We start from the raw sequence: 57671 nt of genomic DNA on the forward strand, positions 1-57671 counted from the left end.
TAACGATTTCACGGTGCATCTTTGATGTAAAGAGGTTGGGGGGGTTACTTTCTTTTTCTTTTTGACTTGCCGGTTGGGTCCCCGCCAGTCGGCAAAAAACTACCGGCAAGCCTCACCCGCCACCGTCACTGAATACGACGCCTTACAATCGCCGCTGCCTACCACAAATGTATAGGTCCCCGGTTTGGTCACATTAAGCCCCACTGACTCATACTGGCCCACAGCCCGGTAAACCGTCGAAAAAACGTAGCCATCCGGGCCGGTAAACACAAACGAATCACCATAAGCATTGGCCATAATCCGGACTACCGGCTGGCGGCAACTCAATACCCCGCTGGCCGTAACCGACGACGCCACCGGCGGCAAACCGCCCGAACCAACCGTCACCTGACCCACGCCCTGACAGCCCGGACCGGTCGGCAGACTGGCGACAACAGTATAGCTGCCCGCCGTTGTTACACTGAATGTTCCGGTTGGGTTTACCTGAAGCACTTCGCCTCCGGAAAGTAACGAGTAGCTGGTTCCTGAACCGGCCGGAACACTAATCACTGACGATGCTTTCCCGCAACCAATCGGTCCGTCAGACATAACGGTCATCGGTACTGATTGATAACTCACCCCTACCTCAGTGGTCTGGCTGGTCGTACAGGAGCCTCCCCGCGACAGCACGAGTGTATAGGTTCCGGCCTGTGTCACATTCGGCGCCATGATCTGGTGATTGATGTCGCTGCCAAACGTCTGCGCATAGGTGAAACCACCCGGACCGCTAATCTGATACCCCAAACCGACCCCACCCGCCTGCAACGCTACGCTGGTCAGTGAACAGGTTAGTGTACTGGTAGCGGAGAAACTGCTGACCTGCACGGGTACCCCTTCGCTGATGGTGCCGCTGAACGTTTTACTACAGTCGCCGACGACACAGGTAGCCGTATAAACCCCTGCCGTTGACGACACAAACGTATTGCCAGTCAGGCTCTCCGGCCAGTATACGGTGCCGTTTGCCGGACAACCACTGGCCGTCAGCGTTACACTGGCAGCAAGACACTGATTACCCGAGCTGACACTGAACGCAGCCGGATAAGACACCTGATCAATAGCAATCGTTGTCTGGCTTGAGCAGCCGTTTGCCGTTCCGACCAGCACACTAAACATACCACCCTGCGTAATCACGGCCGTTCCGGACGTATTCTGCGTTGACAAACCGGGGCCGGTAAACGTATAGGATGTTCCCCCGCCTGCGGTCAGGGTCAGACTGGTTTGCTGACAACCAATGGTTGTATTGCTGCCGGCACTTAGTGTCGGAATGGGCGCATTCTGATCTGATGTAATACCAATCGTCTGACTGGCGGTGCACCCGTTTGGTTTCGCTACCAGGACGGTATAGGTATCTGCCTGCGAGACCTGGAATATACCGGTTGCAGATTGTTGTGCGCCCCCCGTACCGGTTAATGTATAACTGCTACCGCCCGTTGCGGTCAGGGAAAGCGTGGGATTGGTACAGGTCAGCGTGGTCGATGGTAAAACCGACAATACCAGTACCGGATCAACCTGATCGGCGTCAATCGTTGCTGAAGCCGTGGCCGTACAGCCGCTGGCACTGGTCACCGTAACTGAATAAACACCACTCGCACTCACGGGTAGTGTCATTCCGGTACTACCGTCTGACCACAGAATAGCCGTTTCAGACGTTAAAGCAGTCAGGGTCAGCGACGGGCTTGCGCAGGTCAGCGTGGCGCTCGAAGGTGTCAGATCTACGGTTGGAAACGAAGGGTCGTTGGCAATAACAATTGTTGTTGTTCCGACACACCCGTTGGCATTTGCCCCCGTGACGGTGTATGTGCCAGGTACGTTGATCACGGCCGTTCCCGAGGCATCCTGACTAAGAATGCCCGGACCGGCAAACGTGTACCCCGAACCGCCCGACGCCGTCAGCGTCAGCGATGGTTGCAGGCACGTCAGCGTCGTTGAGCTCCCCGAGGTGACGGACAGTACCGGATTGGCAAAAACGGTAGTTGAGGTAGTTGCAGGCTGCCGGCACCCGTACGTATTCGCCGCCGTCACTGAGAATGTCTGCGGACCGGCAGTCTGGACAGGAACCGTCCGTGTGTTACCGCTGCCGGCCAGTACCCCGTTGGCCCCTGTGAAGGTGTAGGAAAACAGCTGACTGCCTTCTGTAGCCGTCGCCGAGAGGGTAACTGTCTGGCCCTCACAAGCCGAGGTGCTCGTCATCGTTAAAGCGATGGACCCGCTGAAGACAAACGTAGCTGTTTCGGCACTGGTCAGAGCCGGCGCCGTACCAACAACCCGTAACTTATAGCCGCTGCCGGGCGCTGTCGCCTGCGGAATGGTGGCCGTTACCGGGCTACCGGTCCCCGTCCCGATAATGGTTGGCGAGCTGAAACTCCCTGCCTGATCGGATAGTTCAATCCGGTATTCGTTGCCCTGATCCGGCGTAATATTCGTTGAAAAAGAAACCGGAAACGTATTGGCGGCGTAACAAACGGCACTGATACTGCTGGTTATCGTCATAGCCGGCTTCACAAAAAGTAAGTAATCCTCTCCTTCACCCGAACTATATTCGACACAGGGGTCCTCAACAACCCCGCTACCCTCATACCGGCTGCGAATCCGTAAACGGACGTTACCGGACGTTGCCGATAAGGGCACGGTAAACTGTCCGGTTATCCGGGTAGTACCATTCATGACATCGCCTGTACTTTGATAAACCCGCTCACCGGCATCTGTGAAATCAGTATTGTTGTTGGCGTCAATCCAGATGGCAATATGCTGGCTATAATAGCCAGCATCATAACCGGTATTCATGGTAAAATTGTATGTCGTACCCGGCGTCACCGTGGCAGCTGTCAGACCGGTAAAGTCACCATATGCGTTTGGCGAACAGCCGCTATTGCTGTTCTCAATCAACACAACATTGCTGGTCGTGGCTACTCTGAAATTATTAATATTCCGGTTGACAAGGCACGTTGAACCATATAACGGCGCGCAATAAGCAGGCATACTGACCGATTGGCTATTCGTACTGTAATTCGCTTTACTATTCGATGGTTTAACCCGGTAGTAGTACGTCACGCCTTTGGTAGCCGAACGATCGGTATAGGTTGTGATATCGGCATTTACCCCGCCAATGGCCAGAAATCCGGATGCCGGATCGGTTGACCGCTCAATGATATAGCCGGTTTCGTTCGTTGAATTATCGGTCCATGTCAGCACAACACCTACCGCCACCGCGCTGGAAATCAACGAAGCAACCACATTTGACGGGGCCGCCTGCGCCGTTTCGGCACAATCCAGCGTGTACTGTTTAGCCGGGTTTGCGTTCGGGACGTTATTAATAGCGAGAGCCGCGTTCATCCGGGCATATTGGCCGGCCGTAAACCGGTTGGTTGCACAGAAGTAGTAGCCCATGATATTGTCAGGCATCGGCACAAAAGCATCGCCGTTGGCATCAACCGCCGTAATACCGGCCCCCGTCGTCGAACAATCTGTCAGCTTACCATTATCCAGATTATAGGGGTCAGCCGGTGTATCACAGATATAGTCCCCTTTTGTGTCGCAGTTGGCCGATAAACGCGGAGCGATCTCTGACGGATTCCGGGTTACCAGCTCCCGATCGGCAATATTGGCGGCGTCGCTGTTATTAAATGTATGCGGCAAGTTAAAGTAATGCCCCAGCTCATGGGCCAGCGTTTTATCATCATCGGCCTGCCCGTTCAGCACAAACGTCCGGTTATTGACTTTATTCTGAGTAGCCCCGAATGAGAACCCGCCAACCCCGCCGAGGCTATTACTGAAATAAATGTTATGGGCATTATCGAGGTTATTGGCGTTGGTAATAGCATCGCGGTCAAAATTCTGCGTATCCCAGTTATACATTGCCGTATTGTTAATGTAATTAGGGGTGTTAGCCGGTGTACCACAGATATAGAACTGGATATTCGCATTTATAAAATACTTGTTGCAGATCGCCAGCGCGTTGTTGAAGGACTGCATGGACAGGTTTGTCACCCCTTCATTAGTCCGGACAAAGTGAGGTTTTACAGCAATGTACACCGGCCCCGAACTGGCATCTTTGTTGACCATGCCTCTGAACTGGCGAATCAACTGCTGCGCTATTTGTTCATCAGCGGGTTTCAGGGTTCCATAGCCGCAGGGAAGCTGCTGTGCAACTACAGGATAGTTAATTGCTACTAAAAGCAGCAAGAGCCATCGTAAAGGTTTATGCATATACGTTACGGTTAATATAGAAGCACAAATAAATTAATTTATGTTCAAACCGACACCTCATGTCTCAATAAATATCATATTTCGTATACCTAAATTCATATTTGTTTACTTCATCCGGAATATTAACCAAACTGCTATATTTATGCCCGAACCTGTTTGCATTTCCTATGGACCTGATCACTGCCTGCCAGTATATTCTGGATGAGCTAACCCGGAAACTCTCCCCTGATCTGACCTATCACTGCGTACAACACACCCTTGATGTGGTTGAGCAATCGGCGCGTCTGGCAGCAGCCGAAGGGATAACGGATGAGGAGACGGTAGCTATTCTACAGACAGCGGCGTATTACCACGATGCCGGGTTTATCCGGACGTATGATGATCATGAGGAAGAAGGATGCCGCATGGCTCAGGCCATTCTGCCGGATTTCGGCTATACAACCGGTCAGATTGAGGCGGTCTGCGCGCTGATCAGGGCGACCCGTATTCCGCAGTCGCCGCAAAATTTACCGGAACAGATTATTTGTGATGCCGACCTTGACTATCTCGGCCGTACTGACTACTCGATCATCAGCCAGACCCTGTACACTGAGTGGATCACTTATAATAAGCTCCCCGACCCTGCCCGCTGGCTCCCGATTCAGGTAGCGTTTCTGGGCAATCACCGCTATTTCACCCAAACTAACCAGCTTTTACGCGAGCCCCTAAAACAACAGGCCCTCGAACAAATCAAAGCCATGCCGGCGCTATAATCCGGTACTCACCATCATTGTGCTCCTTCGTTTCTTTCCGTCTTCGTGGTCTAACCAAAAAAAATCGGCATCAGGATTCCTGACGCCGATTCCGGTTACCTATTTGACCCGATCTGGCCGGGTCTTTTCACGCATCCATCAACATGCGCTCTCTACTTGCTATTCATTACAGGCCGTGCCGGTGAGGCCGGTCGTTAACGTAGTTTCACAATTTCCGCTGTAGACTTTCAGGGTATAGGTGCCGGGTTGCCGGGCTCCGGTAGCCGTAATAATCCGCGAGCCTGCCGTACGGAATACGCTGGTAAATACGAATCCGCCCGGCCCTGTAATCACGGCCCGATCCCCGACAATCGATGCGGAGAAAGTGACCTGACACATGCCATTGCCCAAGGTACCACCCGCCGCAAAATTTCCGGCAGTTGGCGGCACACCTCCGGCCGTCACCGTCACGGTTGTGCTACTTGTACAGCCGCCCGTACCAATCGCAATGATGGTATATTGACCGGCAACCGTAACGGTGAACTGGCCGTTCGTATTTGTTTGCTGATACGCAGCCGGCCCCAACGCGGTGAAAGAGGCAGCGCCTGGTGCCGACGCCATGATTTGTACACTAGTTGTGCCGCAACCTAACGCCCCGTTAACTGTAGCAATCAGTCCCGTAAGGACGGTATTACTACTTACCTGCGTACTGGTCGTAGCCGTACAGCCGCTGGCATTTGTCAGCGTCACACTATACGGTCCGGCGGTAGTCGCCAGAATCGTACTGGATGTTACGCTGGTCGACCAGACGGCGGTTCCGCTGCCAATAGCCGTCAGGACCACCGTTGGGCTGGCGCAGGTCAGTGTGGCATTCATCGGTGTAATGGAGACGGTCGGTGCTGAGGTACTGCTCTGCACCGTAACCGCCGTGGACGCCGTGCAGCCGTTGCTGCCCGTGACCACCACCGAATACGTCCCCGCCGACGACACCGCCAGCGTGTTGCCTGCCCCGTTCTGTCCGCTGCTGAAGGCGTAATTTACAGACCCCGCCGTTGCCGTCAGCGTTACCGTTGGACTGGCGCAGGTCAGCGTCGCGTTCATCGGCGATAAACTCACCGACGGGGCCGTCGTGTTGCTGTATACCGTCGCGGTCGCCAATGCCGTGCAGCCGTTGCCGCCCGTCACCACCACCGAATAGGTCCCCGCCGCGTTCACCGTTGCCGAAGTACCGCTCTGGGCCACCACGCCCGGACCCGAAAAACCATAGCTCAGCCCACTGCCCGTCGCCGAGGCCGTCAGCGTTAAGCTCCGGTTGGTGCAGCTCAGCGTACCGCTCTGGCTGGCCGACAGACCCACGCCCGCCGGCGCCGTGGTGCTGCCGGTGACCGTTACCTGTGCGGTTGCCGTGCAGCCCGAGGCGTCGCTGATGGTCACTGAATACGGACCGGCAGCATTGACTACCGCCTGATTGGTTGTACCGATCTGGATGGCCCCGCCCCCGAAGGTGTAGGTCAGGCTGGCAGGGGTGGCCGTCAGCGTCACCGAGGGCGACGGACAGCTGATGGCGCCGCTGGCCGTCAGGTTCCCCGAAATGACCGCCGTACTACTCTGGACCGTAACCGCCGTGGACGCCGTGCAGCCGTTGCTGCCCGTGACCACCACCGAATACGTCCCCGCCGCCGACACCGCCAGCGTGTTGCCCGACCCGTTCTGCCCGCTGCTGAAGGCGTAATTTACAGGCCCCGCCGTCGCCGTCAGCGTTACCACCGGACTGGCGCAGGTCAGCGTTGCATTCATCGGCGATAAACTCACCGACGGGGCCGTCGTGTTGCTGTATACCGTCGTGGTCGCCGATGCCGTGCAGCCGTTGCCGCCCGTCACCACCACCGTGTAGGTCCCCGCCGCGTTCACCGTTGCCGAAGTACCGCTCTGGGCCACCACGCCCGGACCACTGAACACGTAGTTCAGCCCGCTGCCCGTCGCCGAGGCCGTCAGCGTTAAGCTCCGGTTGGTGCAGGTCAGCGTACCGCTCTGGCTAGCCGACAGACCCACGCCCGCCGGCGCCGTGGTGCTGCCGGTGACCGTCACCTGTGCGGTGGCCGTGCAGCCCGAGGCATCGCTGATAGTTACTGAATACGGACCGGCAGCATTGACTACCGCCTGATTGGTTGTACCGATCTGGATGGCCCCGCCCCCGAAGGTGTAGGTCAGGCTGGCAGGGGTGGCCGTCAGCGTCACCGAGGGCGACGGACAGCTGATGGCGCCGCTGGCCGTCAGGTTCCCCGAAATGACCGCCGTACTACTCTGCACCGTAACCGCCGTGGACGCCGTGCAGCCGTTGCTGCCCGTGACCACCACCGAATACGTCCCCGCCGCCGACACCGCCAGCGTGTTGCCCGACCCGTTCTGCCCGCTGCTGAAGGCGTAATTTACAGACCCCGCCGTTGCCGTCAGCGTTACCGTTGGACTGGCGCAGGTCAGCGTCGCGTTCATCGGCGATAAACTTACCGACGGGGCCGTGGTGTTGCTGTATACCGTCGTGGTCGCCGATGCCGTGCAGCCGTTGCCGCCCGTCACCACCACCGTGTAGGTCCCCGCCGCGTTCACCGTTGCAGAAGTACCGCTCTGGGCCACTACGCCCGGACCCGAAAAACCATAGCTCAGCCCGCTACCCGTCGCCGAGGCCGTCAGCGTTAAGCTCCGGTTGGTGCAGGTCAGTGTACCACTCTGGCTGGCCGACAAACCCACGCCCGCCGGCGCCGTGGTGCTGCCGGTGACCGTCACCTGATCAGTGTCTCTGCACCCTGCCGCATTACTGCCCGTTACAGAATATACTCCGGCGGTATTGACCAATGCCGTTCCGGCTATCGCGTTTTGACTGACAATACCGGGACCGGCAAATGTATATGAGGATGCCCCGGTAGCTGTCAGCGTCAGACTGGTTTGCGAACAGGTCAGACTCCCGCTCAGATTAGCCGTCAGGGTCACTGTTGCCGAAGCCGGATCAGTCAGGGTAATGGTCCGGTTGTCGGTTATGCGGCAAGGACCGCTGCCGTAACTCAGGGAAAAGTTGCTGTATGTACCGGCCATTAGCCCGGTAACAGCAAACTGCCCGCCCGAAACGGTCACCGTTTTCGGACTTCCGGAGCCGGTATAGCTTAATGAATAGGTACCGGCAGGTAGCGTGGTCACAAACGTCAGACTCCCGGCTCCCTGGCAGGTTGCCGGATTGGCGGAGGCACTCATGGCCATCGTCGCACAGCTTACTGTTAAATTATACGTATTGCTCACCGTCTGACACGTGTTACTGTTGGTCGCTGTCACACTGATCGGGTACGTGCCTGCCTGCGTTGGTGTACCGTTAAACGTTAAAATTGGTGACGTATTTGATGAAAGCGTGATACCCGGCGGCAAGGTACTGTAGGCAAATGTAAACGGCGCACCGGCTCCGGATGCCGTGAACGACAAGGCATTTGCCAGCGCGTTGCCTGCTATGGCTGTTGTCAGGACAGGCGCCGCAATTACCGGAGCCACACCAGCCGTGATCGTCCCGCTTGCAGTTGTCGAACAGGCCCCGATGTTGCAGGTTGCGGTATAAACACCCGCTAACGTATTCGAATAAACGTTTCCCGTAATACCATCCGGCCAGTTAACTGTCCCGCCTGTACAGCCACCAGCCGTCAGCGTCAGAGCACGACCGGCACAGGCTGTTCCCGAGCCGGCGACGGTGAAGGTCACCGATGCCGCATTGGTCGATTCGTATGAACCGGCATCACGGGCAGCCCCGATCTGCGTATTGCCAAACATATCCGTAGTGATGGTGCTGGATACCGCCGCATTAATGGCCGGACTGAAACAACCCGGGGGCACCACGGGCAGACACTCCCCGGATACGGTAGTCAGCGAACCCAGTGCCAGCGCTGCGCCTACATTCTGTTTATCCGAAGCAACCGGTGTGAAACCGGCACCAGTGATATTAGCCGCATCAGCATCACCGGCAAAGACGTTTCCGCCTCCGGACGTACTGTTCAGCGAACCGCTGGATCCCCCGAAATAAAGTGGATTATCCAATGAAGGGCCAAAAACATTATTTTGCAGATACAACGTTTGTGTCGCGGTAAATCGATTAGACTCAATCAGATAGGTTGCATTTGGCAGGTTAAATGTTGTGTGAAGCACCGATAAGGAAGAAGTCCCTCCAAACACAGCGTTTTGCCGGATTGCCTTTGCTATAGGGCCATTCCCTCCAATAACAGTATTTTTTAGCAACAGAACTCCTCCTACCAAATCAAATACCATATTGGTAACACCAGTTTCATGCCTTACCGACGAATTTGTAATAACAGCAGCCCCTTGATCCCTGAAATAACCAGCACTTCCCAGGGTCGCGGAATTATCATCAAAAAAGGTCTCATTTACACTGACAAACGCTCCTGCTGAATAAATAGCCCCTCCTGAACCTGCCACATTATTCCTGAATATACACCGGTCTGTAACCAGCGTACAGCTTGAAAATGAGGCAATAGCGCCACCAAGATCATTCCCGGAAGGCCCGTTCCCGTTCGCTATAGTCAGATCCCGTAACGTTAATTTACCGGCAGTCTGGGCAAAAATCCCGAATTCGGTGACACCTGTACGAGAGATTGTTGACCCTCCTGTACCTGCTGAGGGACAAAGTATACTTCCCCCGGCAATGGTACCGCTAAACGTTACTGTGGGCAAAGCCGAACTAAGGCCAATCGTTTGCTCCGTTGGCAGCGTAATCAGCATCGGGCTGCAGGTAGGTAAGGCATTGGCCTCCTGAATAGCTGCCCGCAGCGTACAGACCCCGCCCGCCGTCCGGCAGACGCCATCGCCCGGATTAGCATCGCCATCATCGAGGGTGCTATTGACGGTAAAACCTGACGAACAGGGAATGAGATCAATGCCGGTAACGACCGTTGCGTTTGAGGGCGTAAAAAAAGTAGCCGTCGTATTGGCCGGGAGTGTAATCTGTTTGATCACCCCGCTTGTACCGTTATTGTCGGTTAGCAGAAGCTTACTCTCTCCCAGATTCAGCGCAATTTCGCCGATACCAGTCACAAAATCGGTAGCAATCCGGACATCGTTTGAGCCGCTCAGATCAATGCGGCGTACTTCATCATGACTGGCAGACGAAATATCGTTGAACGCATAATACAAATAGCCGTTGATGTGATCAACAGCAAGGCCGCGGACGGCAAAGCCTGTGGGAATTGTGACAAAATAGGTTGTTGCGCCTGAGTTAAGGTTCGTACTGAATATCCTTGACGCAGACGTATTCCGGTCGCCGACATACGCGCGGTTATTGACCAGATCCAGCGCCACGTCGCCGATCGACGATGCGAAATCAGCAGCAACCAACACATCGTTTGTCCCCGACAGGTTTATTCTTCGCAGCTGATCGGTTGTTTTACTACCGTTATTATCACTCAGTGTGTAATACAACCGGCTATTTGTATTGTCAACAGCCATGCCCTGTACGATGCTGGATGTATTGAGAAAAGTCGTAACACCTCCCGAGATCATATCGACTTTATAAATCGCTCCGCCGGTCGCCAGCCCGTTTGAGACAAATACCTGTTTGTTAACCCGGTCAACGGCAATAACACCGATATTATTGGTAAATCCGGTCGCAATCTGCCGGTCGTTGGTACCGTCTACGTTTACACTGCGCAACTGGTCATTATATGTGGCGTTTGAGCCGTCACTGACGGCGTAGAAGACCTGCGCACGGGCAGTCGAACAAAGACTCAGAATAATAAGGCATAGCCGTAAAAAGGAATTAAGCTGACAGGTACTATACCGTTCAGTGCGTCGTAAATAATTGTGCTGCATTGGCTTAATCAGATCAAAGAGTAAGTAGTCAACCAGTTGAGTGTTATATAGACGTAAGTAAGCTGAATAGCCCCGGCAAGTACCGGAGCTATCAGTCAGCGCATGGGTGGTATAGTGGTAAATGTTATCCCTGGCTTGGATAAATTCCCTGCAGGGCAATGCAGTAGTTCATGGTCAGGTACGGCTGCATGTTATCATGTGGTAAACTACCGCCAGACGTACTTACGGACATCGGATTCATAAAGGACATCGGTTGTGTGCCGTACGTTTTGACAGTTACAGTGCCTTCGCCCGAGTCAAGCACACCGGTTGATTTGGCCAGATAGTTGTTATTCGGATCATTGGTTGACGCCGTCCCTTCAGAGACCATCAACATGTGATTATGCTGCGGCATGTTGCTGACGAACAGCGTAACATGTTCCTCGCCGGATGCCTGCCCCATTACGTAACTGGACAGCCCCGGCCCCTGACCTCTGCCATTCGGGACACGCCCCCTGAGATCCGGTAAAGCGAAGGTGTTTACGCCATCCCCGCCATAGGTTGTCCCAAGCAGCGCAAACAAAGCTGAGTTGCTGGCAATTGAGAGTAAACGCCCATCACAAATTGCCCAGCCTCTGGGTACAATGCTAAAGGCAAACAGGCAGACTGTGCCAATAAATGGTTCCATGATACATTGATAGTTAAAGGGTTCAGGAATAGAACGGAATTGGATATAGCCGGAAATCAGGCCGGAAGGATCCTTCCGGCCCTCATCAGTTCAGAATGAATCAGATGCCGCCGGTCGGCGCACCACCAACCAGCAGATTCACCAGTTCTGTTGTCTGCGCCGTTGCCGCCTTACGTACCACAACAAGCCCTACATTGTAGTAGCCGGCATTGTCTGAGTAGTCTTCATCAAACGCCAGAATGTGAACCGCTCCGGTAATGGTGGCAGTCGCCTGCATCCGGCCATTGTTGCTGCTGTCCGGATTAGACGAATCGTTGGTGACCGGGCATGGGAAAAAAGCGTTTTTACTCTTTGTATCGCTGCTGTAGTACTTGTAAAGACGGCCATCGCCTTTGGTATCGCCCGTCAGGTAATAGTCGTCTGTTGCATAAATCGGCCCGTGTGATTCCGGCATACAAACAATAAGTCCGCCTTCGTTCTTAGCATAGTCACCCGTACCAGGGTCACAGCCGTACATATCCCGGCGTTTGTTACCCAGTTCATCCGGAACAGCCTTCATGATGGCATCTACGCCGGCATTCCAGGTGGCGACAAACGGAGCCGTTTCGGGCTGTGCAATCACGAGGGCCGTGCCGACAGCGGCGTTTGCAATGCCAACAATACCTTTAACAAGCGCCATATTCACCTTATCAAAGGATGCTATCCCCGACGCGTCGTAAATAATGACAGTATCGCCTGCCTGTACGTTGTCGATCGTAATACCTGTATCATCATTGGCCGGAATCGATGCCCAGATTTTAAATCCGGAAATAAAGTCGCTGCCAATTTCATTCGGTAGTGTTACGCTTGGCGTCATAGTTTGTGCGCCACTTGTGGTTGCAAATTCAGTAGTCATAAAACGTTTTGTTTTAAAGATTTAGGGTTGACTGTTTACTTTAAGCTGTTAATCGTTTTTCAAGCGCGTTTGAACGATACAAAGGTCGTAGATTGGTAACAGAAGCTTGTACGCAAAAAGGCCCGTTTAAAAAAACAGGTGTTTATGACGGAGGAAATCAGGTATTTATGCGGGTATCCTGAAAACAGGCATTTTTACGGGTAGTAAAAACCTATTGCCGTTCTACTTTTGCCGGTATAGCACGTTTATGCTTTACTAAACCATGTCTGAACAAAAACAAAATGACGAATGGGTACCGATGTCGGTGCCGGTACCGCTTGCCCAGGAATGGATCGGCAACTGGATCAATGCCAACGCGGATGGTGACCATCTTGACCCGCGCGAAATGCGGGCGTTTGTTGTCCGCAAGGCCGACTTCGTCGAACTCCTGAATCAGGTCGATACCGAATACATACGGATGTATGTCGGGCGGAAAAACGAAAAAAACGAAGCTACCGGCATCGAACACCTGCGTCCGTGCCTGCTGCTGGTCAGCGCCGCAACCCGGAAAGATGTCATGGTTGTCAATGAAGGCGAAGATCCGGATACCATCATTGACCTTATCGGCGAACGGACGGTGGCAAACCCGGCCGGCAACGTTGAAGATCCGGCCGAAACCTTCGATTATCAGGTGTTTGATTTTACCCGTCCTTGCCCGCCCCGCTGCGACGATGAAAGTGATTTGTTCATCACCCGCGACAGCGAGGACGAAAGTTTTTGCTAAAAAATGAATGAATAGTGGGTAATGAATAATGGATAATGAAGGTCACACCACTCCGTCAATCAATCCCATACAGTCTGGTTTAGTAACCGGCCCTTAATCATTATTCATTTTACATTCTCCATTATTCATTCACCTGCATGGAATCTTTTTTTCTCTGGATGTTCGATTATGCCGGTTGGTTTATTGTCCTGTCCGTCAGCTCTGCGCTGATCCGGCGGAGAAGCCTGACCGGCTATCTACGGTTTATTTTTCTGCCCCTGTCCGTTTCAGCCATTGCCGAAGTAACGGGGCATATCCTGAGCCGGATGCACATCCCGAATCTGTTTGTCTTACATATTTATACCATTTTCGAATTCAGTGCATTAGCCTTGTTTTACCGGGCTTTTTTCGGCACATTTTACCCTTCCCGGCTAGTACCGTGCATGATGTTTTTCTTCACAATGGCATCAGTTGCCAACAGCATCTGGCTACAGCCGCCTGATACATTCAACGGCTATGCCCGCGCCCTGGAAGGACTTTTTGTGATGATTCTGGCCCTGATGTGTTACTACAAGATTCTCGTTGATCTGGACACGCGGAATTTATTTCGTAATCCGGTTTTCTGGATAAATACAGGTTATCTGTTTTACTTTGCCGGTACGCTTTTCCTGTTTATCCTGAGCAACCTCCTGCTTCAGGAAAGTGAAAGGTTAAATTTTATCTCGTGGGGAATGCATGCCACCCTGGTATCGCTCAACCACGTGTTAATAGCCGTCGGCATATGGCAAGCACCTCAACGTCATTAGATTTATTTGTACTGATTTTCGGCGGAGCCCTGGCCATGCTCATTCTGGTAGCTGGCGTAGTGGCTTTTACTGTTTTATACCAGAAACGTATTTATAAACAAACCTTGTTGGTCAAGCAGATGGAAGTAAAACACCAGCAGGAGCTCATCTACCACACGTTTGAGGGCATCGAAACCGAGCGCAAACGGGTAGCCCGCGACCTCCACGACGATATCGGGGCTGCTCTGTCGGCCATGCGTCTGCTGGTGGGGCAGATGATCAGTCAGCAAGGTCAGACAGAAGTACTTGCCGAGCGTTGTAAGCAGCTGATCGACAACACCATTCAAAGTGTCCGCACCATTTCAAACGACCTGTTACCCCACGGCCTCGAAGAATTAGGGCTGGCGTATAGCCTCGAAGGGCTTTGCGAAGATGCCGCTAACCTGACCGATGCCGACATTACCTGCGACGTCATTGACCTGCCGCAGGCGCGGCCTAACCTAAACCTGCTGCTCTACCGCATCGTGCAGGAACTCCTGAACAATGCCGTCAAGTATGCCGGAGCGACCCAAATCAGTATCCGGCTCGCCGAAGAAGGCGATGACTATCTGTTTGTGTATACCGATAACGGACAAGGGTTTAACTTTACGGAGGCGTATCAGAAAAAAAGCCTCGGCCTGAAAAATATTGAAACGCGGGCGCAGATGCTGGGCAGCCAGGTACTGTTTCAGACGGCTCCGGCGGCAGGTCTGCGCGTGTCGATTGCCATCCCGAAATCCAGTTATCTTTAGTTTTTGCGTTATGATCCGAATTGCCATTGCCGATGATCAGTTGCTGTTCCGGCGCGGAATGGTCTCCATTATCAATCAGTTTCCCGAAATTGAGGTCGTACTTGAGGCCGACAACGGGCAGGTACTCCTAGATGCCCTGGCCATTGCTGACCCAAAACCCGATGTCGTACTGCTCGACCTGTCGATGCCGGTCCTGAACGGCGTAGAAACGACCAAACTCATCCACCAGCATCACCCCGGGCTGCGGATCATTATTCTGTCGGTATACGGTGAAGACCGCTTCGTGTCGCACCTGATTGATCTGGGCGTAAATGGCTATCTGTTCAAAAATGTGGAGCCTAATGAAGTTGAACAGGCCATCCGGACGGTCATGGAGCAGGATTTTTACTTTAATCAGGCTTTTCTGAATGCCATGCGCAGCCGGATTAATAAAAAGACCCGCCTGCTGCTCACCGACGATATTCCGTCACTGCTGACCGTGCGTGAAAAAGAAGTGCTTCAGTTGATCTGCAAACAGCTGACCGCGCAGGAAATCGCCGATACCTTATGCCTGAGCACCCGCACCGTTGAAGGCCACCGCAATAACCTGCTTGAAAAAACCGGGGCTAAAAACACGGCCGGTCTGGTTCTTTTCGCCATTAAACACTGGCTCGTTGATCCGAATCATCTGATTTAAAGCGACTACCTTCCAGGAACAGGGCCGCCTGGCGACCGTCCGCGGCTGCGGTTCTAAACTTCCTGGAAGGTAGTCGCTAACTTTCGGGGAGTTACAAATCACTTCCGTTTATTCTCCAGCACGACCAACCCGTTTGACTGCTGTCGCCACTGCGCCTTATAGCGTTCCGGCGTTTTGGTGACGGAAAAATGGAAACTGCCCAACAGCAGGTCATCATCACCATCCTGATCATAATCAGCGGCTTCCATGACCAGCCACCGCCCCTGATTGGCCTGTGGAAACGTGCGGGGGGTAAACACCTGCCTCCCGTTATTCTCGAAATAAACGAAACTCTCCGGATTCGGCCCGTCGTAGTCGGGGAAAAACGCAATGGCCGCCAGATCCATATCGCCGTCCTGGTCAAAATCGCGGGCCACGACCTGCGTTGCCCCGTGCAACGGATAAAACCACGACTCCGTAAAGCTGAATTTGCCGTCGTTCAGGTAAATCCGGACGCCGTGGTAGGCTTTCAGCGAATACGAATAATCGGCGTTATCGCCGTTGGTGTAGATCAGGTCTTCGTCGCCGTCACGGTCGATGTCGGCCAGCTCGATGGACGACGACCCATAAACCGGCGGAAACCGTACCAGCGTTTGTTTGATAAATTTGCCTTTGTAGTTTTTATACCACGCAACCTGCTCATCGCCCTGCGCCAGCAAGGCAATTACGTCCGGCCACCCGTCCTTATCAATATCGCGGATAATGGTCTGGCGCGCACCCGGCACCGGGTCGATGACCTCCTCCCGGTAGCCCGTCGCCGTTTTCATGTACGCGCTGAGCTTACCGGCCAGATGCCCGAACTGACAAACAATGTAATCGGGTTGGCCGTCCTTATCAAAATCCTGCGAGACCATCTGCACCGGCCGGCGTAACTGCGGTATCACCTGCGTCTCGGGCTGTCCGGCGCGGGCGGGTGTGGCCGCAATTTTTCCGATTGCCTGATTATCCGGGTCCATATGCCCCATCAGCAGCCAGTCGTAGCCCTTTGCCTTGTTGACCAGCACATCGGCGGGTGTACTGCTGAGCCGGACCGAATCCGTTACGGCCAGCGCCGGACTGACAAACTGCGCATAATTCATGCGGTCGCCGACGATGATCTGCCGGTGGACGGCATCATACCGCACCAATGTCGTCAGCGGTACAATGCGGGGCGAAGGCTCACGAACCACAAACAAGGGTATTTCCGGTTGAATGGCCGCTTTTTTGGCTTGCGGGACCGGCGTTGCCGGTGCGTTTGTCGTGTAATAGTCAATGATTTTAAGCCAATCGGCCTGTGCCAGTACCGGTTCCATCGGGTAAGCCCCAAGCTGTGCCCCTGCCTGCTGTTCCTCCATCTGCGCATTGTAGTTCATAACCGACAGCGTATCGGTCAGAAAACCGAGGCGGAGCGCCATTTTCGGCAAAACGCCCTTTTCCCAGATCGCTTTAGGCAACAGTTTCGGTTCCGGAAAAGCATGGCAGCTGCCGCAGTGCAGCTTTGCCAGTTCTTCGCCGCTCATATCGCTGGCGTCGGTTTTGTTGCGGCAATTGGTCAGCACGGTACCGGCTACCAGCAGGCCTCCCCAAAACCACAGGTTCCGGGCCATAAATTGCGTATTAAGGGTATATTTTTGAATTATTCGGGAAAGAAACATGCGGCAAGTTAATCAACCAAACGGATTCCTCTACTTTTGCCGGTACTATGTCATTCATCTACTACATTCTTGCCTTTCTGACCGGTATCGCCAACAGCACACAGTCGGGGGTAAACTCGCAGCTCCGGCTTGCCCTGCAAAATCCGCTGCTGGCCGCCGTCGGCTCATTCGGGGGTGGTTTTCTGTCGCTGCTGCTGCTGCAATTCACAATTGGCAGTCCGTTGCCTTCGCTGGAGGTGCTCCGGCAGGTCAGCTGGTGGAAATGGACAGGCGGGCTGCTGGGGGTCTTTTACGTCTGTTCGGTGATTATTTCGGTGCCGAAAATCGGGCCGACCAACCTGCTCAGTCTCAGCGTGGCGGGCCAGTTACTGGCGGCGGTTGTGCTTGAACATTATGGCTGGGTAGGCTTCCGCGAACATGCGGTCAATGGCTGGCGGATGCTGGGTATCCTGCTGATTATTCTCGGGGTGGTACTGGTGGTGAAGAATTAGGGGTATAAAAAGGGCGACCACGGGCGAAATGGGCAAAAAAAGGGCGACCACGGGCAAAAAAAAGGGCGACCACGGCCTAAATAGCGAAAAAAAGGGCGACCACGTGGGGTCGCCCGTACGGGATATCGGAATATTGAATATCGGAATATGGAATGATTGATCCGGATTTTATTGCGGATCGGTTTTCGGTGTATTCGTGTTGTTATCCGCTTCTGTCCGTGGATACGGCATGAAGTTCCGGTTACGTTCTGAACCGGCAGCGCCTGGACCCGGACGACCAAACCGACGGCTGTCTTCCAGCCGTAAGCCGTTGAAGGCCAGTTCAATGTTCCGGTTGCGCAGGATTTCCGTCAGCACGGCCGCCTGCGTCTGTGCTCCGGCATAGGCTGGCAGGGCCGCACCAATTCCGTAAATATCCTGTGCAGCGGTTTTCGTCAGTACCTTGTTCAACTCCGTTACGGCATTGGTCAGATCACTCTTGCGCGCATAGGCTTCGGCTCTGATCAGGAGCATTTCGCCCGGCGTATAAACCGGCACCGCCGCATTGTTGGCGGTATAGAATCCCGTCCCGAGGTTTTGCGTGGCCGTCGGATTGGAACGAACCAGGAATGACAAACGCTTATCAGCCGCATTCGGCGCTAAATCACCGGTCAGGCCCAGGGTCGCGTTCGTAGGTTCAAACACGTTTTTGTTGCCGAACGCCGCTTCAAATACCGGATTCCGTGTATTGTCATCAAAGTTAAACACCGACTTCTTCGTCAGATCAACTTTACCGGCAGCGGCCAGAGCCTTGTCGTAGTCACCGGCAAACAGGCTGTACCGGGCAATCAGGGCCTGAATTGTATTAGCCAGATCAATGCCCGGCACAATCTTATCCGTGAACGTTGTCGTTACCGTTACCCCGTTAAGCTGCGTGGCCGCACTTTCCAGCGTCGCAATGGCTTCTTTCAGGATCGTAGCCCGGTCAACAAACGGTGCGTTTTCGGCGGTAGTGATGGGAGCCTGCTCAAAGAACTGGGCCAGTGTGCCCAGTGCCAGCGCCCGGAAAACCGACGCGTACGCCACAATACCGGCCTTTGTGCCCGCATCGGCCGCATTACCGGCGTTGGCCAGCACCAGATCGGCATTGGCCCGCACCAGCTGGCAACGGGTCCAGATGTTGGTTACCGTACCATTACCGCGTAACACCGAACCGGCACCAACGCTGAGGTTAAACTCGTCGAGGTTCCCCACGTTCAGTACGGTCAGCTCTTTGGTCGACAACCCGCCGATGGCCATTGTGGTATACAGCACACTGGCAGCGCCACCCGTAGTGAACCGGTATTGCAAGCCGTTACACAGCGTAATTAACCCGTCGGTCGAGCTGACTACCTGCGGCTGACTGGCGGTGCTGGGGTTCAGGTATTCCTGCGTACAGGAGTTCAGTGTCAGCGCCAGCAGCGAGAGGATGAGAATGTATTTTTTCATGATTAGAAAGTCGCTGAAAGTTTGAGTTGATACGTACGCGGGATCGGTACGTTCCCGAAATCGACACCCCGTAACAGATCGGTTGTCCCGCCGGCATTAGTCTCCGGATCAAAACCGTTGTAGTTATCCCATGAGATCAGGTTACGGCCAACCAGCGCAACCGTAAAGTTGCTCATGCTTTTCACCAGTTTCGGCAAGCCATAGCTCAGCGAAATCTCCCGCAGCTTCACAAATGAGCCATCATCTACCCGCCATTCCTGCGTATTATAAATCGAGAAGATATAGCCTCTCGGAATTTCACCTTTCAGCTCTTTTTCGGCGTAATCGCCGATACCAACCCCCTGACGTGTCCGTTTGTCGGCGTTAAACACGCTGACGCCCTGCACCGCATCAAGCAGAATGTGCAGGCCAACCCGCTTGTAGCTCAGGTTTGTGTTAAACGAGCCGGTCCATTTCGGATTCGGATTACCAATAATCACGTTAACCGTAGGAGCCGAGTAGTCCGGTTGTCCGTCGGCGCGGCGTGACGGTGTATAGGTTGTTGAGCCGGTTGTCTGTACACCACGCTCCTGCTGCGAAAACTTCTGGCTTGTTTCCAGCAATGAACCATCCGGGTTACGCGCATAGGTAGTTCCGTAGAACACACCGGCCGGCTGTCCCTGAAGCAAATAAACCGGTGCACCGGCCGCATTGTCGATGGCAATTACCGGGCTTCCCAATGACAGCACCTTGTTGCGGTTGCGGTTGAAAATCACCGTAAAATCCCAGCTGAAATCACTGGTTTTTACCGGCGTTACGTCCAGCATAATTTCCACCCCTTTGTTTTCCATCGTACCCACGTTATTCACGATGCTTGACCCGCCCGACGATGGTGCCAGGACGCGGTTTACGACCAGATCCTTGATGTTCTGCTTGTAGGCCGTAATGCCAATGCCCAGGCGGTTATTCAGGAACGAGAGGTCAACCCCGCCTTCCAGCTCGGCCATACGCTCCGGCCGTACGCGCGGGTTAGCAAGCGTAGTGCCCGGTACAATTGTGTTTTTACCCAGGAAACCAACCGGACTGAACTGGTAGAACCGGCTGTAGGAACCAATACCCGACAGGTTACCGGCCTCGCCGTAGCTGACACGGAATTTCGCCCCGTTCCACGCCTTGCTCAGGCCTGAGTTTTTCCAGAAGTCAAAATCCGACAGTACCAGCGAGCCGCTCAGTTTCGGATACAGCTGATTGGTCTCCGTAGCCGAGAACTTCGACGAACGGTCGCGGCGGACAGCGGCCGTCACGAAAGCCAGATTCCGGTAACCCAGCGTCGCCTGTGCAAAATAACCGCTCAGGTTATACCGGTCGAGCACGTAGTTGGCCTGCACCGTCGTGCTGGCGGCACCGGCCACGGTCTCAATAAACGGCGACAGGTTCTGACCCGACGCAATCGAATAATCCTGCTGGCTGAACTGGTAGTTGAACCCGACAATGGCGTTAAACTTAAACTTCTCGGCAAACGTCTGTTCGTAGCTCGCGTTGATGTCGGAGTTCAGCAACAGCACGGTATTGTTGGCCGTAGCGGCAAAGCCCAGCGGGTATCGGGCCGCCGGTAAACCAGCCTGCGCCTGATACGGGTAGGGCCGGATATAACTTTTACCAACCTGCCCGTAGGTATCTACACCCAGAATATAATCGATGCTAAGGCCCTTGACCGGTGTCAGGTTCAGCTGTACATCGCTGATGGTCCGGTTCACGGCCTGGGTAAACTTCATGTCCTCAATCGTCGAAAGCGGGTTCACCCGCGTTGGTTCAACGGCTTTCAGGTTGCCCGAAGCATCCCGCTGGGTAAGATCCCAGAGGTTATTGGTGATGTTTACCGCGTTGATCGGACTGTAGAATACATTGCCATTGGCCTTTTCGTTCGAGAAGCTGTTGGCATAGCTCAGCCCCGCCGACAGCTTGGCCCACGTTGCCAGCCGCTGATCGACCCGTGCCCGCAGGTTGTAGCGGGTAAAATCCGTGCCTTTGATGATCCCTTCGTTTTTCAGGTAGTTGAACGAGACGAAATACTGGGTATTGTCGCGGCCTCCCGACACCGACACGGCATCATCCGTGCCATAACCGGTCCGGAAAATCTGGTCGAAGTAGTTGTAGCGGGTGACGTCAACCAGGTTGGTCGCCAGGTTAGTAGTTGTCCCGTCACGCTGAAAACCGGTTGTTGTTACCGCGCCGCCGGCCGTTGCTGCACCAATGGTATGCAGACGCAGCGCGGCGGTACCGAACTGTTTGCCATAGGTATTGATCGGGACACTCTTCCGGAGTTCGTTGATGTTAAAGCCAAACGAAACCGACACTTTCGGTGCCCCGGTCTGCCCCCGTTTGGTCGTAATCAGCACGACGCCGTTGGCCGCCCGCGACCCGTACTGAGCAGCGGCCGCCGCCCCGTTGATGACGTTGATGCTTTCGATATCGTTCGGGTTCAGGTCGGCGAGCCGGTTCTGGCCCGGGTTGGCCTGTCCGATGTCGTTGGCCAGTGCAATCTGTGACACGTTTACGCTGGCATTGCTGACAATGACCCCGTCGATTACATACAGCGGGTCCGACGACCCAATCAGCGACTTGATCCCGCGCAACCGCACCGACAGCGCACCGGCCGGATCACCCGAGTTCTGGGTAATCTGTGCACCCGGCACTTTGCCCTGCAGTGAGTTCAGCAACCCTGCCGACCCCGACTGCGTCAGATCCTGTCCCTTGATCGTGCTGATCGCATTGCCAAGCTCCCGGCGTGTCGTCTGAATCGTTGATCCCGTTACCACGACCTCATCCAGATTCATGACATCTTCGCCCAGACTGGCATCAGTCGTAATGCTCTCGGCGCTGCCAATCGCCACACTCTGTTTCTTCGGTGCATAGCCAACGGCACTGAACACAAGTGTTGCCTGACCGGCCGGTACTGCACCGGTAAATGAATAATTCCCGTCTGCATCCGAAGCTGTACCAAGCGAGGTGCCCTGAACCTGCACCGTGACTCCTGGGATTCCCTGCCCGTTCCTGTCGGTAACGCGTCCTTTAAACGTGGTGCGCTGGGTTTGCGCCCACAGCTGGCCTGATACTAACAATGGCAGCAGTAACGCCATGAGCCATTGTACGGGCCTGTAACAAGGTAAGTACTTGTTTGTCATAGGTATAACAATAAAGATAGATTAGCACAACCTGATGTGTTGTTATGCGATTTACGTATTAAGCGAATGTGAAGCAACAGGACCGGCGAAACTAATTTTGTATCTATTCTTTGCAATACATTGTATTTGTTTAATTCCAATTTACCGATAACCAGACGGGCGGTTTTGTGACGATTGGATGGGACGGGGTGTTTTGGATTGTCGCTGAAAAACCGACCTTTGCGGCATGATTGCCCGCACATTACGTCTCTACCGCAACGCTTATACAGGATTGGCACCGTCTGTCTGGCTTTTGTCAGGGGTTATGCTTATCAACCGCTGCGGCACTATGGTTCTGCCTTACCTGACGCTGTACCTGACACAGCACCTGCATTTTTCGGTTTCACAGGCGGGGGTGGTCATGGCCGTGTATGGTACCGGTGCCTTTGTCGGCACATTTCTGGGCGGTAAGCTCACGGATCGGTTCGGCTTTTACTATGTGCAGTTAATAAGTCTGTTTGCGGGCGGCGTTTTTCTGCTGGGCCTCCAGTATGTCAGCAACTTTTACGCCATCTGTGCCAGTGCCTTTATTTTTACGCTGCTCGGCGATACCTTCCGGCCGGCCAATTCGGCGGCCATTGCCCATTACAGCCATGCCGATAACCGGACGCGGGCCTACTCGCTGAACCGGCTGGCGATTAACCTGGGCTGGTCGGTCGGCGGCGGACTCGGCGGTTACCTGGCCAGCATCGACTACAGCCTGTTGTTCTGGGCTGATGGCTTCACCTGCATTGCCGCAGCGGCCGTACTGCGTTTTTTCCTGCCCCCACCTGCCCGTGTGGCGACCGGCACTAAACATGCCACGGCTACAACTGAGGTGAGTCCGGCCCAATCGCCCTACAAAGACCGCTATTTTCTGGGTTTTACCGGCTGTACCTTACTTTACGCCATTTCGTTTCTGCTGCTGTTCAGCCTGATTCCGCTGTATTTTAAGGAAAAACTCCTGCTGGATGAATCACAGATCGGCATGCTGCTGGCCCTGAACGGCATCCTGATCGTGATTATTGAGATGGCGCTGGTTTACACAATTGAACAAAAGTTTGCACACCATAAAACCCTGATTATCTGCACCGGCGTACTGCTGACCGGGTTCTCTTACCTTGTCCTGCTGATTACCCCGCTGGCAGGCATTGCGTTGGTGTTTACGATCATTACCACATTCGGCGAAATGCTGACCCATCCCTTTCTGCAATCCTTTGCCGTCAGCCGGTCAACGCCGCAGACGCGGGGGCAATACCTGGCCCTGCACTCGATGGCGTTTGCGCTGGCGCAGGTGACAAGTCCCGCACTTGGCTCGTTGATTGTGACAACGGCAGGTTTTGGTCTGTTGTGGACGGTTATGATGGGATTGTGCCTGGTTTCAGCCACGGGCTACTGGTGGCTATCCCGCCGGTTTGCATAAAAAAAACGGGATCGCCTGACCCCGTTTCTGCATTGTTGCCTTATTACCGGCTTATTTGGCAGCCGCTACGCGCCAGATGCGGTTCCCCGAATCATCGGCCACCAGCATCGACCCGTCGGGCATAACCGTTACGCCAACCGGCCGGCCATAGACATCTTTATCGTTGGCTACAAATCCGGTCAGAAAATCTTCGGGTTTGCCATTCGGATGGCCGTCCACAAACGGAACGGCAACGACCTTATAGCCAACCAGCGCGCTCCGGTTCCAGGAGCCGTGCTGACCGATAAATGCGGCATTATGGTACTTGGCCGGAAACGCGTTCTGATCGTAAAAAGCCAGCCCCAGTGAAGCCGTGTGGGATCCCAGCGGTACATCCGGCAAGAGTGCTTTTTTGACCAGGTCAGGGCGTTCGCCTTTACGGCGCGGGTCTTCATGTTGACCATAATACGAATACGGCCAGCCATAGAATGCGCCGTCTTTCACGCTGGTCAGGTAGTCCGGCACCAGTTCGTCGCCGAGTTCATCGCGTTCATTAACAGCCGTATATAACGTTTTACTGCCCGGATACCAGTCCATGCCCACCGGATTACGCAGGCCGCTGGCATAAATCCGCTCGCCGGTCCCGTCGGGGTTAATTTCCAGAATAGCCGCCCGCCGTACTTCATTATCCATGCCGTGTTCGGCCACGTTACTGCCCGACCCGACCGAGATGTAAATCTTGCTGCCATCGGCATTGGCAATCAAATTGCGTGTCCAGTGGTTGTTATAGCCACCCGCCGGCAGCTCCAGTATTTTCTTACCGGCACCGGTAATTTTGGTCTGCCCTTCCTGATACGGGTAACTCATGAGCCCGTCGGTATTGGCAACATAAAAGGTATTCCCCACAATCAGCATCCCGAACGGCTGGTTCAGCCCCTCCAGAAACGTTGTTTTTGTATCCGGCTTGCCATCCTTGTTGGTATCCCGGAACAAGGTAATGCGGTTAGCGCTTGCCCCCAGCCGCTGCGAGTTCGCCTTACCCGACAACACCGATCCGATTTTTTTCAGGCCTTTTTGCTCCGTATTGGCTTCTGCAACCAGTACATCGCCGTTGGGTGCCACGTACATCCAGCGCGGATTCACCAGATCGCGGGCGTATTCGGTGACCACAAAGCCTTCCGGCGCCACCGGTGTTTTACCCTCCGGCCAGCCAATTACATTACTGAATTTCTTCTGCGATTTTGATTCGTCAGGGGCTGGCAGCTGCGGTGCTTCGGGCGTCCAGGCGGTTGTAGCGGTAGAGTCGCTGGTTGTCTCGCTGTTCTTTTTCCCGCCGCAAGCGGTTAACAGGGCAGCCAAAGGCATTGCCATCAGCAGGTATTTTTTCATATCCATTGAGCGAAAATTTAAATGAACAATGTAAAATGAACAATGAATAATGTGTGTCGTCAAAAGCCCGATGGTTGGTGCTTCATTTCACATTATTCATTTCACATTATCCATTATCCATTATCCATTATCCATTATTTATCCCTCTAACTGCCTGCCGGTTGTTTGGTTCGGTTTTCTGAGTATAACGTCACATACCCGTTACAAATCCAGCACGTATTTTACATACGGAACCGGACCTTTATAGAACATATCCCCCGCTGGCTGCATGCCGAACCGGCGGTAAAAAGCGGCCGCCGACAGCCGGGCATCGCACCAGATCCGGTGTGCGCCCAGGCGGCGCGCTTCAGCGAAAACGTGATTCAGCAGGGCCGTGCCGATGCCGTTGCCCTGCTGCTCCGGCTGGGTAGCAAACTTGCGGAACCGGGCTTCGCCGTTTTGCAGAAAAAGTGAGATCACAGCAACTAAAGTATCGTTCAGAAACGCACCGTAATGCCGTCCGGCTTCATCGTCCGGAACTTTCACAAAATCAATCGGTTGGTCGGGCCATAATACCTGATGACGAAGCGCATAGGTATCAGCTGCTGATATTTCTCTGATTTGCATTCTCTGAGTCGGGTTTATTGGTAAATTGGGCCGCAGGATCCGACACCCGTCCGGACCGGAAAACGAAACTATTACCCTTAAACCAGTAAACCGAATGGCACAGAAAAAATACACCTTGTCTGAAGCCGAAATCCCTGAACAGTGGTACAACATCGTGGCCGATATGCCCAACAAACCACTGCCGCCACTGCATCCGGGTACCAAAGAGCCGATTGGCCCCGAGATGCTGATGCCGCTTTTCCCGATGGAACTCATTAAACAGGAGGTTTCCGGCGATAAATGGGTATCAATCCCCGATGAAGTCCGTGAGATGTACAAAATCTGGCGGCCAACCCCGCTGTTCCGGGCATACGGGCTGGAGAAAATGCTGGATACGCCCGCTAAAATCTACTATAAATACGAAGGGGTAAGTCCCGCCGGATCACACAAGCCGAACACCGCTATCCCGCAGGCGTATTACAACAAGCAGGAAGGCGTGAAACGGATTACGACCGAAACCGGTGCCGGTCAGTGGGGAAGCGCCCTGAGCTTTGCCTGCCAGCTGTTCGGCATTGAGTGTGAAGTCTACATGGTTAAGGCCAGCTACGAAGGCAAGCCTTACCGGAAAATGATGATGAACACGTGGGGAGCAACCGTTTACCCGTCGCCGTCTACCCGTACCGAATCCGGCCGGAAAATTCTGTCGCAGGACCCTGATTCGCCGGGCAGCCTGGGCATTGCCATTTCGGAGGCCGTTGAACTGGCCATGCAGGACGATAACACAAAATACGCCCTCGGCTCGGTACTGAACCACGTGTTGATGCACCAGACCGTGATTGGTCTGGAATCCATCAAACAGCTGGAGCAGGCCGGCGACTTCCCCGATATTGTCGGGCTCCCTTCGGTGGCGGCTCCAACTTTGCGGGTATTGCGTTCCCGTTCCTGCGGTACAATCTTGAGGGCAAGGGCAACGTCCGCTGCATTGCGGCCGAACCGGCCTCCTGCCCGAAACTGACCCGTGGTGTCTTCCGCTACGATCTGGGCGATACTGTCGGTATGACCCCGCTCCTGCCGATGTACACGCTGGGCCATAACTTTATCCCGGCACCAATCCATGCCGGTGGTCTGCGCTACCACGGAGCCGGGGCCATTGTGAGTCAGTTGCTGAACGACGGTCTCATTGAGGCCCAGGCGCTTAAACAGCTCGAATGCTTCGACGCCGGCATTAAGTTTGCCCGTGCCGAGGGCATTATCCCGGCACCGGAAGCCACCCACGCGATTGCGACCGCTATCCGGGAAGCAGATATTGCCAAAGAGGAAGGCAAGAGCAAAACTATTCTGTTTAACCTGTGCGGCCACGGCCACTTCGACATGGCGGCCTATGACCAGTACCTGTCGGGTAAACTGGTTGAGCACGAAGTCACGCAGGAGGAAATCCTCGCCTCCCTCGCCGAACTCGATACGCCGACGATTGGTTAACTGAGCATACGATATCAATCGTTACATACGTACACCGCATAGGTACATCGATCACATAAAAAGTAAGGTATCTTTGTTTTTCTATGTGCCTATGTGGTGTGATACCATTTAATGTTGTCCGGAAATCACCGGTAGGAATAACGTCTGAAGCGGGGCAGAAAAGCTTTCAGATTTGAAACCTCAATACCATGCAATCAACCCGGTACGAAAAACGTCTTTCCGCAAGTGAGTACTTTGCTCTGGAAGAAACCAGTGAGGTCCGCCATGAATTTTATAGAGGCGAAGTTTTCGCCATGGCCGGAACGTCACTGAATCACAATGAAATTGTCTTAAATACAACGTTTGCGCTGCGGGAGCATTTCCGTCCGCAAGGGTGTCGGGTGTTTTCAGAAAGTGTCAAACTGGAAGTAATCCGGGATGTCTATTACCCCTATCCGGACATCATGCTCACCTGCCACCCCGACGACTTACAGGCACGGTTTGTTGTAAAGCAGCCAACGCTCATTGCCGAGGTATTGGCCAGATCAACGACCGACCATGACCGCAGCTTTAAATGGCAGCAGTACCAGCGGATGCCGTCGCTGATGCATTACCTGCTCATTTCCCAATATGAGTACCACATTGAACTATATAGCCGGAATGTTCATTTCTGGAAATATGAAGTATTTGATCGGCCCGATCAGGTGCTTTTTCTGGAACACATAGCGCTCTCGCTGCCCCTTTCGGCTATTTATGAGAACATTGTTTTTACCCCCGCAAACGAGTAAACAAGCCCTTTTATATCCCCTTGCCGGCTGGCTTACCGGCGGTATCGCCGCTGCCGTTTTTTGGGCAGGTCAGTTTCTGTTTCCGAATGAACTGGCGGTGCTGGTCAGCCTGCTGGTCAGTGTCTGGCTTAGCCGCGCCCGGGCCGAAGCCTCATTTACGACCGTTATCAGCCAATCCGGCTCGCCCGGCAATAGCCTGACCGCCAACGGCATTGTAGCCCTGACGGGGCTGTTAGCCATTAAGCTGGTCACCATGCACACCATGCTGACGGTGCGCGTCTTTTCATGGGACATGGCCCTGCAACTGCTGGTTGTTCACAGTCTCAGCCGCTTTCTGGCGCTTACCCTACCGTCCCCCAACCGCATCACGGAATTGTCCGGTGCTAACTTCGTCGTGGCCGGACTGCTGGCGCTTGTACCGCTGATTGGCCTGGTACTCTACAGTGGTCTCTGGATTTATGGTCTTTTCCTGCTTCCGCTCTCAGGCGTGCGGTTTGGCATTGCCCGCTGGTATCGCCGGCAGCCGGCAGGAGCTGATCCGGTAACGGGTATCGGGGCCGCGCAGCAGATTGCAGAAGCATTTCTGTACATTTCTTTTGTGTCTTTTCTCTGGGTTTCGGTATAGGTATTTACCGGTAGCAACCGGCCTGATAAATAGACGGGATCAGCCAATCCGGTGAAAACTCCGTCGCAACAGTACAATCTTTGTCAGCCTTGTCGGTTTATTTTGCGTTCCGCCTATCAAAAAATGCAATATCTTTGCAAGACGTATTCTGAACATTGTAACATGAAACCAATAAGCATTCGCCTGACAACCGTAACATCCATTGTTTTATTAGCCGCCTTATTCCGGTTATTACCACACTGGCCAAACTTCACACCAATTGCTGCCATGGCGCTTTTTGGTGCCGCTAAGTTTGAGAAAAAGTGGTTAGGGTTGATCATTCCGATGCTGGCCATGTTGCTGAGCGATGCCCTGATCGGTTTCCACGGCAATATGCTTTCGGTGTACGTTAGTTTTGCCCTGACCTGGGTAATCGGCATGGTCGCCCTGCGCCGCCCGACGGCCGGCCGCGTGGCTGCCTCAGCGATCGCCTCATCGGTGCTGTTTTTCCTGATCACTAACTTTGCCGTCTGGTATGGATCAACCTACTATACCCAGGACATGCAGGGCCTGTTTACCTGCTACACTGCTGGTCTGGCATTCTACAACGGGCAGTCGTTTTTCCTGAATGGTGTGTGCGGTGATCTGGTTTTCAGCACTGTCCTGTTCGGTGGCTACTATCTGCTGCAACAACGCTTCAGCAGCCTGCGGATTGCTTAATCCTGATACAGATATAATTGCAAATCGCCGGCCAACACCGGCGATTTTTATTTTGGCCTAATTGCGACACAAACACAAAAAAAGTTGCCCTGAACCACGGAACCGGCTTTTTTTGCGTTTTGATTGCTTTACTAAATTTTCATGACCCAAACGTATGATCACCGCATTGCCGGTCTACTGAACCTGAATAGCCGGCAGGTTGCGAACACGATTCAGCTGCTCGACGGCGGGGCTACCGTACCGTTTATTGCCCGCTACCGGAAAGAAGCGACCAATCAACTGGACGAGGTTCAGATCTCGGCCATCCGCGATACATACCAAAAACTTCAGGAACTCGACAAACGTCGGGAAGCCATCCTGAAATCGATTAGTGAACAGGGTAAACTGACGCCCGAACTACAGAAAAAAATTGAAGCGGCCGATACCCTCACCGATCTGGAAGACCTTTATCTGCCGTATAAACCGAAGCGGAAAACCCGCGCCACCATTGCCATCGAGCGGGGGCTGGAACCGCTCGCCAACCTGCTTTTTGACCAGAAGGAACGGGATCCGGAACGGGTAGCCGAACGCTATCTGAGCGATGCTGTCCCGACGGTGGCCGATGCCTTACAAGGCGCCCGCGACATTCTGGCGGAACGGGTCAGCGAGGATACCGACGCCCGCCAGCGGATCCGGAACATTTTCGAACGGGAAGCCATTATCCGCGCCGTTGTCAAAAAAAACAAGGAAACCGAGGGCGTCAAGTTCAAGGATTACTTTGATTTTGCCGAACCGCTGCGGCGCGTGCCGTCGCACCGGCTGCTGGCCATCCGGCGGGGAGAAGCCGAAGGGTTTCTGTCGGTCAGCATCAGTCCGGATGAAGACGCGGCCGTTGAGCGCCTGCAACGCCAGTTTGTGTCGTTCCGTGCCACCCCCGCCTGTCAGGATCAGGTCGAACTGGCTGTGCGCGATGGCTATAAACGGCTGCTTAAACCATCGATTGAAACGGAATTCGACAACCTGTCGAAGCAAAAGGCCGATCAGGAAGCAATCCGGATTTTTGCCGATAACCTGCGGCAGCTGCTGCTGAGTTCGCCCCTTGGCCAGAAACGCGTACTGGCCATCGACCCGGGCTACCGGACCGGCTGTAAAGTTGTGGTGCTCGATGCCCAGGGCAACCTCCTGACCGATACCGTCATTCACCTGTTCATGTCCGATTCGGCTAAGCAGCAGGCGACGTTTACAGTCCTGAAGCTGGTACAACAGCATCATATTGAAGCCATTGCCATTGGTAACGGTACGGCCGGCCGCGAAACCGAAGATTTTGTCCGCAGCCTGACGTTCTCCCATACGGTTTCGATTTTTGTGGTAAGCGAGCAGGGTGCTTCGGTCTATTCGGCCTCCGACGTGGCCCGCGAAGAATTTCCGGATAAGGACGTGACGGTGCGGGGTGCGGTTTCGATTGGTCGCCGGCTCATGGACCCGCTGGCCGAACTGGTCAAAATTGACCCGAAATCAATCGGTGTCGGCCAATACCAGCACGATGTCGATCAGGGCGACCTGAAGAAAAGCCTCGACGGCATTGTTGAAAGCTGCGTGAACCAGGTTGGTGTATCCCTGAACACTGCCAGTGCGCACCTGCTGCGTTATGTGTCGGGGCTCGGCCCGCAACTGGCGAATAACATTGTGCAGTTCCGCGCCCAGAACGGACCGTTCTCCTCCCGCGATCAACTGAAAAAAGTGCCGCGCCTCGGCCCGAAAGCCTATGAGCAATGTGCCGGTTTCCTGCGGATCGACGGTGCCCGTAATCCGCTCGACAACAGTGCGGTTCACCCGGAAAGTTATGCCGTGGTGGAAAAAATGGCCGGTGATCTGAATACTACGGTGGCCGACCTGATCAAACGTCCCGACCTGCGGAAACAGATTAAGCCGGAGCGTTATGTAACGCAGACAATCGGCTTACCGACCCTGCGCGACATTCTGGCCGAACTTGAGAAACCCGGCCGTGACCCGCGCGAACCGCTGTCTGATTTTGAATACGACGCCCGCATCCGGACCATGGAAGATCTCCATGAAGGTATGGTACTGAGCGGCGTCGTGACCAACGTGACCGCTTTCGGGGCATTCGTAGACATTGGCGTGAAGCAGGACGGTCTGGTGCACATCTCGCAGTTATCGCACCAGTTTGTCAAAGACCCGCGTGAAGTGGTTCGGGTTCATCAGAAAGTACAGGTAAAGGTTACAGAAGTGGATATGGCCCGTAAGCGGATAGCGCTGACGATGAAATTATAGTGCAGATTTAGCACGGCCGGAAACATTTACTTAGTCGACCGGTTTTAAAGAGTGTAGTTCGGTACGTACCGGATTACACTCTTTTTTTTGTATTAACAACAATACTACGCTGTACAATCAGCTACTCAACGCTATGAAACGTATCATTCTATCGGGCTTACTCAGCGGCGGTTTGCTGCTGGCCGGCCAATCCTTATACGCACAGATTATCCCTGAAAGTCAGCTCAGTCAGGAAACTACAGCCGCTCCGGCAGATAAACAACAAAGCCGGCAGGAGAAAAAAGCCATGCGCAGACGGGAACGTGACGAACGCCGGATGCAACGCCGGACGGATACGAACGGCCGGATGCAGTCAGATCGTACAACGGCTGGTTATGCCCCTGTAAATCCGCCTTCTGCGCCTGCCGGCCAGCACGTAAATAAAGCCATGGAAGCAGGTGCGGTTCAGAATCAGGATGCTTCGTACCGGCAGGAATCGGTTAACAGCGGCAATATGATGAACAACAGCAATGTGTCGAATTATAACAGTCAGCAGGTTACCGCTCCGCCAACCGGTGTTAATGCCACACCGGTCACGACACCGCCTATGACTGCTGAATCAGCAGCCACCAAAAGTGCAGAAAGTCCCGATTTAACCAAACGGGCAGCTACCGGCACTGGTCAGGCCATCAACAAGGCCGTAACGACGGCACCAACCGTTCCGATTGACGTAGCCTCCCCGCGCGCAACAGTTGGCGACTTTACCAGTTCGCAACCTGATTATACAACGCTGCAAAACGCCTTACAAGCCGTTAACCTCGATCAGACCTTAAAAGGTGCGGGGCCTTATACACTGTTTGCCCCGTCGAATGCTGCGTTTAAGAAACTGCCGGTTCAAACCCAGAATACAATGCTGGAAGGAGAAAACCGCGATGTGCTCACCCGGACACTCCGGTATCACGTAGTTGCCGGTACGCTGGACGCCAAAGAGCTGATGCGGCAAATTAAAGCCGGTCAGGGAAAAGCGCAGTTAAAAACGCTGGACGGAATTATCTTAACAGCGCAGCTTTCCGGCAATAATAAAATAATCCTACTCGACGAATCCGGCAAAACGGCAATGATTGACACACCGGACGAACGGCAGGCCAACGGAATTGTGCACGGAATCACAGCTGTACTAAGTCCTGTAAAAGGCAAATGAACCTTTAAATAAGAATACGTAAACTTTTTACCGGTGCGATTATCATGCCATATTGCACCGCTTCTTAAATTAGTACATACTTACCAGCAGCATCTTTTTAGCTTTAGTAAACGCAATTCACTGGTAAATAGCGTCATAACAAACTATTTGCCAGTGAATGAGCCTATTCCTCACAAAAATTACAGGAAGATCCGGGTTTGTGTATTGCTTAGATGTGTTTTTTAATATATTTGACTGAAAACTATACAGCTAAACAGTGAAACGCATACAGCCCTTTGTATCTGAAAGCGTATTGATCGAAAAGCTTAACCGGCGCGATCAACAGGCATTTCAGTGGCTTTACGATCAATATTCAGCAGCTCTTTACGGTGTACTTCTTAAAATAGTACAAGAGGAAGAGCAGGCTGAAGATTTATTGCAGGAAGCATTTATAAAAATCTGGAATAATCTGGACGCTTATGACGCCGGCAAAGGGCGTTTATTCACCTGGCTGTTAAATATTACCCGCAACACAGCTATTGATAGCATACGTGCCAGCAAGGCAGCTCACCGGCCAAATCCAACCAAAGCAATCCGAACTGACGAAGAAAACGTATATATCGTAGATGGTCAGCACAACACCCCGCCTGTTAATCCGGATCACATTGGCGTTCAGGATGTTGTTGATCAATTAAGGCCCGAAAGGAAGGAATTAATTGACTTGGTATACTTTAAGGGGTATACACACGAAGAAGCAGCCGAAACGCTGAATCTGCCGTTAGGTACCGTTAAAACACGAATCAGGGCCGCCTTACAAGAACTGAAACAGCTATTTCATTCATGAATGTTGCGGAATACATCGCTTCAGGGACGTTAGAAGCCTACATACTCGGTGCAGCCAGTGATCAGGAGCGCCGGGAGGTAGAATGTCTTTCTTCCATTTACCCTGAAATTAAACAGGAACTAGATCAGCTGGCATTGGCATTAGAAGGATATGCCATGTCTGTCAGCGTTGAGCCCCCTGCGGCTCTGCGCGACCGGATTATGAGTCAGCTTTCGTTTGGCGTTGCCGAAATAACTCCGGTTGACGGACAGGCAAAACCGGAAGCCAAAGTGCTTCCGATGCCGGACACAAGGCCGATTTATAATATCACCTGGATTGCAGCCGCCTCTGTCGGCTTAGTATTACTTGCGTTTTCGTTTTTTCTGATCACCAGATTACGCGATAATCAGCAGGCACTGGCATCACTCAGAAGCACAAACTCGTCGCTGCAACAGGATATAAATGCACTTAAATCGCAACGGTCAGGTACGGATCAGGTAATGGCCCTGCTCCGGCAGCCAGGTACCAGAATCATTCAGCTGAAAGGCAATGACAAAGCACCGGACGGAAACCTTGCCGTTTACTGGAATCAGCAAACCGGGCAGCTGGCGCTGGATATTACATCGCTGCCGGCTCTGCCTTCGTCCCAGCAATACCAGCTCTGGACGCTGAAAGGCGGAAAACCGTTTGATGCGGGTGTCTTTGACCCGGTTACCGGTATCCATTCGCTGCATGCGATTGATAAAGGATCGGTAGATGCCTTTGCCATCACGATTGAGCAGCGGGGCGGTAGTCCGACACCGCATCTGGAAGCACTAATTGCTATGACCCCGATAAAAGCTTCGTAATAAAAAAGGCCCCGTACGGGGCCTTTTTTTATAACAATTTACCAGTTTTTGCTTTTCAGCAGTTTATCCAGATCGGCGCGGGGCATCGGCACCTTTGCCGGATTCTGATCAATCCACTTGATAAAATCCTGCTTGATTTCAGCAGTCCACTGCTGATCAATCTGCCCCGGTGTATATTTCCCTTCGCGCAGCATCTGATGCCCGAATTTATCCTGCAACGATACAAACTCTGACTCCAGAATTACCTTCTCGGCCAGATGGGCGGGAATAAAGATAATGCCTTCTTTTTTGGCCAGTACCACATCACCCGGCATCGCAACCGCGCGGCCAATCCGGACCGGACAGTTGATGCAGGTCATCGTCATATCCTGAATATACGACGGATCAAAACCACGCACCCAGCCGTTGAATCCTTCGATTTCTTCCAGCCCTTCAAGATCACGCACGCTGCCGTCAAAAATCACCCCGGTTTTAGATTTCGCATAAATGGAGTTTCCCAGGTTATCGCCGATGAGGGTTCCCCAGACAATTTTCCCCATTCCGTCGGCCACATACACGTCGTTTTCCTGCAACAGGTCAATCGGCCATGAGTTTGTATTGCCCTTGCGGCCTTCAGCCTTTCCTTTTTCCTTAATCGGCTTTTCCATATCCGGCCGGCTCGGCATATACTGGGCCGTCAGAACACGGCCGACCATTGGCTTTTCCGGCCGGATAATCTGCCAGTTTCCCTCAAACTGACTGTTGTAACCGTCCTTCCGCATAATACCCCATGCTTCCTCCAGCGAAATATTTTTAAGGCGTTTCAGGAGATTATCAGACACCTTGGGCCGGCCATCGGCCATGCGCTCGCCTTTCCATTCGGCCGTATAAAACAGGATTTGCTCTTTTGTCATCTGGATCTGCGCCTTCGCACTGATTGCCAGCAAGGTAAGTAGAGAAACAAGCAGCGTACTTTTTTTCATGAGTAAAGATTTAGGATTTAATCATAAAAGACATTGAAATAAGTAAAATACTGACCAATAATGGCTTATAGAGATGTAGAAAACCTAAATCCTTATCTGTTCATGAAAACTATTTTAGACCGGCTGAAACTACCTGACTGGGCAAAACATCCAGCCTCCCCGACCCCCTCATCCGGTGACCGGCGCACCTTCCTGCGCAACTCGGCACTGGGCGGTTTGTCGCTGGGGATGATGTTCGACGGCCAGACCGAACGGGAACTCGAATACACCACCCAGAAAGTAAACCGGGCGTCCAAACCAGCTGACCTGAAAATTACCGATATGCGCATCGCCGTGCTTCAGGGAGTTCCGTTTACCAGCCCGATTATCCGGATTGATACCAATCAGGGTATCGTCGGCTGGGGCGAAGTACGCGACGGCGCAAGCGCCAATTACGCCTTGATGCTCAAGAGCCGGCTGCTGGGGAAAAACCCGTGTAATGTTGAACAGCTGTTTAAGCAGCTTAAACAGTTCGGCAATCACGGGCGGGCCGCCGGCGGGGTTTGCGGGGTAGAAATGGCCCTGTGGGACCTGGCAGGCAAAGCCTATAATGTGCCGGCCTACCAGCTGCTGGGCGGAAAGTACCGCGATGAAGTCCGTCTGTATGCTGATACACCCGAAGGAAAAACATACGAGGAGTTTGCCGAAAATATGAAAAAACGGAAAGCGCAGGGGTTCACCTTCCTGAAAATGGACTTCGGGATCGGGATGCTGGCCGGCGAACCGGGCATGCTGGTCGGTGCCGATGTCTGGGATGTAAAAAATCAGTACGGCAACAGCAAACAGATGAAGGCAGGGAATTATGGCATGACCAAACACCCGTTTACCCGCGTACAGGTAACGAAAAAAGGGATTGACAAGCTGGTTAACCACGTCGGCAGGGTCCGTGACATCGTGGGTTATGACACCCCGATGTCGGCCGACCACTTCGGGCATTTCGATGTCAATACGGCCATTCAGATCGGTAAGGCGATGGAACCGTTCCGGCTCGCGTGGCTGGAAGACCTGGTACCGTGGTTCTACACCGATCAGTGGAAACAGATTTCCGACGCGATTGAGACGCCTACCCTCACAGGCGAAGATATTTACCTAAAGGAAGAATTTATTAAGCTCATCGATGCGGGTGCCGTCGATATGATTCACCCTGACCTTGCCTCGTCGGGCGGTCTGCTGGAAACCAAAAAAATCGGCGACTATGCCGAAGACAAAGGAATTCCGATGGCGATGCACTTTGCCGGATCACCGATTTGTATGATGGCCAATGTCCACTGTGCAGCGGCTACCGAAAACTTTGTGGCACTCGAACACCACGGCGTTGATGTTGATGGCTGGGAAGATATTGTTACCGGCCTGAAACCGATTGCGCAGAACGGATTCGTGAAAGTACCCGACCGGCCGGGACTCGGTGTGGACCTGAACGAAGAAGCGGCCAAACGATTCCTCAAAAAAGACGGAACCTGGTTTGCACCTACCGACGTATGGAATACCAAGGATTCGTGGGACCGCGACTGGAGTTAGAACCGCCGGTAGATGCATAGTGAGGGGAATGGTTGAGCAAACCATTCCCCTACTTTTTTTTCAGCCTGCTGCACGGACTCAGTTCCGGTATTTATCTTTGCGCCATGATAACCAAACCGTTTATTGTCGGAATTACCGGCGGCAGCGCATCTGGCAAAACATCGTTTTTGCGAGATTTGATGAGTGCGTTTAGCGAAGATCAAATCTGTCTGATTTCTCAGGATAATTATTACCGCGACCTGAACAGCATCCAGGTCGACGAAAATGGTGTTCATAACTTTGATTTGCCGGAAACAATTGATCATCACCGGTATGCCCAGCACATCCAGCAACTGCGGGCGGGGCATATCGTGGAGCAGTTAGAATACACCTTCAACAAACCAAATGTCATTCCGCAGATCCTGACTTTCCGGCCGGCTCCGATCATTGTCGTGGAGGGAATTTTCGTGTTTCACTTCAAGGAAATTGCCGACCTGCTGGACCTGAAAGTGTTTATTTCGGTTAAAAATCAGGTTAAACTTGACCGCCGGATCAAGCGGGATTTTGAAGAACGCGGGTATGATCTGGACGATGTTTTATACCGGTGGAAGTACCACGTACGGCCTACTTACCAGCAATATATTAAGCCGTATAAAGCTGAAGCTGACTTAGTTGTACCAAACAACATCCATTATAAAAAAGGGCTTGATGTATTGATTGCTTACCTGAAAGCGCATCTGCCTGCATAAAAACTTAGGATCTTTCGAAAACCATTTGCTTAGACAGCGCGTATGTATTCCTGAAAGCGCCTGATTAAACCCGGGCGACGGTCAAACATCTAAAAATCTAAAAGACTATTTCATTTATGGAATTCGTGAAAAAAGCAATGGCTGCTATCGTAATCGCAGCTGGTTTACAAATCAGTGCACAGGCACAGTCTCCGGTTACTGTTGGTGGTGCACCGATGTACCCGAACAAGAATATCATTGAAAACGCTGTCAATTCAAAAGACCATACAACACTGGTAGCCGCCGTGAAAGCGGCAGGACTGGTAGAAACGCTGCAAGGTCCGGGTCCGTTTACGGTATTCGCTCCAACCAACGCGGCTTTCAACAAACTGCCGGCCGGAACGGTTGACAACCTGGTTAAACCAGAGAACAAAGCTACGCTGACCAGCATCCTGACTTACCACGTTGTACCAGGCAAACTGGATTCGAAAGAACTGATGATGAAGATTAAGGACGGTAAAGGCATGACGAAGCTGAAAACCGTTAACGGCGAAACACTTACGGCGAAAATGACGGATAAGGGCCTGACTATTGTCGACTCAAAAGGCAATTCGTCGGTTGTGCAGATCGCGAACGTATACCAGTCGAACGGTGTGATTCACTCGATTGATACCGTGTTGATGCCATAAGTTCCGGCTCAATAATCTAAGACGCAGACTGTAAGTGGTTTATCCTACAGCTGCGTCTTTTTTCTTGCCCTGTCTTTTAAAACTTTCTGTGCTCAAAAAACGTTTTTCAGGTATGAAACCTACAACACTTTTTCAGATTGCCGGTTGCCTGATGCTGATCGGGCTTTTGTTTGCTTTTGTGTTTTCGCAACCGCAGGCGACTGCCTCGGTGACCCATCAGGACCACCAGGTTGATCCGCCGCGGAAAGTGGTAAAAACCGACGCCGAATGGAAAAAGATCCTGACCCCGGATCAGTATGCTGTACTCCGCCAGAAAGGTACGGAGCGCGCCGGCACCAGTCCGCTGAATCATAATAAGGAAAAAGGCGTCTATTACTGCGCGGGCTGTCATAATCCGCTGTTCAGCTCAGATGCCAAATTTGAGTCAGGTACCGGCTGGCCCAGCTTCTTCCGGCCAATTGCCAAAAACGCGGTTGCCGAAGAGTCGGATCACAGCTATGGCATGGTCCGTACTGAAGTAGAATGCAGTGTGTGCCGCGGGCACCTGGGTCACGTTTTTGAAGACGGACCGAAGCCAACCGGACTTCGCTACTGTATGAATGGCGTTGCGCTGAAATTTGAGTCAAAGTAAGGTTTTCAGCAATCAGACAGATTCATTGCATTACGCATTTTTTATATGACCGGCCTCAGCAAGGGCCGGTTTTTTGCGTATAAAAAAGGGCTTTTTTCCGTTATATTTGCGATCCGTTGGCGCGCTGATTTTCCGGCGCAACGGAACAAGCACTAAATGAACATACACTCCTGCCAGGCAGCGGTCCTTCCGGGCTCCGCACTATATCCAGCCTGAACGGCAAACGGGTGTACCACAAAAACTCACTTTTTTCTGTCAATCAGATGATTGCATTTTGGGAACGGATTCGGGCTATTGGTCAGGCGATCAGCCGGTTTTGGCGCGGAATCTGGCATGGAGCAGGCCAAATACTCTATAAACTGTCAGTCCGGATCCTGGGTCAGGAACGGGTTGATGCGGTAGCCGGACGCTATCACCATTTTCAGGAACAGAAACGGGCCTTTATCGGCCGGTTTATTGATACGGAGGCTACTTATTATCCGGCGCTGCGTAAACTCTGGAAAGGGTTTGTTTTTTTTATGCTCGCCATTGCCCTTTACGTTTTTACATTAGAAACCAATTTTCTGTGGCTGACCGGCTCAATGCCCAGCCTTGAAGATCTGCAAAACCCGAAACTAAACCAGTCTTCCGAAATCTACACGCTCGACGGCGTACCGATCGGCAAATTCTACACCGAAAACCGTACGCCCATTACCTACCAGAATATCCCGAAACACCTGATCAATGCGCTGATCGCGACGGAAGACGTCCGGTTTTACAAACATTCAGGTATTGATACCAGGGCGCTGGGCGGTGTATTTTTCTCGGTGATTACGGGCGGTGACCGTGGGGGTGGAAGTACTATTACGCAGCAGCTGGCCAAAAACCTCTTTAAAACCCGCCGGAATGCGTCGAAAGGTGTATTGATGTATATCCCGGTTGTCCGGACGCTGATTATTAAGTCGAAGGAATGGCTCATGGCCATTAAACTGGAACGGACCTTTACCAAAGACGAAATTCTGACCTATTACTTCAATACCGTTGATTTTGGCAGCAACTCCTTTGGACTGAAAACGGCCGCGCGGACGTTTTTCAATAAACAACCCGATAGCCTCAACATTCAGGAAGGCGCCGTGCTGGTAGGCCTTCAGAAAGCAACCACCTCCTATAACCCGCTGCGGAATCCGAAACGCTCTACCGAACGCCGGAATACGGTACTGGGACAAATGGCTAAATATGGTTTCCTGACCGCAAAGCAGGCTGACTCAATCAGTGCCCTGCCGCTGAAAACGGACTTCACCCCCGAAAACCCATACGCAGGCCCTGCCAATTACCTGAAAAACGCGGTGGTCGATTATGTCGAAAAATGGGGAAAGGAAAACGGATATGACCTCTATACCGATGGTCTGAAGATCTATACGACGGTCGATTCGCGGATGCAGTCGTATGCCGAAGACGCAGTTGACGAAAAAATGAAGCAGCTCCAGCGGACGTTTAATAACCACTGGAAAGGCCGCAACCCATGGACTGATGAAGACGGTAACGAAATTCCGGGCTTTATCGACTCGGTTGCCAAACGTACTGACCGGTATAAAGGGCTGGTTCGCCGGTTCCCGCAGAGCCCCGATTCGGTGAATTACTACATGAAGGTCAGGAAGTTTAAAATGAAGGTTTTTGACTGGAACGGCGAAAAAGAAGAAGAAATGACGCCGTTTGATTCCATTGCCTATTACAAACGCTTTTTGCAGGCGGGTATGGTGGCGATGGATCCGCATACGGGTTTCATCCGTGCCTGGGTTGGTGGTCTGAACTACGATTACTTTAAATACGACCACGTCAAGCAGGGCAAACGGCAACCGGGATCAACCTTTAAGCCATTTGTTTACACCACGGCCATCGACGATTCGACCATGAACCTGAGCCCGTGCGACCGTATCCGTGACGAACCGTTTGAAAAAGAATACGTTGAGAAAGGTGAGATGAAAGTCTGGCGGCCGAAAAACTCAACCGGCTCCTTCTCCTATTCCAACATGACGCTGCGGCGGGCCATGGCGCGGTCGATTAACTCGATCACGGCTCAGCTGACCGACCGCGTGGGGCCGGAGCGGGTTGTTGAATACGCACACCGGCTGGGTATTAAGAGCCCGCTGGCGGCTGTTCCGTCGATCGGGCTGGGGTCTTCCGACGTGTCCCTGTATGAACTGGTATCGGCTTATTGCACCTTCGTTAATGAAGGAACACATACCGAACCGATTATTGTACAGCGGATTGAAGACCGCAACGGCAACGAGATTGAGTCCTTTACACCAGAGCGTAAACGGGCGATCAGTACCGAGTCGGCCTTCCTGATGATTCATATGCTGAAAGGCGGTTTACAGGAACCGGGCGGTACGTCACAGAATCTATGGTCCTTCAATATTTTCAAGAATAATCTGGAAATGGGCGGCAAAACCGGTACCACTTCCAATAACTCCGATGGCTGGTTTGTGGGCGTATCGCGGGATCTGGTTGTCGGTGCGTGGGTCGGCGGCGATGACCGGAGTATCCACTTCCGGACGACTGATCTCGGCGAAGGAGCAAAAACAGCCCTGCCGCTGGTAGGCGCCTTCCTGGAAAAGGTCTTTGCCGATCCGAAATTCAGAAATTTGCAGGGCCCGTTCCCGAAACCGTCGTTTACGATTGCTAAAAATTACCTCAACTGCGGTTATTCCGACGATGACCGTAGTTCGGAAACCGATTCAACCTCATTCGATGCCGCCGGTGATTCGCTAATTATTCAGGAACCGACCGAAGCGCCGACCGCGCCGCCGGATACAACCGGCAACGGAAATGATGGCGATGCAGAGCAATGAGTCCGACATACCTCTCACAAAAAAAGTCCCGACAGCATGCTGTCGGGACTTTTTTTGTGACAATCCTGGCTGTTGACGCCAAACAGAACATTTTCTGATACCCCGGAAAAAGTAATGGCGCGGTCGGGCCGCGCCATTACTAACATTTGTTCAATAAACTGTTTAACCTAACTCATGATTTGGGGTATTACTACTTTTTCTGAGCAGTTTCTTTCGGCCACTGGTAGTTGAAGTTACCGTTGATCGGAGCACCAAAATAGTTCAGATTCAGATAGTCCAATCGTTTTTTGTGCAGCTCCAGCCGTTGTTTAAAATCGTCCACATTCTTGCGGTCCTTATCCGTCCAGCCTACTTCGGCCAGCGCAATTGCCCGCGGAAACGTCATATACTCCACGTACTCCGGCGTTCGCATGTATTCAGTCCAGACGTTACCCTGTACACCGATAATATGCTTTGCTTCATCCGGTGTCAGTTCAGCCGGTGTCGGCTCATACGAATACGCTTTTTCCACAGTAGTAAAACCACCAATGGCAATCGGCTGCGTTTTTGCATCGGCCTGATAGTGGTCAAGGTAGCAGAAACCGCCCGGTGTCATAATGGCGTCGTGCTTTTGTTTAGCAGCAGCAATACCGCCTTCGGTGCCCCGCCAGCTCATTACCGTCGCATTTGGCGATAAGCCCCCTTCCAGTATTTCGTCCCAGCCAATCATCCGGCGGCCTTTGGCAGTGATGAACTGATCAATCCGGCGGATAAAATAGCTCTGAAGTTCATGTTCGTCTTTCAGCCCTTCCTTCTTCATAAGCGCCTGGCAGAACCGGCTTTCTTTCCACTGCTTTTTCGGACACTCATCGCCGCCGATATGGATGTACTGGCCCGGAAAGAGATCCATCACTTCCGTCAGCACATCCTGCAAAAACGTAAACGTTTCTTCACGCGGGAACAGCACATCATCAAAAACGCCCCATTTGGTCGCCACCGGCACGATTTTATCGGCGCTGCTGCCCAGTTCAGGATAACCTGTCAGAACGGCCATTGAGTGACCCGGCATTTCAATTTCGGGAATAATCGTTACGTACTTTGCTTGTGCGTAGCGTACTACCTCACGGATTTCATCCTGCGTATAAAAACCGCCATACGGGGTACCGTCGTAGCGGTTTTCGCCATAACGGCCGGCCATCGTTTCTTTACGCTGCGACCCCAGCTGTGTCAGCTTCGGGTACTTTTTGATTTCGATCCGCCAGCCCTGGTCTTCGGTCAGGTGCCAGTGAAACGTGTTCATCTTGTGCAGCGCGATCATGTCGATGTATTTCTTCACGAACGACACCGGAAAGAAGTGGCGACCCACATCGAGGTGCAGACCACGGTAGCTGTAGCGGGGTTTATCTTCAATATAACAGGCCGGCACACTCCACGTTACCTGCGAAACCACCGCCGGACTGAACACCTCTGCCGGCATCAGCTGGAGCAGCGACTGCATGCCGTAAAAGAACCCTTTCGGCTCCTGCGCCGTAATGACTACCTGCTTCGGCGAAACCTTGAGAAAATAGCCTTCGGTACCCAGTTTATCGCTTTGCTCGGTATCGAAGTAAATGCTGTTGCTCCCGCCTTTTCCAACCTTGATTTTAGGGGCAAAACCAGCCGAAGCCTTGAGTTGCGCCGCCAGCGATTCGGCCAGTTTGCGCACCTCTGCATTTTCTTTTTCCAGTACAAGTGTCAGGTTAGAACCAACCGCAAAGGCACCTTTCTGTTCATCCAGCCGGGCGGGTTTAGGTAAAATGGCATACGTTGCTGTCTGAGCCAATGCTACCTGCGCCGATAGCAAGGCCCCGAGGGCTAGTGTGCAGATTGTTTTTTTCATAGCGTCAAAAAGAAATTGAGTTATAGGAATTGGATTGATTATTTGCTCACTTTGAACACCCAGACCGCCTGGTTGGCCAGCTGCTGCCGTGCGGCCTCCGTGACGGTAACGACCGTTTTATCGCCCGCCTTTTTCCATTTCAGCGGTTGCTTTACGCCTAACAGACTGATCTGCGTTTTGGCAGTTGCCGGCGAAAACGGCAGCTCAATGGTTGCTGAGAGCTTGCTTTCGTCGTCTTTCGGCAGGTATGACACGTAGGTTGCCTTCTCGTTTGCGGTAAAGGCCCATTGGTCCTGACGATATGGTGCGACCGGCTTGGTGTTGTACACTGACTCCCCGTTGACGGTCATCCAGGCACCGATTTCCTTCAGGCGCTGATAGGCTTCTTCGTGCCATTCTCCATCCGGCCCCGGCGCAACGTTCAGCAGCAGGTTACCGTTTTTCGCCACGATGTCGACCAGGGTCTGCACCAGTTTCCGGGCCGGTTTAAAGTTTTCCTTCGGGATGTATGACCAGCTGTCGCCCATGGTCAGGCAGGTCTCCCACGGAATCGGCATATAGTGGTCAGGGATCTGCTGCTCCGGCGTTACGTAGTTTTCAAATTCGCCCGAAACGGTACGGTCAACCACCAGCAAGCCCGGCTGATGCTGGCGGGCCATACCGGCAATTTTTGCCATATTGATGTCCTGACTGTACGGAATCGTCCGCTGCCAGCTTACCGTTGAGTCGATGGTACTGGCCGGACGAACCCAGCCACCGTCCAGCCACAGGATATCAACCTTGCCGTAGCCGGTCATGAGTTCCTGAATCTGGTTGTAGGTGAAATCGCTGAATTTCTGCCAGTTTTCGGGGTATTTTTTCGGATCGTAGCTTACATTCCGGTCTTTCGGCGGGAAATAGGGCCACCAGTACGAGTCGGTATTCCAGTCAGGTTTCGAGAAATAGGTCCCAACCATAAATCCCTGCTGCCGGAATGCCTGCAGAATTTCTTTTGTCACGTTGCTCCGCGGATTCGACGCAAACGGTGATTTTGAGCTGGTAATTTTGTAGTCGGTCTGCTTAGAGTCGAACATGCAGAAGCCATCGTGGTGCTTGGTCGTGAAGATCATGTACTTCATACCCGCCTGCTGAGCCGCCTGCGCCCATCGCTCCGGATTGAAACGCACCGGATTAAACGTCGTCTGCAGGTTCTCATACGCTTTTTTGTAGTCGTACCAGTTTCCGGCATGCGGGCCACGGCGCACGCACCAGCCTTCGTCTTCCGGGCATAACGACCACGACTCAACGACACCCCACTGGCTATAAGTACCCCAGTGCATCAGCAGCCCGAATTTAATATCCTGCCACTGGCCCAGTTTCTGTTTTACGGCGGCATCGGCCGGCCAGATATACTTCGAATGGTTTTGCTCCGAATGTTGCTGAGCCTGCACCGAAAGGCCACAGCACAGGGCGATGGCCAGACTTATCCAGCTTTTTTTCATGTTACGGAATCTGTTCTTGTTCTAGTAAAGATTGTAGTACATATGCCTGCGTACCCGACATTTTTGCCAGACTACCCAGCTGCGAAATTTCGATTTTTAACGCTCCCTGGAAATCGGCCAGGCAGTATTTGGCAATGGCCTGTTCAATGGGCCGGCTGATGAGTTTTTCGGCTTTTGCCAAAACCCCGTTCACGATAATCAGCTCAGGATTAAACAGATGCACCGCAACCGACAGGCCTTTTCCCAGATGCATACCGACGTCGGTCAGCAGGTCAACCGCAAAGCCATCTCCCGCATTAGCGTAGTTGATGATGGTTTCAACGTCGATATCATCCGCATTTTCTTCTGCCAGCCGTGACGCCTGGCCTGCCTGTAAACCGGCCTTTGCCCGCCGGATCAGGGCCGATGCACCCGTCAGGGTGTCCAGGCAACCTACTTTTCCGCACATACACAGTTCACCGTTTTCCTGCACCTGAATGTGCCCGAGTTCACCGGCAAACCCCGAAGCACCCTGCAGCACCCGGCCACCGGTAATGACCCCGATGCCCACACCCCAATCGATGTTGACAGAAATGACCTGGTTTTTGGTCCGCGCCAGCCCAAACCAATGCTCGCCCAGGATGATTGCCTTGGAGTCATTAATGAGGTAGGTCGGGGCCAGAATATACTGCCGGATCAGCTCCCGGAACGGTAGTTCGGGCCGGTCAAGGTGCTGATAGGTGTAGTTAACCCCGCGCTGGCCGTCGACCAGACCAGGTACCGCCACCCCGACGCCAATGGCCTGCATCTGCCGGATTTCCAGCTCACGGGCGATTTCAGCCAGCGCATCAGCCAGTTCATCCGACTGGCTGTAGTCGGGGCCCAGCGGAAACGTAAAGGTTGTTTTATACAGTAATTCGTTAGTGAGTGAAAAAACGGCCAGTTTGGTATCGTTGAGCCGGATGTCGATCACGACGATGGCATAATACGCGGCATTCAGCGAATAAAGTGTCGGCTTGCGGCCATATTGGGCATCAGCCGTACCGACCATGTGCAGCCATTGTTCACTCGTTAATTCATCTAATAAGGTGGCAACCGACGGGACACTCGTATGCAGTAACCGGGCAAGCTGAGATACGGTAGCTTTTCCTTCGCGATACAGGCAGTCGATGATGCGGCGTTTCAGTTTATTTTTTTTAGCATCAACGACTGATAAAGCAATGCTTTCTTCCATAATTACTGATGATTCATTGCCAGTCTACTCTTGCGGTAAGCCGTTTTAGAGGTCAGGCTTCTTAGTGGAATGGACGATGTATGTTGTGAGCAGCATCCTTAAACAAAAGCCAGCTGAACGTTGCCGGAGCCATCCGGAGCCGGCAACGTTCAGGCTGGCTCATAACATTGAGTAAAGTATATATTGCGTCGAAAATAAAAGTTCTTCAAAAAGTTATGTGTCTACTTAACCAACTCAATAAAAAGTTTATTGAGATAGAACCCTGTGGGCCAAGGCTCTATCTCATAAAGCTTGTTGGTCTTTCATTCTTTTAACAATTTGAAGTACAATATTATTATTTTATTTACATAATCAGCTTATAATTTTTAAAAAAATTAAATAATATACTTTTTATTCGTTCCGGCTACATTAACTGTGTCATTAAATCCACACTACCTGATTTTGTAACTCACTGATAATCTAACGAATACCCGCTGGCTAACATTAAAAAATTTGGCATGTGGAAAACTTTCCACATAATTATTTGGCATTAAAGCGGTACGGGCCTATTTTTGAGGACTTGCAGGGATAATCCCAACTTGGACTTAACCTTTTTATTAAGATGAGAAAAATGCTCCTGACTGCGCTTCTGGCAGTCTCGTTTGGCATTGTTCAGGCCCAGACGTCGCCCAATGCAGTTGAATCTACCGCCGCAGAGCCCGCTCTTTATGAGCAGATTCCAATTGTGAGCGACATTATCTCTTTCGCAAAAAAGCATCTCTCCAACCGCTACCGTTCAGGGGGCACTTCGCCTGGCGGATTTGATTGTTCCGGATTTACACGGTATTGTTTCAACAAATTCGGCATTATGCTACCGCATTCCAGCGCTGCACAGGGTAGTGTCGGTGTTTCGGTTGAAAAAGAAAGTGCCCAGCCCGGTGATCTGATCCTGTTTAAAGGACACAGTGCAGGCAGCAGCCGGATTGGCCACGTCGGTATGATTGTCGAAGTTGAGGGAGACCGGATTAAGTTTATTCATTCAGCCTGGAACGGCGGTGTTCGATATGACTGGCTGCATGCCGATTACTACAAACGCCGGTTCGTCGGTGTGCGCAGAGTAATCTCCCTGCTGGCCGAAAAATAAAGCAAAAAAAAAGGAAGGTGACCCTTCCTTTTTTTTTGGCATTCTATCAGGTAGTTTATCTGGTCAGCGTTGTACCCGCTCCCGATGCTACTGCCTGCGCCAGTTCATCGGCATGGCAGATAATTACCTTGGACACGCCTTTCTCCAGCGCACGGAACGCATTATCCAGTTTTGGAATCATGCCTTTATTGATAGCACCCGACGCTTTATAGTCTGCATAGACAGCTGGTGTCAGTTCGGCAATCACACTCGCATCGTCGTCAGGATTGCTCAGTACGCCTTTCTTCTCAAAACAGTAAACCAGTGTCACGTCATTATGAGCAGCCATGTCCACAGCAATGGCTGAGGCCATTGTATCGGCGTTGGTATTCAGCATATTGCCCTCCCGGTCGAAGGTCAGGGGTGCAAAAACGGGGGTCAGGTCCTGACGGATAAACGCCTGTAACTGACCGGAGTTTACCTCCTCAATATCACCGACAAACCCATAGTCAATCTCTTTTACGGGACGTTTGCGGGCAAGCACCGTTCCGCCGTCTGCTCCGGTCAGACCGATGGCATTGGTTCCCAGTGCCTGTAGCTGCGCCACAATCTGCTTGTTGACCAGCCCGCCGTAAACCATCGTAACCACATCCAGCATCGGCCGGTCTGTAATCCGGCGGCCTTCGACCATTGTCGTCTGAACGCCTAATTTCTCAGCCACCTGGGTTGCGACTTTGCCACCGCCGTGAATAAGTACTTTCTCATCACTCAATTGCGAAAATGACGCCAGAAACCGCTTCAGCGCATCCGGATTGTCAATGACATTCCCGCCAATCTTGATGACTGTTACCTTACCCATGCTGCAAAATTTCTTTTAACACCGCCTGCGCTGACCATTCCCGATTAGCAGCCTGATCAATCACAATCGACTGCGGGCTGTCCAGCACCTCATCGGTAACTTTCATGTTCCGGCGCAGCGGCAGACAATGCATGAATTTGCCGTTATCGGTTAGCTGCATTTTGTCCATCGTAACAGCCCATGACGGGTCCTGTACCAGCACCTGACCGTAGTGCGTATACGATGACCAGTTCTTGCCGTAAATAAAGTCGGCCCCTTCAAACGCTTCGTTCTGGTTATGCGTCACCCGCGCCTTACCGACAAACTCAGGGGCGAGGTCGTAGCCTTCCGGATGCGTGATAACCAGCTCCACATCCATGTGGTTCATCCACTCCGCAAACGAGTTGGCAACAGCCTGCGGCAACGGTTTGAAGTGCGGTAACCAGGTCAGCACCACTTTCGGGCGGGCTTTGGTTTTGAACTCTTCAATCGTGATGCAGTCGGCCAATGACTGGAGCGGATGGCGGGTGGCTGATTCAAGGTTTACGATCGGGACACCGGCATACTTCACGAATTGCTTCATCACCTGCTCCCGGTAATCCTTGTCGCGGTCTTTTAGTTCGGCAAAGGCCCGGACAGCAATAATGTCGCAGTAACGACCCATAACGGCCGCCGCTTCCTTCACGTGCTCAGCCTTGTCGCCATTCATGATCACCGGATTACCCAATTCACCGTCTTCCAGCTCAAGGCCCCAGCTATCCTGCCCTACGTTCAGCACCATCACGTTCATTCCCAGATTCTGGGCTGCCTTCTGAGTGCTGAGGCGGGTCCGTAAGCTGGAGTTGAAAAAGATCAGGCCAATGGTTTTATTTTTTCCCAGATGCTGGTCGGCAAACGGGTTCTGTTTGGCCTCCAGGCCTGATTTAATCAGGGCCTGAAGGTCTGTTACGTCGTGAATGGAAATGAAATTGGTCATTTTATCCTAATCAAACCGTTGCTTTAACTTCTTTTGATAAAGCGTCCAGGAACTGATCGATTTCTTCGGTTCCCAGCGCCAGCGACGGCAGTAACCGGATGGTATTTTTGCCTGCCACACCGGTAAACATATGGTGTTCAAACAGCAGTGTATTCCGCAGTGTCTCCACCGGAAAATCGTACTCGATGCCGATCATCAGTCCACGGCCGCGCAGCTCTTTGTAGCCGCCCACCTGCCGCAGGCCGTCCATCAGGTAATCGCCCATTTTCGCCGCATTGTCCATCAGGTTTTCATCTTTCATGATGTCGAGCACGGCAATAGCCGCCGTACAGGCCAGATGGTTTCCGCCAAAGGTGGTTCCGAGTAAGCCGTAGCTTGCCTTGAACTTCGGCGAAATCAGGATCCCGCCGATCGGGAAGCCGTTGCCCATGCCTTTAGCCATCGACATAATATCCGGTTCAATGCCGCTGAACTGATGCGAAAAGAATTTACCCGAACGGCCATACCCGCACTGAACACCGTCCAGAATCAGGACCGCACCGGTTTCATCGCACCGGCGGCGCAGCGTTTGCAGAAACTCATCCGTTGCCACATGGATACCGCCCACGCCCTGAATCCCTTCGATGATAACGGCCGTCACCTCATCGGTAATGCCCGCAACAGCTGCCTCTACATCATTATAAGGCAGAAACGTTACATGCTCACTGTAGTTTACCGGCGCCACAATCGACGGATTGTCCGTTGCCGCAACAGCACCCGCTGTCCGGCCATGGAACGACTTCCGGAACGCCACTACTTTAGTACGCTTGTTATGGAACGAAGCCAGCTTCAGGGCATTCTCGTTCGCTTCAGCGCCTGAATTACAGAGGAATAACGCATAGTCAGGGTAACCCGACAACGCTCCCAGCTTTTCGGCCAGTTCTTCCTGCAAGGGAATCCTGACTGAATTTGAATAGAACGAAATCCGGTTTAATTGTTCAGTAATGGCCCTGACATATCGTGGGTGGGTATGCCCTACAGAGATGACAGCGTGGCCCCCGTACAGGTCGAGGTACCGTTCGCCTTTTGAATCCCACAGATAACTCCCCTGTGCCCGCACAGGCTCGATATCATACAGCGGATAAACATTAAAGAGTTGTGACATTGTCTGAACAAATAGTAGCCCTGAATGAATAAATCAACAGGATAATTATAAAAGATTGCAAGTTTACAAATTATGTACCCTAAATCATTGAAAAAAACGAAAAAAGGGGCCTTAGCCCCTTCCAATTCGTTTTCCACCCGGCATTCGGCACGCTCCGGCAGCTAAACAGCCATAACTTTGATCAGAAAGCGCCGGATCGCGTTCAAGGCTTCGGCAGGCTCTTCCAGCATACCCAGATGGCCGGAGTGTTCCAGTACTGTGGCCTGTACGTTCGACGGCATCTCAAACAGCTCCTTACTTTTGTCAAGCGGCACCAGCTTATCTTCTTTCCCGGCAATAATTAATACCGGATAGGCGGCATTTTTCAGGACATGTGTCCGGTCGGGCCGCGACTGAATAGCTTTAACACCTGCAATCAATGCATCAGCCGGTAACTGCCGGCCTTTGCTGACGACAGAGCCAATCGTTGCGGCCATCGACGTTTTATGTTCTTCGGCAAACATATTGGGTACTGCGGCATCAATGAACGCCGGCGATCCCTCAGCCGTAAGCTGTGCAATGGCCTGTTCCCGTTTTGGTTTGCGGTCTTCGTCATCGGGGAATGCCGTTGAATGAAAAAGGCCCAGACCAGCCATCATGTCCGGATGCTTTTCGGCAAAGGCCAGCGCAATGTAGCCGCCCATCGAATGGCCGATCAGGACTACCTTCTCAATGCCGGATGCCTGAAACACACTATATAGCTCTTCAGCGTACGCTTCAACGGTCTGGTGGCTGGTCATGCCCGAAAAATCAGGCTTGACAATCTGTACATCCGCCGATAAATCGTCGTACAGCGTATCCCAGACCGACGGGTCTACGCCATGACCATGAATCAGACAAAGTGTGGGTTGTTCTGTCATGTTACAAGCAACCCGGAGGCTGCGGTTAGAGGTGACTTGTTTACTATAAACTGACAGTGGCACGATCGACGGATATTACCGCTATGATCGTGCCACTGATTAGTAATGATTTTTATATGCTGCGATTACACGGTACGTAACACACCTACCAGGATCAGTACGATACCACCGATCAGCATCAGTAAGCCTAACAGACCCAGTACACCACCGAACAGCAGCGATAACAACAGACCAACGATACCGATGATGATACCGGCGCGGGTTGCACGGTCCATTACCTTAGCTTCGTCAGGAGCCATGTGTTTTTTGATCTGCTTATCGATTTTTTTCGTCATCATACGCTCCATCAACGTCGCTTTTTTTGTTGTCTGGAGTGTGTTTGACGCTTTAGCTGTGGTTGCTTCGTTCAGGAGTTGTTTCACACGGGCCATCCGTTTTTCCAGCTTTTTGTTTGAAGCCAGTTCTTTATTATTGGCGGCGTATGCTTCAATCTGATCAACTACCTGCTTGGTTGCTTCAACCTGCGCAGCTGTTGGTGCGTCAACGGCAGCCGGGGCCTCAACCGGTGTGGCTACGGCAACTTCTTCCGTTGTTTTTGGCTGAGCAGCCGGTGCAGCTTTCGCTTCTGAATAGAATCGTTCTGTCTGCGTACGCTGAACCGTGGCGTATGGACGGCTACACGCGGTCATCATGGCAGCAGCGGCGAAGGCAAAAAAGGCGTTGCGAGTCAACGTTTTCATAAATCTGTGTTTTTTTAGTGAATTAACGGTTTGAACGCCCAAACGTAAAAAATTGTTAGAAACGAAAAACCGGTGTTTGAATAAATTTGATTGAATGAGCATTTAAAACCCCGTTTCTGAGCTACTGGCCCCTATAAAAGGCCAATCAGAAGCAGAACAGCGCCGACAATTAACGATACGAGCCCAAGGGTTGCCGCTGTCCCGGAAGTCAGTAAAAGCAGCAGCAGACCCAGAATAACCAGCACGGCACCGCCTGTCAGTACGCCCGTATTCAGCTGGGCTTTCTGCGTTTTTTCGGGACTCATTTTCTGCTGGATTTTCTTGTTGATCTTCTTAACCATCATCCGCTCCATCGCCGTTGACTTGTGCGTTGCCGCCCCGGCCGACGCTTCCGTCAATGACGTTGTCGCTAACAGTTGCCTGATCCGGCCCATTCGCTTATCCAGCTTTTGTTTGTCAGAAACCGACAGTTTGTTATCGGCAGAAGCCACGGCTTCGTATTTCGCCAACGCTTCGTTTACCGTTTGCGGAGCAGCCTCCGGTGCTGTTACCGGTACAGTAACAGGCTGTATGCCGGCTTGTGAAACGGTTTGTTCAGCCACAACGGGTGCTGTAGCAACTGATCGTGTTGAGGCGACCTCAGCAGGCGTACGCTGGAGGGTAGCATACGGACGGTTTGTACACGCCGTCATGAGCATTCCGATGGCCAGAGCATAGAATGCATTGGTAGTTATGCGCTTCATATGAGAAGGACGTTGAGTGAAACATAATTTACTTTTCACTCGACTAACTGTCCACACATATGAATGTTTCGGAAACCTACATAAAGGGGAGTTTACCAAAAAAAAGCGGAGGCACGACTAGAAGTCGTGCCTCCGCTACTTATTCCCGGAAATGGCGCACAATCCAGAGCCGCGCTGCCATTTTTCATTAACCATTTCTCCTTATTCATTCCGGCAGGCCTATGCCGCCGACCGCAGCACCTGCCAGGTTGATTTACCAAACTGCTCCTGCACATAATCCATCGACACCGTAAAGGTCGTCAGATCGGTCCGTGAGGGCAGTTCAAACATGGCGTCGGTTATGATTGATTCGCAAATGGCCCGCAGCCCGCGCGCACCCAGATTGAAGTGCAGGGCCTGATCGACAATAAAGTCCAGTACATCGGACTCCCATTCAATGGCAATGCCTTCCATGGCAAACAGCTTTTCATACTGCTTGGTAATGGCGTTTTTCGGCTCCGTCAGAATTTTCCGCAACGCCTGGCGGTTCAGTGGTTCAAGGTGGGTCAGTACCGGCAGACGGCCGATCAGTTCCGGAATCAGTCCGAACGATTTGAGGTCCTGCGCCGATACAAAGCGCATCAGATGTTCGCGGTCAAAGGACTCGTGCAGGCGGCGGTCGCCGGAGAATCCGATCGGCCGCGTGTTGATCCGTTTGGCGATATGCCGCTCAATACCATCAAAAGCGCCGCCGCAGATGAACAGGATATTTTCGGTGTTGATCGAAATCATCCGCTGATCGGGGTGCTTGCGGCCACCCTGCGGCGGTACGTTCACCATCGAACCTTCCAGCAGTTTCAGCAAGGCCTGCTGCACGCCTTCGCCCGACACGTCGCGGGTAATGGACGGGTTATCGGCCTTCCGGGCGATTTTATCAATTTCGTCGATGTATACAATGCCCCGTTCAGCCGCATCAACGTTATAATCAGCCGCCTGAAGCAGCCGGGTCAGGATCGTTTCAACGTCTTCGCCCACATAACCGGCTTCGGTAATGACCGTAGCATCGGCAATACAGAACGGCACTTCCAGCTTACGGGCAATGGTCCGGGCCAGATACGTTTTACCGGTACCGGTCTCCCCGACCATGATGATGTTCGATTTCTCGATCGTCACATCATCCTCCGTTTTGGGCTGCATCAGCCGCTTATAGTGATTATACACCGCCACCGAAAGCGTTTTTTTCGCCTCGTCCTGCCCTATAACATACTGGTCAAGGTGGCGCTTCATCTCCTGCGGTTTAATCAGGTTCAGCTTGATGTCTGCCGGTTCGGAGCGGCGCGGCCGCATTTCTTCCAGCACCACGCGGTGGCCTTCCTCAATGCAGTAGTTACAGATATGGGAGTCCATGCCCGACAACAGGAGCATTACTTCATTTTTTCGACGGCCGCAGAACGAGCAACTAACCGCTGGCATATTGGTGATCAGAGTGTTTTGATGTTTATGTTCGTAAAACTGACAACTACCCTTTTTGTTGTCATCCTTTTTTTGTCAATAAAAAACGACCTGAGTATACCCAGGCCGTAGTAGGTAAACAAAGGTACATGTTGAATGCTGAACAGGCAAGCCCGCATCCGCCGTTACCTAATAAGTTTCGTAGTCGTAAAAGAGCCCGTATGTACTGCCGGCCGGCCCTTCTGACCACTGCGTGATACGGCCGTCGGCACGAGCGGTTACGGAATAGTTTTTTGTCACAGCCGCTGTTACGGGTACACCCGCTTTGTCGAAGTTCCGGACTGTCTGCAGCAACACGTTGTTCTGGCTATACCGGAATGCCAGTTGATCACCCCAGATGGTGGCGGGTGGTAAGCCGTAATACGGACTCCGTCCGGTGCCGTATGCATACGTGGTACGGAGCCGGCCCGTCTCCACCCGATCCGTACCATACACCGGCGCGTCAATAGCCGTCAGATTACCATCGGTATAGGCATAGGTAGTAACCAGCCCTGTCTGACCGGCAACGGGCAGCTTGTATTCCGTTTTTTTCACCGGCCGGTTTTGCGCATCGAGTTCATACACGAGCTGCTGCGTGTCGGTAAACGTTCCGTCAGCCCCCATCGAGACATAGGTAGCCGTCACGATTTTACCGGTGCCGTCATACGTATAGCGGATGCGTGACTCCCCTGCTTTCTGTTTGCTCTGATAGTCAAGATAATCCGTCTGCGTCAGACGCCCCTGTGCATCATACTGGTACGTCATCCGGTTTGCCTGATCCAGGCTGAATGGCGGAAACGGCCCTCCGGGTGTGAAATAGCTCTGCACCAGCACCACCCGGTTACCGGTATCGTATGAATAGACCTGAAAAAAGGTTACATCAGACCGGTCGGTTACGGTTTTCAGCCGCACGCGGTCTTCCACCACAGGTTCACTTCCTCTGCTGCACCCTGCCAGCCAAAGGCCGGTTATTCCCAACAGTATAACTTTCCACATACTCCCCTTCATACCTGTTTGTCATGCGTTATCATCATCCTAAAGATACAAAAAAGGGGAAAATCGTTGGATTTTCCCCTTCAGAATTACAAACTGTGACGACGATCAGGCCGGTTTATACCCGGCCATACATCCTGTCTGACGCTCTCCTGTCTATTGGTCTCCGACCCCGTTTAGTTTGTAGCGTTTAATTTTACAATAATACCGGGACCGTAATACAGCAGATAATAGGTATCTGCGCTGACGGTACTCAGGTGAATATCAACCGGCGTGATCGCTGGTGAAAACAAGGTCGTTGCCGCATTATCACCGCTGGCAACCCGACCCGGGGTTGAAAAGCCAAATTCGGTAATGAGCGTTTTGCCACCCGGCGTAAATGTAATATCAGTAATACCCGAAAAGCCTGTCTTATAAACGGTTGGCGTAACCGGTGCCGCACCGCTTCCGCTAACCTGATAAATCGTTGACTTACCGGTCGGGAACGGGAAACCCACGAGGGTTGTCACCAGGAAATTTGTACCGTCAAAGACAATGCTGGTCGGAACGGCGTCGATGGTCGGCGGACCAACAGGCGCACCCGGGTAAGTTGGATTAGGTACATCCGGGAAAACCGCATAAATGCTCAGCGCGTTGGTTCCTTTGGCTACCCGCACAATGGCATTGGCGCCGGCATCAGCGATAAAAATATCTCCGTTCGGCCCGAATGTCAGGTTATACGGGTTTGAATCGGCCGGGTCCGGCGCGTTCGGACGGGCATTCTTTACAAACGTACCAATGTCTACAAAACTCAGTGAGCTTGCCGGAATCGGTGCGCTGACGCCCGGAACAAAGTTCGATACATCGGCCACAAACATCTTATCCTCAATGCTGTGTAGGATATACAGCTTACCGTCACGGTATAGCAGGTGGTTCAGGCCTTCCGGCGAATTTTCCGGACTGATTGCCGATACAAAACCTGTGATAACCGGATATACAGCACCTGACGGCGTTACGACCGATACACGACCGTCATTCACCGTGCCGCTACCGGCTTCGGTAACCCAGATATTGCCTTTGCTGTCATCAGAAATACCGATGGGTGCTTTCAGACCGGATGCAACCGGCGGGCCGGGAACAGCTGCCAGGGTTACCGGATTCGGAATACGGTGATCCTGCAATACACAACCGTAAACGCCAACCAGCAAAATACCCAGTGAAATGAACAGCCAGCTTGTCTGGCGGAGGGAGTAGTTAAATTTCATACGACGAATGGTTAGAAACAGGCTTATAATAAAAAGTGGACTATTGGAGAGTTGGGCAAAAGTAACATTTTATATACAGGCAAATCAAGAAGCAGTGATTTAATGGTCTCTTTTCTAACGATACTTACAAACTAGTCACTAGAAAAGCAGAAAAAGAAACCCTTCCCCCATCACCATGCGTAGTGTAATCCCAGATAACTACCGGTGCTCACAGGCAATAAATCGCCCTGGTCAACGGCAAATGACGCGCACAGTAAGGCAGTTTTCCGGCGGTTCAGCGGCCAGCGGATAGCGGTATAGGCTGATAGTTGCGGCAATGGTTCGGGATACGGGCGATTGAATGTTCCCCTGTTTCGGGACAATGACGCTTTAAACATCAGGGAAGGCCCGCCGGCGATAACGCCGTCAAGCGCCAGATACCAGGCCGTAACGCGGTTGTTCGGGAAATAGGGTCCGCCCAGTCCGGCGGCATACTGGCTGAGATTCGTGTAAGGAAAAAGAAACGGTGTGCCCAGCGTAAGTCCCTGATACGTCCACCCTTCACGGTACTGGCTGTGGTTGTAGTAATTATCACCGCCCTGATACTGCGCGGCCGGATCGAAGGTCGGGCCGCTCTGATTCAGTGTACTGAGCCATTCAATGACTACACGCCGGATCCGGAACCACGACGAGGCCTCGCCGTTCAGATTCAGCAACCGCAACCCTGTTAAGCCATCCGGCACATTCCGCAGGGCCAGTCCGGACGCATCTTCATACAAATGCTGGTGGTACAATTGCCAGTTAGTCCGGTCACCACGCCACTCCAGGGCCAGATCAATACTGCCGATATGGTTACCGATCCGGTTAGTGCCGTCAAAATCAGTAAACCGGTCCGTTTGCAATGCCTCCGGATACCGGCCCGTTACCACCGACAGGTAGTCACGGAAGGTAGCCGGCAACTGACCGTTTACTGCCAGCGGCGTATCGTTCAGGTAACCGGCCTGCCCACCCCACTGCACCTGATGATTCAGACCGGCATACGCGCGCACCCGCCAATGTGGTTTCCCAAGCCGGAAATAAGCGTATTTCTGGTGCAGGTAGCTGTTTTTTACATAGGAATTGATAAACCAGCCGTGCGCATACCCCACACGAAAGGCCAGTATATGCTTCAGAAAACCCAGTGATATATAGTCCGGCGTATGCAGCTGTACTTTCGGAATGGGCAGTGTATTCCCTGACCAGGCCACACTCCCCGACGACAGCAAGGTATCGACAATCCCGATGACACCGGTACGGTTACCGGCAAATAATTCGAACTTACCGTAACGTACTTTCAGAAAAGCATCCGGTAAATAGTACCGCAGCG

General features: G+C 52.6%; 43 protein-coding genes and 1 pseudogene (1 of these 44 only partly in view). 21 read left to right on the plus strand and 23 right to left on the minus strand.

What is annotated here, in order from left to right; genetic code table 11:
- Positions 1–99: 99 nt before the first annotated feature.
- Positions 100–4245 (minus strand): GEVED domain-containing protein, encoded by a 4146-nt coding sequence (locus AC23NW_RS25345; protein WP_487452971.1) that lies wholly within the window; start codon positions 4243–4245, stop codon positions 100–102.
- Between the two features lie 167 nt (positions 4246–4412).
- Between AC23NW_RS25345 and AC23NW_RS25350 the strand changes: the two genes are divergently transcribed.
- Complete coding sequence (locus tag AC23NW_RS25350) at positions 4413–4997, plus strand: HD domain-containing protein (protein WP_487452973.1); 585 nt, start codon at positions 4413–4415, stop codon at positions 4995–4997.
- A gap of 159 nt (positions 4998–5156) precedes the next feature.
- On the opposite strand, the gene AC23NW_RS25355 is transcribed toward AC23NW_RS25350, so the two are convergent.
- The 3 genes from AC23NW_RS25355 to AC23NW_RS25365 all read right to left on the minus strand — a co-directional run bounded on the left by AC23NW_RS25355 (position 5157) and on the right by AC23NW_RS25365 (position 12394).
- Positions 5157–10832 carry a beta strand repeat-containing protein gene (locus AC23NW_RS25355; protein WP_487452975.1) on the minus strand — a complete coding sequence of 1892 codons (5676 nt, stop codon included), beginning with the start codon at positions 10830–10832 and terminating at the stop codon, positions 5157–5159.
- A gap of 124 nt (positions 10833–10956) precedes the next feature.
- On the minus strand, positions 10957–11499 hold the full coding sequence (locus AC23NW_RS25360) for a phage tail protein (protein ID WP_487452977.1): 543 nt from the start codon (positions 11497–11499) through the stop codon (positions 10957–10959).
- Positions 11500–11599: 100 nt separating this feature from the next.
- Positions 11600–12394 carry a hypothetical protein gene (locus AC23NW_RS25365; protein WP_487452979.1) on the minus strand — a complete coding sequence of 265 codons (795 nt, stop codon included), beginning with the start codon at positions 12392–12394 and terminating at the stop codon, positions 11600–11602.
- A gap of 262 nt (positions 12395–12656) precedes the next feature.
- Here AC23NW_RS25365 and AC23NW_RS25370 point away from each other — a divergent pair, with 262 nt between their 5' ends.
- From AC23NW_RS25370 to AC23NW_RS25385, 4 genes are all read left to right on the plus strand, one after another.
- Positions 12657–13157, plus strand: coding sequence for a hypothetical protein (locus tag AC23NW_RS25370; RefSeq protein ID WP_487452980.1), 501 nt, complete (start codon positions 12657–12659; stop codon positions 13155–13157).
- Between the two features lie 137 nt (positions 13158–13294).
- Positions 13295–13942, plus strand: coding sequence for a hypothetical protein (locus AC23NW_RS25375; protein WP_487452982.1), 648 nt, complete (start codon positions 13295–13297; stop codon positions 13940–13942).
- Entirely contained in the window at positions 13918–14712 is a 795-nt protein-coding gene (locus AC23NW_RS25380; protein ID WP_487452984.1) for a sensor histidine kinase, read from the plus strand. The genes AC23NW_RS25375 and AC23NW_RS25380 overlap by 25 nt, the downstream gene beginning before the upstream one ends.
- Before the next feature lie 10 nt (positions 14713–14722).
- Positions 14723–15388: a response regulator gene (locus AC23NW_RS25385; protein ID WP_487452985.1), complete on the plus strand. Its 666-nt coding sequence runs from the start codon at positions 14723–14725 to the stop codon at positions 15386–15388.
- Positions 15389–15486: 98 nt separating this feature from the next.
- Here the strand turns inward: AC23NW_RS25385 and AC23NW_RS25390 are convergent, their stop codons facing one another.
- On the minus strand, positions 15487–17013 hold the full coding sequence (locus AC23NW_RS25390; protein ID WP_487452987.1) for an FG-GAP repeat domain-containing protein: 1527 nt from the start codon (positions 17011–17013) through the stop codon (positions 15487–15489).
- A gap of 95 nt (positions 17014–17108) precedes the next feature.
- Here AC23NW_RS25390 and AC23NW_RS25395 point away from each other — a divergent pair, with 95 nt between their 5' ends.
- Entirely contained in the window at positions 17109–17552 is a 444-nt protein-coding gene (locus tag AC23NW_RS25395) for a DMT family transporter (RefSeq protein WP_293833228.1), read from the plus strand.
- Positions 17553–17720: 168 nt separating this feature from the next.
- On the opposite strand, the gene AC23NW_RS25400 is transcribed toward AC23NW_RS25395, so the two are convergent.
- On the minus strand, positions 17721–19019 hold the full coding sequence (locus AC23NW_RS25400; protein WP_487452989.1) for a RagB/SusD family nutrient uptake outer membrane protein: 1299 nt from the start codon (positions 19017–19019) through the stop codon (positions 17721–17723).
- Positions 19020–19021: 2 nt separating this feature from the next.
- The gene (locus AC23NW_RS25405; RefSeq protein WP_229201746.1) at positions 19022–22138 is read right to left on the minus strand and encodes a SusC/RagA family TonB-linked outer membrane protein; all 3117 of its coding nucleotides are present in this window, start codon (positions 22136–22138) and stop codon (positions 19022–19024) included.
- Between the two features lie 271 nt (positions 22139–22409).
- Here AC23NW_RS25405 and AC23NW_RS25410 point away from each other — a divergent pair, with 271 nt between their 5' ends.
- Positions 22410–23624 (plus strand): MFS transporter, encoded by a 1215-nt coding sequence (locus AC23NW_RS25410; protein ID WP_071502886.1) that lies wholly within the window; start codon positions 22410–22412, stop codon positions 23622–23624.
- Between the two features lie 51 nt (positions 23625–23675).
- Here the strand turns inward: AC23NW_RS25410 and AC23NW_RS25415 are convergent, their stop codons facing one another.
- Positions 23676–24998: a PQQ-dependent sugar dehydrogenase gene (locus AC23NW_RS25415; RefSeq protein ID WP_487452992.1), complete on the minus strand. Its 1323-nt coding sequence runs from the start codon at positions 24996–24998 to the stop codon at positions 23676–23678.
- A gap of 195 nt (positions 24999–25193) precedes the next feature.
- On the minus strand, positions 25194–25598 hold the full coding sequence (locus AC23NW_RS25420; RefSeq protein WP_487452993.1) for a GNAT family N-acetyltransferase: 405 nt from the start codon (positions 25596–25598) through the stop codon (positions 25194–25196).
- Between the two features lie 94 nt (positions 25599–25692).
- Here AC23NW_RS25420 and AC23NW_RS25425 point away from each other — a divergent pair.
- The 8 genes and pseudogenes from AC23NW_RS25425 (at position 25693) to AC23NW_RS25460 (ending at position 34248) form a co-directional block, all read left to right on the plus strand.
- A pseudogene (locus AC23NW_RS25425) lies at positions 25693–27056 on the plus strand (TrpB-like pyridoxal phosphate-dependent enzyme).
- 188 nt (positions 27057–27244) lie between these two features.
- Positions 27245–27823 carry a Uma2 family endonuclease gene (locus AC23NW_RS25430; protein WP_487452995.1) on the plus strand — a complete coding sequence of 193 codons (579 nt, stop codon included), beginning with the start codon at positions 27245–27247 and terminating at the stop codon, positions 27821–27823.
- Entirely contained in the window at positions 27789–28448 is a 660-nt protein-coding gene (locus AC23NW_RS25435) for an adenosylcobinamide-GDP ribazoletransferase (protein WP_487452997.1), read from the plus strand. The genes AC23NW_RS25430 and AC23NW_RS25435 overlap by 35 nt, the downstream gene beginning before the upstream one ends.
- A gap of 162 nt (positions 28449–28610) precedes the next feature.
- Positions 28611–29147, plus strand: coding sequence for a DUF6580 family putative transport protein (locus tag AC23NW_RS25440; RefSeq protein WP_487452999.1), 537 nt, complete (start codon positions 28611–28613; stop codon positions 29145–29147).
- A 141-nt stretch (positions 29148–29288) separates the two neighbouring features.
- Positions 29289–31418 carry a Tex family protein gene (locus AC23NW_RS25445; protein WP_293833210.1) on the plus strand — a complete coding sequence of 710 codons (2130 nt, stop codon included), beginning with the start codon at positions 29289–29291 and terminating at the stop codon, positions 31416–31418.
- Between the two features lie 133 nt (positions 31419–31551).
- Complete coding sequence (locus AC23NW_RS25450; RefSeq protein ID WP_487453000.1) at positions 31552–32598, plus strand: fasciclin domain-containing protein; 1047 nt, start codon at positions 31552–31554, stop codon at positions 32596–32598.
- 256 nt (positions 32599–32854) lie between these two features.
- A complete protein-coding gene (locus AC23NW_RS25455; protein ID WP_293833206.1) occupies positions 32855–33421 on the plus strand; it encodes an RNA polymerase sigma factor in 567 nt (188 codons plus the stop codon).
- Entirely contained in the window at positions 33418–34248 is an 831-nt protein-coding gene (locus AC23NW_RS25460) for an anti-sigma factor (RefSeq protein WP_293833204.1), read from the plus strand. The genes AC23NW_RS25455 and AC23NW_RS25460 overlap by 4 nt, the downstream gene beginning before the upstream one ends.
- A gap of 38 nt (positions 34249–34286) precedes the next feature.
- On the opposite strand, the gene AC23NW_RS25465 is transcribed toward AC23NW_RS25460, so the two are convergent.
- Positions 34287–35210 carry an RraA family protein gene (locus AC23NW_RS25465; protein WP_293833203.1) on the minus strand — a complete coding sequence of 308 codons (924 nt, stop codon included), beginning with the start codon at positions 35208–35210 and terminating at the stop codon, positions 34287–34289.
- 102 nt (positions 35211–35312) lie between these two features.
- On the opposite strand from AC23NW_RS25465, the gene AC23NW_RS25470 reads away from it, so the two are divergent.
- From AC23NW_RS25470 to AC23NW_RS25490, 5 genes are all read left to right on the plus strand, one after another.
- Positions 35313–36767 (plus strand): mandelate racemase/muconate lactonizing enzyme family protein, encoded by a 1455-nt coding sequence (locus AC23NW_RS25470; protein WP_487453003.1) that lies wholly within the window; start codon positions 35313–35315, stop codon positions 36765–36767.
- Between the two features lie 104 nt (positions 36768–36871).
- Positions 36872–37495 carry a uridine kinase gene (gene udk, locus AC23NW_RS25475; protein WP_293833199.1) on the plus strand — a complete coding sequence of 208 codons (624 nt, stop codon included), beginning with the start codon at positions 36872–36874 and terminating at the stop codon, positions 37493–37495.
- A 116-nt stretch (positions 37496–37611) separates the two neighbouring features.
- Entirely contained in the window at positions 37612–38163 is a 552-nt protein-coding gene (locus AC23NW_RS25480) for a fasciclin domain-containing protein (protein ID WP_487453005.1), read from the plus strand.
- A gap of 112 nt (positions 38164–38275) precedes the next feature.
- Positions 38276–38794 carry a peptide-methionine (R)-S-oxide reductase MsrB gene (gene msrB, locus AC23NW_RS25485; protein WP_487453007.1) on the plus strand — a complete coding sequence of 173 codons (519 nt, stop codon included), beginning with the start codon at positions 38276–38278 and terminating at the stop codon, positions 38792–38794.
- 263 nt (positions 38795–39057) lie between these two features.
- Positions 39058–41625: a penicillin-binding protein 1A gene (locus tag AC23NW_RS25490; RefSeq protein WP_487453009.1), complete on the plus strand. Its 2568-nt coding sequence runs from the start codon at positions 39058–39060 to the stop codon at positions 41623–41625.
- A 190-nt stretch (positions 41626–41815) separates the two neighbouring features.
- On the opposite strand, the gene AC23NW_RS25495 is transcribed toward AC23NW_RS25490, so the two are convergent.
- From AC23NW_RS25495 to AC23NW_RS25505, 3 genes are read right to left on the minus strand one after another with little or no spacing between them, the layout of a single operon-like run.
- Positions 41816–43483 (minus strand): beta-N-acetylhexosaminidase, encoded by a 1668-nt coding sequence (locus AC23NW_RS25495; RefSeq protein ID WP_487453010.1) that lies wholly within the window; start codon positions 43481–43483, stop codon positions 41816–41818.
- A 38-nt stretch (positions 43484–43521) separates the two neighbouring features.
- Entirely contained in the window at positions 43522–44964 is a 1443-nt protein-coding gene (locus tag AC23NW_RS25500) for an alpha-L-fucosidase (protein ID WP_487453012.1), read from the minus strand.
- A gap of 1 nt (position 44965) precedes the next feature.
- On the minus strand, positions 44966–46177 hold the full coding sequence (locus tag AC23NW_RS25505; RefSeq protein ID WP_293833187.1) for an ROK family transcriptional regulator: 1212 nt from the start codon (positions 46175–46177) through the stop codon (positions 44966–44968).
- A 601-nt stretch (positions 46178–46778) separates the two neighbouring features.
- Between AC23NW_RS25505 and AC23NW_RS25510 the strand changes: the two genes are divergently transcribed.
- Positions 46779–47300, plus strand: a complete 522-nt coding sequence (locus tag AC23NW_RS25510; protein ID WP_293833186.1) for a C40 family peptidase — start codon at positions 46779–46781, stop codon at positions 47298–47300.
- Positions 47301–47355: 55 nt separating this feature from the next.
- Here AC23NW_RS25510 and argB read toward each other — a convergent pair whose 3' ends face one another.
- From argB to AC23NW_RS25560, 10 genes are all read right to left on the minus strand, one after another.
- Entirely contained in the window at positions 47356–48138 is a 783-nt protein-coding gene (argB, locus tag AC23NW_RS25515; RefSeq protein ID WP_487453014.1) for an acetylglutamate kinase, read from the minus strand.
- The gene (locus AC23NW_RS25520; protein WP_487453016.1) at positions 48131–49093 is read right to left on the minus strand and encodes an N-acetylornithine carbamoyltransferase; all 963 of its coding nucleotides are present in this window, start codon (positions 49091–49093) and stop codon (positions 48131–48133) included. Before AC23NW_RS25520 ends, argB begins: the two co-directional genes overlap by 8 nt.
- 10 nt (positions 49094–49103) lie before the next feature.
- Positions 49104–50237, minus strand: a complete 1134-nt coding sequence (locus AC23NW_RS25525; RefSeq protein WP_487453018.1) for an aspartate aminotransferase family protein — start codon at positions 50235–50237, stop codon at positions 49104–49106.
- Positions 50238–50398: 161 nt separating this feature from the next.
- Positions 50399–51136 (minus strand): alpha/beta fold hydrolase, encoded by a 738-nt coding sequence (locus AC23NW_RS25530; RefSeq protein ID WP_487453020.1) that lies wholly within the window; start codon positions 51134–51136, stop codon positions 50399–50401.
- Between the two features lie 125 nt (positions 51137–51261).
- Positions 51262–51876, minus strand: coding sequence for a hypothetical protein (locus AC23NW_RS25535; protein ID WP_293833177.1), 615 nt, complete (start codon positions 51874–51876; stop codon positions 51262–51264).
- Positions 51877–52007: 131 nt separating this feature from the next.
- The gene (locus AC23NW_RS25540; protein ID WP_487453022.1) at positions 52008–52619 is read right to left on the minus strand and encodes a hypothetical protein; all 612 of its coding nucleotides are present in this window, start codon (positions 52617–52619) and stop codon (positions 52008–52010) included.
- A 219-nt stretch (positions 52620–52838) separates the two neighbouring features.
- Positions 52839–54071: an ATP-dependent Clp protease ATP-binding subunit ClpX gene (gene clpX / locus AC23NW_RS25545; RefSeq protein WP_293833174.1), complete on the minus strand. Its 1233-nt coding sequence runs from the start codon at positions 54069–54071 to the stop codon at positions 52839–52841.
- Positions 54072–54239: 168 nt separating this feature from the next.
- Complete coding sequence (locus AC23NW_RS25550) at positions 54240–55085, minus strand: hypothetical protein (protein WP_487453024.1); 846 nt, start codon at positions 55083–55085, stop codon at positions 54240–54242.
- 173 nt (positions 55086–55258) lie between these two features.
- Positions 55259–56326 carry a ScyD/ScyE family protein gene (locus AC23NW_RS25555; RefSeq protein WP_487453026.1) on the minus strand — a complete coding sequence of 356 codons (1068 nt, stop codon included), beginning with the start codon at positions 56324–56326 and terminating at the stop codon, positions 55259–55261.
- Positions 56327–56496: 170 nt separating this feature from the next.
- On the minus strand, positions 56497–57671 hold the 3' portion of the coding sequence (locus AC23NW_RS25560; RefSeq protein ID WP_487453027.1) for a capsule assembly Wzi family protein. It continues 304 nt past the right edge of the window; the window shows 1175 of its 1479 coding nt (coding positions 305–1479); its start codon lies beyond the right edge, outside the window — the gene reads right to left on this strand; the stop codon is at positions 56497–56499.

It is taken from the genome of Arsenicibacter sp. R0_47 (assembly GCF_057652235.1).

Coding starts and splice junctions, on each gene's coding strand:
- AC23NW_RS25430 (WP_487452995.1), top strand. CDS start 27,245: ATGCAATCAACCCGGTACGAAAAACGTCTTTCCGCAAGTGAGTACTTT.
- clpX (WP_293833174.1), bottom strand. CDS start 54,071: ATGCCAGCGGTTAGTTGCTCGTTCTGCGGCCGTCGAAAAAATGAAGTA.
- AC23NW_RS25535 (WP_293833177.1), bottom strand. CDS start 51,876: ATGAAAACGTTGACTCGCAACGCCTTTTTTGCCTTCGCCGCTGCTGCC.
- AC23NW_RS25345 (WP_487452971.1), bottom strand. CDS start 4,245: ATGCATAAACCTTTACGATGGCTCTTGCTGCTTTTAGTAGCAATTAAC.
- AC23NW_RS25460 (WP_293833204.1), top strand. CDS start 33,418: ATGAATGTTGCGGAATACATCGCTTCAGGGACGTTAGAAGCCTACATA.
- AC23NW_RS25415 (WP_487452992.1), bottom strand. CDS start 24,998: ATGGATATGAAAAAATACCTGCTGATGGCAATGCCTTTGGCTGCCCTG.
- AC23NW_RS25530 (WP_487453020.1), bottom strand. CDS start 51,136: ATGACAGAACAACCCACACTTTGTCTGATTCATGGTCATGGCGTAGAC.
- AC23NW_RS25440 (WP_487452999.1), top strand. CDS start 28,611: ATGAAACCAATAAGCATTCGCCTGACAACCGTAACATCCATTGTTTTA.
- AC23NW_RS25405 (WP_229201746.1), bottom strand. CDS start 22,138: ATGGCGTTACTGCTGCCATTGTTAGTATCAGGCCAGCTGTGGGCGCAA.
- AC23NW_RS25375 (WP_487452982.1), top strand. CDS start 13,295: ATGGAATCTTTTTTTCTCTGGATGTTCGATTATGCCGGTTGGTTTATT.
- AC23NW_RS25490 (WP_487453009.1), top strand. CDS start 39,058: ATGATTGCATTTTGGGAACGGATTCGGGCTATTGGTCAGGCGATCAGC.
- AC23NW_RS25445 (WP_293833210.1), top strand. CDS start 29,289: ATGACCCAAACGTATGATCACCGCATTGCCGGTCTACTGAACCTGAAT.
- AC23NW_RS25540 (WP_487453022.1), bottom strand. CDS start 52,619: ATGAAGCGCATAACTACCAATGCATTCTATGCTCTGGCCATCGGAATG.
- AC23NW_RS25365 (WP_487452979.1), bottom strand. CDS start 12,394: ATGACTACTGAATTTGCAACCACAAGTGGCGCACAAACTATGACGCCA.
- AC23NW_RS25360 (WP_487452977.1), bottom strand. CDS start 11,499: ATGGAACCATTTATTGGCACAGTCTGCCTGTTTGCCTTTAGCATTGTA.
- AC23NW_RS25410 (WP_071502886.1), top strand. CDS start 22,410: ATGATTGCCCGCACATTACGTCTCTACCGCAACGCTTATACAGGATTG.
- AC23NW_RS25350 (WP_487452973.1), top strand. CDS start 4,413: ATGGACCTGATCACTGCCTGCCAGTATATTCTGGATGAGCTAACCCGG.
- AC23NW_RS25390 (WP_487452987.1), bottom strand. CDS start 17,013: ATGGCCCGGAACCTGTGGTTTTGGGGAGGCCTGCTGGTAGCCGGTACC.
- AC23NW_RS25505 (WP_293833187.1), bottom strand. CDS start 46,177: ATGGAAGAAAGCATTGCTTTATCAGTCGTTGATGCTAAAAAAAATAAA.
- AC23NW_RS25480 (WP_487453005.1), top strand. CDS start 37,612: ATGGAATTCGTGAAAAAAGCAATGGCTGCTATCGTAATCGCAGCTGGT.
- msrB (WP_487453007.1), top strand. CDS start 38,276: ATGAAACCTACAACACTTTTTCAGATTGCCGGTTGCCTGATGCTGATC.
- AC23NW_RS25525 (WP_487453018.1), bottom strand. CDS start 50,237: ATGTCACAACTCTTTAATGTTTATCCGCTGTATGATATCGAGCCTGTG.
- AC23NW_RS25385 (WP_487452985.1), top strand. CDS start 14,723: ATGATCCGAATTGCCATTGCCGATGATCAGTTGCTGTTCCGGCGCGGA.
- AC23NW_RS25435 (WP_487452997.1), top strand. CDS start 27,789: ATGAGAACATTGTTTTTACCCCCGCAAACGAGTAAACAAGCCCTTTTA.
- AC23NW_RS25380 (WP_487452984.1), top strand. CDS start 13,918: ATGGCAAGCACCTCAACGTCATTAGATTTATTTGTACTGATTTTCGGC.
- AC23NW_RS25450 (WP_487453000.1), top strand. CDS start 31,552: ATGAAACGTATCATTCTATCGGGCTTACTCAGCGGCGGTTTGCTGCTG.
- AC23NW_RS25520 (WP_487453016.1), bottom strand. CDS start 49,093: ATGACCAATTTCATTTCCATTCACGACGTAACAGACCTTCAGGCCCTG.
- argB (WP_487453014.1), bottom strand. CDS start 48,138: ATGGGTAAGGTAACAGTCATCAAGATTGGCGGGAATGTCATTGACAAT.
- AC23NW_RS25470 (WP_487453003.1), top strand. CDS start 35,313: ATGAAAACTATTTTAGACCGGCTGAAACTACCTGACTGGGCAAAACAT.
- AC23NW_RS25555 (WP_487453026.1), bottom strand. CDS start 56,326: ATGAAATTTAACTACTCCCTCCGCCAGACAAGCTGGCTGTTCATTTCA.
- AC23NW_RS25500 (WP_487453012.1), bottom strand. CDS start 44,964: ATGAAAAAAAGCTGGATAAGTCTGGCCATCGCCCTGTGCTGTGGCCTT.
- AC23NW_RS25495 (WP_487453010.1), bottom strand. CDS start 43,483: ATGAAAAAAACAATCTGCACACTAGCCCTCGGGGCCTTGCTATCGGCG.
- AC23NW_RS25355 (WP_487452975.1), bottom strand. CDS start 10,832: ATGCAGCACAATTATTTACGACGCACTGAACGGTATAGTACCTGTCAG.
- AC23NW_RS25510 (WP_293833186.1), top strand. CDS start 46,779: ATGAGAAAAATGCTCCTGACTGCGCTTCTGGCAGTCTCGTTTGGCATT.
- AC23NW_RS25370 (WP_487452980.1), top strand. CDS start 12,657: ATGTCTGAACAAAAACAAAATGACGAATGGGTACCGATGTCGGTGCCG.
- AC23NW_RS25465 (WP_293833203.1), bottom strand. CDS start 35,210: ATGAAAAAAAGTACGCTGCTTGTTTCTCTACTTACCTTGCTGGCAATC.
- AC23NW_RS25420 (WP_487452993.1), bottom strand. CDS start 25,598: ATGCAAATCAGAGAAATATCAGCAGCTGATACCTATGCGCTTCGTCAT.
- udk (WP_293833199.1), top strand. CDS start 36,872: ATGATAACCAAACCGTTTATTGTCGGAATTACCGGCGGCAGCGCATCT.
- AC23NW_RS25400 (WP_487452989.1), bottom strand. CDS start 19,019: ATGAAAAAATACATTCTCATCCTCTCGCTGCTGGCGCTGACACTGAAC.
- AC23NW_RS25550 (WP_487453024.1), bottom strand. CDS start 55,085: ATGTGGAAAGTTATACTGTTGGGAATAACCGGCCTTTGGCTGGCAGGG.
- AC23NW_RS25395 (WP_293833228.1), top strand. CDS start 17,109: ATGTCATTCATCTACTACATTCTTGCCTTTCTGACCGGTATCGCCAAC.